Here is a 57671-nt window from a genome sequence, read left to right as displayed (position 1 = left end):
GTGCTGCATGCTGTCAATCGTTTGTAAATATTCCTGCACAACAGCTTGTGCACGCTGCTCCATATTGCAAACCTTACCAAGTGTAAGAAGGTCTTGCGCGATTTCGTCCAAGGAGTTTGCGTTAAACACAATATGTGGAATGTTTCGTTCTTTCAATGCTTGAATATTTTTTTCCATGCCCGGTACACTCAAAGAGGCAAGCACAAGATCAGGCTGCAATGCTTCGAGTGCATCCATATCAATCGATAAATCAGGACCAAGCTGTGGTAAATTTTTCACTGCTTTAGGCCAATCAGAAAAATCATCCACACCAACAAGCTGATCGACTAGCCCTAAATAGGCGACAAGCTCTGTATTACTAGGACAAATTGAAATTAAACGCATAGGCTATCTCCTATCCTTTTTTAAGAAAAGTATAACGGGAGTTAGCTCTATAGACAATGAGCTTATCGTTACATAACATAGAAAAAGGTGGAGAAAATTTCCCCACCTAGAACATAACTCTATTAAGAAAGTGCTACAGCTTCAAGCGACTGCTCTTTCTTTGCAACAGGACCCATTGCACTTTTAATAATTTGTTTAATATCTTCTAATGTTGCTTTACGAGGATTTGTTTCTGCACAAACATCTAATAGCGCATTTTTCGCTAATGTTTCAATATCCTCATCTTTTGCACCTAATTCACGGAAGCCGCTAGGAATGTTTAAATCCTTAGACAGCTTTTCAATCGCTGTAATTGCTTTTTCAGCAGCCTCACGCTTACTTAAGCCCTCTACATTTTCGCCTAATAATTCAGCAATACGAGCAAAGCGCTCTGTACGTGCTGTTACATTAAAGCGGCAAACATGTGGCAGTAAAATAGCATTACATACACCATGTGGTAGATTATAGAAGCCGCCTAGCTGATGAGCAATTGCATGGACATAGCCAAGCGATGCATTATTAAATGCCATACCCGCTAAAAATTGCGCATATACCATTTGCTCACGAGCCTCTAAATCAGTGCCATTCGCATAGGCACGTGGTAAATATTCAGGGATCAGTTGAAGTACCTTTTCAGCACATGCATCCGTAATCGGTGTTGCATTTGTCGAAACAAATGATTCAATAGCATGTGTTAATGCATCAATACCCGTTGCTGCAGTAAGTGCAGGTGGTAAACCAATCATTAGCTCTGGATCATTAATGGATAGTAAAGGTGTTACATGCTTATCCACAATCGCCATTTTTACTTTACGTGCTGTATCTGTAATAATTGTGAAACGAGTCATTTCACTTGCAGTACCAGCAGTTGTATTGATCGCAATATACGGTACAAGTGGATTTTGAGATTTATCAACACCTTCATAATCATGAATGCGTCCACCATTCGAAGCAATAAGTCCGATAGCTTTTGCTGCATCGTGTGCACTGCCTCCTCCAAGAGATACAATGGAATCACAATTTTCTGCATGGTACACTGCAACTCCATCTTCCACATTTTGATCTGTTGGATTTGGCTCGGCTTTCGGGAAAATTGCTACATCAATTCCAGTAGCTGTAATGATGTTTGCAATTTGTTGAGAAAGGCCTAATTTGTGTAAGCCCTCATCTGTTACGATTAATGTCTTTTTTACTTCTAAATCATTTAAGCGATTACCAACTTCTTGAATTGCTCCAGCTCCAAATAAGTTTGTTTTCGGCATAACAAATTGCTTTAGAACGTCTGACATATGTCCAACCCCTTTAAAATTATTATTGCTTGAATGATGGTGAACCACCTTTCGCAATTTATCGTAGTCTATTTTTCAGTAAGCATCAACTCAAATTTTTATCAAAAATAAGAATTTAAATAGTGTATTATTTTACAAAAAAATTAGCGCATTAAAAAACTCTTTTAGCAAAGAGTTACATGAATTTATTGGTTGATAAATGTTTTACTATAAAAGTAAAATATATTTTTTAGAAAACAGTTGTATTTTGAGGTGCTTCTGAATAGTACATAATTGATATTTGGTTTTTAATGTTAAGGTGGTGGATAAAGGGTGATGATTGCTATTTTACAGTACAAAAATGTATTATATTTTATGAAATTTTTATAACAAAATGGTGACTATTATTTTGATAGTTGAAGGAAATGAAAATAATGCGGTGAAAATTATTAACAATAAAATAAACCTTCAATCAGCGGGATATAAATATAGGATAAAACAAAAACCTCACAAACACTTGGAAATCCAAGGTTGTGAGGTTTAAGAAGCTGAAGAATTTGATTAACGAGAGTAGAACTCTACGATGAATGCTTCGTTGATTTCAGCTGATAATTCAGAGCGCTCTGGAAGGCGAGTGAATGTACCTTCTTTTTTGTCAGCATCAAATGTTACGTAGTCAGGTACGAAGTTGTTTACTTCGATTGCTTCTGCTACAACAGCAAGGTTTTGAGATTTTTCACGAAGAGAAATCGTTTGACCTGGTTTTACGCTGTATGATGGAATATCAACGCGTTTGCCATCGACTAAGATATGGCCATGGTTTACTAATTGACGAGCTCCACGACGAGTACGAGCTAAACCTAAACGATAAACTAAGTTATCAAGACGAGTTTCAAGAAGAATCATGAAGTTTTCGCCGTGTACACCTTTCATTTTACCAGCGCGGTTAAATAGTGTACGGAATTGACGTTCGTTCATACCATACATATGACGAAGTTTTTGTTTTTCTTGAAGTTGTAAACCGTATTCTGATAATTTTTTACGTTGGTTTGGACCGTGTTGACCTGGTGCGTAAGGGCGTTTTTCGATTTCTTTACCTGTACCGCTTAGTGAGATACCAAGACGACGTGATAATTTCCAAGATGGACCTGTATAACGAGACATATTGTTGTCTCCTCCTTTAAATTTGGTTTTTTTGTTGTAAAACAAAAACCAGTAGTACCCATTCTTATACGCATTTTATTTTCATGTATTTTCGCCTATGCAGCCGTTAGGTTACACAATACACCATCTATTTTCCATTGTTGAAAATCATTGTTGTGGTTAAAATAGAGGAATAAAATACAATTATAAGCTTATACCACTGCTGCGTTTATTTTACACAACCTCCATTGTAACTGTTTGAGACATGTACGTCAATTATTAGTATTGATATTTTTTTTACTTATATTATAGTAGGAAATTCCTCACTGTTCATGTTTCCACAATTACAATAGGGTTAATGCTATGTTGTAGAAGTTAAAATATAAAAGTAAGGAGAATTACATAGTCAAAATGACACAAATTATGTATAATATATTATAAGTTAATAGTAATTGATTTGTACGTTATATAGAAAAGGTGATTTCATGACAGACCATTTACAAACGCTAAAATCTATAAAATCTGATGTTTTGAGCTTGTGGGTGAGTTCTAATGAAGAACAAGCTAGTTTTAATGGGTATTTTTATTCATTTAAACAGTGTCTAAAGAAGCGCTTAAAAATTGATAATGCTGCTTTTCTTAGTTTTGAAGGTAATTCTTTAATACCTATTGAAGAAATGGCTTCATTAACAATTGAAACAAAGTTAAATGCTGTGTCATGGCTAATGATTGAAGCTAATTTTTATCAACAGAAAATAGTAAAAATCCCCTATGTATTGAAAACAAACCAAGCTTATTCCATGATGACAGATATGGTGCTTTTCCAAGTAGAGGGTAAAAACCCTATTGGTGTATTACTTGTGGAGGCAACAGAGTCTTGGACAGACTTTATGGCCTCTAGTTATGGCGAAGAATGTATAGAAATATTAACAAAAGTTCTTCAAACAATGAAAGATAATTTAGAACTAAAGATAAATGAAGATCAATACAGAAAGCTATATAACGTGACGGATTTATTTCATTCAACAATGGATATTGATGTAATTTTAGAAAACGTTTTAAAAAATATTAAGGATAATTTTCCAGAGTTTAATGTAGAGCTTATACTATCGAATGATCAAGATCGACATACAACTATTGATATTAAGCTTTTTGATTATTTATCAGAAAGACCTGCTACAGTTGAGGCATTTGTATCAGGAGAGCTAACCACAGAGCTTGCGAGTGATTTGAATTGTCGTTTATTAAATGCGCCTATTAAGGGCAGGCAAGCAATTTACGGCATATTGCAAGTAAGTGCACCAACGACATACCTTTTTTCCACAACTGAAAAGGATTTTGTGCGGATGCTTGCACAAGCATCAGGAAATGCACTGGAAAATGCAAAGTTATACCATCAATCACATCGCCTCGTTAGTGACTTACAACTTATCAATGAAACATCACATCGTCTAAATATGCGGCTTGACGTTTATGAAATGTTACTTTTCCTACAAAAACAATTATTGAAATCTTTTCAACCAATGGAAGTTTGTTTTGCGTTTAAAAAGAATGATACCTTTGAAGTGGCAAATGCTAGTACACCATTGTTTAGCTCTGAGGAGGGTCAAATCTATATCAAGCATGTTGAGCAGCATTTTGAGCATACAAATGACCCGCTGTTTATTGCCGATTTTAGCCGATTAACCCCTAAGCAAATTAATTACCGTTCAATCATGGCCATTCCTATTTTAATGGAAGAAAAAATAAATGGCTTTAGTATTGTGTTGCACAAAGAACCATATTTCTTTTCGTTTGATAGCTTTAAATTAATGCAGTCGCTTATTCATCACTCATCATTAGCCATTGCCAACTCGATTTTACGAACACAGCTTCAGGAAATGGTGGATTTAGACCATTTAACAAAACTTTATGCTCGCAGTTATTTAGATCAATTTGTAGAAAAGTCACTTGAATGTGATCAATCAGGCATGTTTTTATTGATGGATATTGATAATTTTAAACGTGTTAATGATACGTATGGTCATCAAGTTGGTGACAATATTCTTGTGCAAATTGCAATACAGTTAAAAGAAACAATTGGTGATCGTGGTATTTGTGCACGATGGGGTGGGGAAGAGATGTCTGTCTATGTACCCAATATACAGGAGAAAGAGGCATTGGAATTGGCAGCAGCCATTGTAGAGGTCATGCCTAAAGCTACTAATCCGCAAGTAACCATTTCAGCAGGATTGATTATGTGGGATGAGCGGGATCGACCAGCATTCCAATCTGTCTTTTTACATGCAGATACGGCTTTGTACGAAGCAAAGAATAGCGGAAAAAATCGTTTTTGTGTTCACAATGGTTCCTTTCACCCCAATTCCTAACATAACTACATCAAATAGTGATAATACCATAAATGATTCGCCCTGAAATGACAATAAACAACATTTCAGGGCAATTTTTAATGGTGAAAGCTAGTCTAAAAATGTGTAAGCAATGTTTTGACAAATAGCTCTAAACCTTCTTGATCTTCTTTAGAGAAGCGGTTGACGATTGGACTATCAATATCCAGCACACCAATAATCTCTTTATGCTTTATCAACGGTATAACAATTTCTGATTGTGAAGCTGCATCACAGGCAATATGTCCTGGGAAATCATGCACATCTTTCACAATAATTGTTTCTTGCTTGGCAATAGATGTTCCACAAACACCGCGACCGACTGGAATTCTTACGCAGGCAGGTAGACCTTGAAATGGTCCTAAAACGAGCTCGTTTTGCTGTAAAAGATAAAATCCTACCCAATTAATATTTGGTAAAAACTGATTTAGCAGGGCAGTGGCATTGCTTAAATTTGCAATCCGATCTGTTTCACCTGTTAGCAGCGCATCTAGCTGCTTAGATAATGTAACATATTGGTCAGCAATGGACCCATTATAATTAATTTGTGTAAACATATAAGCACCTCATTTAGTTATTATTTATCTTGGTTCAGTGAGTGTCCAAACGCTCACTGAACCAAGATAAAAGCCTCAGCAGATATACCTGACGCTAGCGCTTTCGGTACAGAAAACATTGTGGCGGATTTTTGAGAGGAGCTTTTCGAGTGAACTCAAAAAAATCCGAACGCAATTACGCTAGGGCGTAATTGATTGTGGTAATAGTACATGGTAATGTTGATGTAAATCATCGGCAGTATGGGCATCTGAACCAAATACATATGGCAATTCAATGGCTTGACAATACTTCATAAAAGATAATGGTGGATACGACTCCTGACAATATTTTTTACTAAGCCCAGCACTATTGAAGTCCAGCTCATAGCCTGCTTGCTTGATAGCATCTAAGACTTCCTGAATACGCATAGTGTCATTTATTTGTTTACCATGAGCTAGCTGAAATTTATGAATAAGTGATGGATGCCCGATTCGTTTTGGCTTGTATAAACCTAAGTCTGCTTTAATCGATTGTAGAACAGTATCATAATACAAATGATAAACCTGTTCAACAGAGCCAACTTGTTGTGAAAAATCGATAAAGTTTTCGGGTGAAAAGTCGATACATGTATAGGTATCCTGCCATTGTAAAAAATGGACAGATAAAATAGCATCATCTAAAAAATGCCCATACGTGTCAAGAAATTGACGAGTTTCCTGTTCAAAGCCTATGATATAATCAACCTCTAGCCCAATTCGGATGCGAATATCTTGTGCATATTGCTTTTTTAGGCATTGCAGCTCCTCAAAGTAAGGCAAAAGCTGATCTAGATGCATCCCGCTGTCTTGCTGTGGGGTAGGGTCAACAAAATTTTTAGGTAATGGGGCATGCTCTGTAAATGTTATGTCTGTAAATTGAGAAGAAATTGCTTTTTCAATATATTGAACAAATGAATCCGAACTGCCATGTGGACAATGAGGACTATGTATATGCCCATCGCGTTTCATAATGTACCACTCCTTTAGCTCTATAGTTGTGCTATTAAATATTTTAAAATAGCAAAAAAACAGTTTTCTGTAAAACACTTAAATTTTAGTACAAAAGGCGAAAGTATAGTATATAATAAATACAACTAGCCAATTCGTTTATTGTAGAATAGGGGGCTTACGATGGAGTATATCATCATTCCGATTATCCTACTATTAATTTTAGCCATAGTGGGATTTATGATGCGAAGAAAACATGTTGCAATTATTGCAAAACTTGAACATGAAAAATTACAAATTCAACATAAACCTATTAATGAAGAAATTTCAAAAGTCAAATCTTTAAACATGAACGGTGAAACGGAAGAAATGTTTGAGCGATGGCGTAATATTTGGGATGAAGTCATCGATGTACATATGACAAAAATTGATTCATTACTATTTGATGCTGAGGATCAAATTAATCGACTTCGCTTTAAAAAAGCGACGTTAATAGAGCGCGAAATAGAGGATTATATTCAAAAGTGTGACCAAGATAAAGATAAAATTTTAGAAGAACTGAATGAATTAATTGGCAGCGAAGAAAAAAATCGAATTGAAATTGAGCAGTTAAAAGAATATTATCGTTCCGCAAGAAAAACATTGTTGGCCCACCAGCATTCATTTGGTGTAGCATTGCCTGCACTTGAGAAAAAGCTGGAAGGATTTGCTCAAAAGTTTGATGAGTTTGATGTTCTTACAAATGAAGGAAACTACCTACAAGCGCGAGAAATCGTTATTAGCTTAAACCAAGAGTCACAGCAAATATTTGATTATATTAATGATATTCCAACGATTTTAACGGAACTACAAGTAAAGCTTCCAGGGGCAGTGCAAGAATTGCGAAATGGTCAGCGTGAAATGGAAGATCAATCTTATTATTTACAGCATTTAGAGCTAACGGAAGCATTAAATAAATATGAAAAAGAATTTGCTTCCTTGAAAAATGATTTAGCAGAGCTTAAATTAACGGTTGTGAAGCCTCGCGTAGCTGAAATTAACGAAGAAATCGACCATTTTTATGATTTACTTGAAAAAGAGGTTATTGCGAAAAATTATGTTGATCAAAACTGTGATCGCTTATTAAGCTCCATTACAAATATTATTGCTTCCACTAAATTAGTTGGTGAGGAAGCAGCTTATGTACAGCAAAGCTATCGTCTAAACGAAAAGGATGCGGAAATTCCAAAAGCAGCTCTTAAGCAGTTGGAGGCATTGCAACGTCGCTATGATCTATTAGCCATGCGTGTGAGAGAAGAAAAATCTGCGTATTCAAGCTTACAGGAAGAATTAATAGCGATTAGTGACGAGCTTGAGCGTATTCATGAGGAACAAGAGCATCTCTCTAATACAATGAAAAAGCTACGAATTGATGAAAATAAGGCACGTACACAAGTAGAAAAACTAAAGAAAATATTACAAGAAACAGACCGTATATTAAATAAGGCAAATATTCCAGGAATCCCTGAGGAGATGGATGCACGCCTTGATGAAGCGGCAGAGCATATTTATGTAGTAATGCAAAGCTTGCAGGAAGTGCCGCTAAATATGGGGACGGTGCATAATAACTTAAATGCAGCGACACTTTGTGTAGAGGATGTTAATGCAAAGGCACATGAGCTAATTGAAAATGTCATGTTAATTGAGCGTATTATTCAATATGGTAATCGTCATCGTGCAACAAATTCAAAATTGCATATGCGCTTAACGGAAGCGGAGGAAGCATTCCATCAATTTCGTTATGCTAAGGCATTAGAGGAAGCTGGAACAGCCGTTGAAGAAATGGAGCCGGGTGCTTTAAAACGTATTCAAGAAATTGTTGCAGAGGAATCTGTATCAAAATAATGAAACCTGAACTATTCTATGAAATGCTTCTTTAGTATTTCGTAGTAGTTCAGGTTTTTTGTTTCTTTAAAAACATTCAGCGATATTCTAGTGTCCTTTTCTCATCAAAATATAAATAATCGTGAAAGTTAGTGGTCATTCTGGCAAGATTGCGTTATGATAAATACCGTTAAATCAACGCGTTGAAAGTGTGTGAAGAATAATGAGTAATGTAATTTATTTAGATAACAGTGCAACAACAAAGCCTTTACAAGAGGTAATGCAGACATTTATGGCTGTGAATGAGCAGTATTATGCAAATCCTGCATCCATTCATGCTATGGGTGTTGAAGCAAATAACTTATTAATGCGTGCGCGTGAGCAAGTAGCAGATATTTTGCAAACAACAGCGAAAAATGTGCTATTTACTTCAGGTGGGACAGAATCAAATAATGCAGCTATTTTTGGCTTAGCACGCAGTAATACACATATAGGAAAGCATATTTTAACAACGGAAATTGAGCATCCTTCTGTTCTAGAGGCAGTAAAGCAGCTTGAAAAAGAAGGCTTTGAGATTGAATATTTGAACGTTGATAAAAGCGGTGTAATTTCCTTAGAGGAGCTTACAGCAAAACTACGTAAAGATACGATTTTGGTAAGCATTATGCATGTCAATAATGAAATGGGTGCAATCCAGCCTATTTTTGAAGCAGCTAGCATTATCCATAAAATAAGTCGAGCTGCTTTTCATGTGGATGCTGTGCAAAGCTTTGGCAAATTAGCCGTATCTTTTAATGGAGAAGATGGACCAGATAGTTTGTCAATTTCGGGTCATAAAATTCATGGCTTTAAAGGCTCAGGCATACTAGCATTTCGTAAAGCAATGAGATGGCAGCCATATACATTTGGTGGTGGTCAGGAATTTGGCATGCGAAGTGGAACTGTAGCTGTTCCACAAGCTGTAGCTTTAGCAAAAGCGGCTCGTCTGGCAGTTGAAGAAATGGATGAGCGTGCAAAAAAATATCGCCAATGGCAAGAAACTATTTGTGCGCAGCTCCAAAGCTATGGGGAGGCTGTGCATATTTTATCGACCCCACAAGGAGCGGCTCATATTTTCTCATTTAGTGTGCGTGATTTAAAGGGTGAAATTATTATTAATGCCATGCAAAAGCGAGGCGTGATTGTTTCTACATCAAGTGCTTGCTCATCGAAACAAACAAAAACAAGTCATGTTGTGGAAGCATTAAAGCTTGATGAGCATTATAAAAAAAGTGTTATTCGAATGAGTTTTGGTGCATATAACACAGCCGAGGATATTGAAAAGTTACAACAAGTATTAGCGGAAGTAATGATGGAACTTAAAGGAGAACAAAGCAAATGATTTGGAAAGAAATTTTAATTCGATATGGCGAGCTTTCTACAAAAGGGCGCAATAAAATGGACTTTATTCGCCGCTTGCGTGAGAATATTCGTCATGCCTTTGTAGATTTAGGACATCTACATATTCGTACAGAGCGCGATCGTATGTTTATTGCAATTGACAACGAAAGACAGATGCAAACGTTAATTGAAGGGCTACCGAAAATTTTTGGTATTCAATCCTTTAGCCCTGTAGCGGCATGTGAAAAAGATATAGCAACCATGAAGCAGCTTGCTGTTACAATTATGGATAGCTTTAAAGAGGGGCAACATACATTTAAAGTAGAAGTAAAACGTACAGATAAAACATTTCCTTTAGAGTCACATGCTATTCAACGCGAGATTGGTGGTTATGTGTTACCACATTTTAAAAATTTATCTGTGCAAGTAAAGCAGCCCGATATTGAATTACGTGTTGAAGTGCGCCATGATGCCATATATATGATGGCACAAGTAATCGCTGGTGCAGGTGGAATGCCAGTAGGATCAAATGGGAAGTCTTTATTAATGCTATCAGGAGGCATTGATAGCCCTGTTGCAGGTTATTTAATGATGAAACGTGGTGTACGTCTAGAAGCTATTCATTTCTTTAGTCCACCATATACAAGTCAAAATTCACTGGAAAAGGTAAAGGTACTTGCGAATGAATTAACGAAATTTGGTGCAAGCATTCGTCTACATGTTATTCCGTTTACAGAAATTCAAGTTTTAATAAAGGAAAAAGTACCTTCAAATGTATCGATGACAACAACGCGTCGTATGATGTTAAAAGTAGCCGATCAAGTACGTGAAGAAATCGGTGCTCTTGCCATTGTTACAGGTGAAAGTCTTGGACAAGTTGCCAGTCAAACGCTCGAAAGCTTAACGGCTATTAATGCTGTCACGAATACACCGATTTTACGTCCACTAATTTCAACTGATAAATTAGAAATTATTGATATTGCAGAAAAAATCGGCACATACGAAACATCTATTCAGCCATTTGAGGATTGCTGTACAATCTTTACACCAGCAAGTCCAAAAACAAAGCCAAAGCTTGAAAAAGTAGAGCATTATGAAAGCTTCTCGGATTTTGATGAACTGATTGCACGAGCTGTGCAAAATCGCGAGGTCTATATTTTCCCTAAAAAAGATGAGCCACAACAAGATAAGTTTGCTGAGCTTTTATAAGCAAAGGTTTTCACGCCGCTTCCAATACCTATTTGGAGGCGGCTTTTTGTATTGTTTGCTGTATCCCAATAGAGGCACAATTTACCTCTAAAATTTTTGTATTAAAAATCTAATATCGCACATTCTATATTCACAAGGAGGTGAGAAACATGACTACAAACAACAACCGTAATTCAAACAAGCTTGCAGTACCTGGTGTACAACAAGCACTTGATCAAATGAAATACGAAATTGCACAAGAATTTGGTGTTCAATTAGGAGCTGAAGCTTCAGCTCGTGCTAACGGTTCCGTTGGCGGTGAAATCACTAAACGTCTTGTACAAATGGCAGAATCTCAATTAAAAGGTATGCCAAACAACAACCAATAATTGCAGCATAAGCAATTATTAAACGTAAAACCAGTGACCGTAACAGGCACTGGTTTTAGTTTGTTTATATTTATCCTTTTTTATGCTCTGCAAACAACGACCTGAACATAGTTACTGTATGGGCAATATCTTTACTATCACAAATAGCAGAAATAACAGCAACACCGTCTGCGCCTGCTTGTAAAACTGCTGGTGCATTGGCACAATTAATGCCTCCAATGGCAACAATGGGAAGTTCACGGTTTTCACTGCGTACGCTTTGCAAAAATGCTGTGCCACTTGGTGGGTTGGCATCGCTCTTTGATGTTGTAGCAAAAATTGGACCAATCCCTACATAATCTGCCCCGTATTGCTGTGCAATTTGCAATTCGTCTTGAGAATGAACGGACACACCAAGAATCATTTTGCCAATTTTTTCTCGAATTTTACATACAGGAAAATCCTTCTGACCAATATGAATACCATCTGCTCCAAGCTTTATCGCAAGTTCTACATCATCATTGATAATAAATGGGACACGATATTGCTGACACAGCTGCTGACAATGGCGTGCAAAGTCTTCATAGGCTGGTCCTGTTAATGCATTGTGCCCCTTCTCGCGTAGCTGAAACATGGTAATTCCGTGCTGTAAGGCTTGTTCTAGAACAATGAGTGGTTCTTGAAGTCTGCTATTACCTGTACCCATTATAAAATAGAGCGCTAAATCTTCACGCTTCATAAATAGTCACCTCACAACAATTTTTGCTGTCTTGATAGGCAAAATGATTTGTCGGTCCATGTCCATGACCTAGTGCTAAATCATGTGTAATGGCTAGCTGAATAAATTTTTTCGCTTCGATGATTGCTTCTTTAATCGACAGACCACGTCCTATAAAAGCCGTTAATGCTGCGGAAAATGTACAACCAGTGCCATGTGTATTGTTAGTTGCAATACGAGGTGTTTGCATTGAAAAAGCTTGCCCATCGTTGAAAAATACATAGTCAATGGCATCCGTTGTATCTGCTAAATGACCACCTTTGATAATGACACAATGTACACCTGTTGCCAATAGATGGTCAGCGGCTTCTTTTATATCATCGATTGTGTTGATTGTTTTGCCTGTTAATGTTTCAGCCTCTGGAATATTTGGTGTTACAATGGTTGCGATTGGCAGTAAATAATGGCTAAGTGCCTCAATTGCTTCTTGCTGTAATAAACTTTCGCCACCTTTGGCAATCATAACAGGGTCAATAATAAGTGGAATGTTTGTATTAGCAAATGTATGTGCCACTGTTTGAATAATAGCTGGAGAAAATAGCATACCTGTTTTTACAGCACTTATTGAAAAATCCTCAAGCAATGCCTGTAGTTGTTGTTCTACAAAAGCCGCCTCAATTGGCAAAACACCTGAAACACCAAGTGTATTTTGAGCTGTTAAAGCTGTAATAACAGTCGTTCCAAACACTTTTAATTCTTGGAAGGTTTTTAAATCAGCTTGTATACCAGCGCCGCCACTGCTATCAGACCCAGCAATCGTTGTAACAATTTGCATTATTGCTCACCATCCTTTGATAGACGATTTAGTTCATTTAACACAGCAATTTGAAAATCACCAATATATTGTGCAGCAGCGGCAGCTTGCTCAGCAATTTGTTTATAAAGCTTTAGTACCTCAGCTAATTGCTGGTAGGGCTGCTGACCAGCTACATAAGCAGCACAGCAAATCGCACTTAAGAGGCAGCCTGTTCCAGTAACATCTGTCATTTGCACATTGCCGCCCGCAATCCATTGCTGTTGAGTGCCATCCGTAATAAAGTCCTTTTCTCCTGTAACAATGACGATACATTGATAAAGCCGTGCGATTTTTCTTGCCTCATCCTCTATAGCAATGGAGCCAGTTCCACTATCTACGCCCTTTTGCTGCCAATCTATATTCGCAATGGCGGCAAGCTCGCCAATATTGCACCGAATAGCTGCAAATTGAATTTCTTTTAATAGTTGCTGTGTAGCTTGCTTGCGATAAGCTGTTGCGCCAGCGCCAACAGGGTCTAATAGAACAGGGATACCAAGTGCGTTTGCTCTTTTACCAGCCAATAGCATGGATGTTTTAGCTGTATCATTTAGTGTTCCAATATTAATCAATAGGCCTGAGGAAATTGCCACCATTTCCTCCACCTCCTCATTGCCATCAGCCATTACAGGTGAGGCACCAATTGCTAAGAGTCCATTTGCTTGGAAATTCGCTACGACATAATTTGTAATACAATGAATTAATGGATTTTTTTTACGGATTGTTTCAATAATCATTATAAGTCCTCCTTTGTTGGATGGACGTAAGCATGCAAAAAGGCTCTTTTTTGTGTAAAAATACACGTAAAAGAGCCTGTCATCAGTAAAGATAGATGTAAATTGCTCCCTACGCCAGTATTAACTAACAGGTTCAAAGGGTCAGGTTTTACCTTCTCAACTCATCATGAGTCCCCCTGCAATCTTATTTTTAGTTGACCAAAATGTACCATATTTTTTTAGCTTATTCAATAGAGAATTCATATGAATATGACTGATACCATATACCGAAATATGATAGTTGTCATGACTTTTGGCAAATTGGGCGCAAAGCATTGAAAATCATAAAAAGGGAGCTTTATAATGTGTCATAACAAAAGGGGGCATTTGCCGTGAACAGACAAGATTTAATTGCACCAGAATGGTATAACATCACAGAGGAAATTGAAAAATATGCACAGGATACAACAAAGAATGCATTAATTATTTGTGACGAACATCAAAATGTTCAATGGATTACATACACACATTTATTTGAAAAGGCAAATCAGGCAGCACATGTCTTTACAAAAGAGGGCTTAGCAAAAGGTGATGTAGTACTTGTAATGGTGCCGCGCTCTGTAGAAGCCTATATTGTTTATATCGCTGCTCTAAAAGCGGGTTTAACCATTATACCAAGCTCAGAAATGTTAAGAACAAAGGATATTGAATATCGCATTGAACATGCAGAGGCAAAAGCCGTTATTGCGTATGAGCCTTATATTGAGCAATTCGACAAGGTAGAAAATTTACAAGGTATGCAGCAATTTGTTATTGGGCATGCACATAAGCCATGGCAGCCATTACTAGAAAAAATGCAGCAGCAACCAACAACTTACATAAATGCTACTCCAACCAAAAGCACAGATATTGCATTTTTAGCTTATACAAGCGGTACAACAGGTAATCCAAAAGCTGCGGTGCATAGTCATAGCTGGGGCTATGCACATTTACGCACAACAGCACCCCATTGGTTAGGTGTCCAAGAAAATGATATTGTTTGGGCTACAGCAGCACCTGGTTGGCAAAAATGGATATGGAGTCCATTCCTCGCTACACTAGGAAGCGGTGCAACAGCATTTGTTTATCAAGGGAAGTTTGATGCAGCTACTTACCTAACATTGCTTGAAAAATTCAATATTAATGTTCTATGTTGCACACCAACGGAATATCGTTTTATGGCAGCACTTAATCATTTACAGCACTATAATTTAAGTGCTATTCGTCAGGCTGTGTCAGCAGGTGAGCCTTTAAATAGTGAGGTGATTAAAGTATTTTCAGACGTTTGTCACGTGCAAGTACGTGATGGCTATGGTCAAACCGAAAATACATTGCTGGTCGGTACAATGGTGGGCATGGAAGCAAGAGCTGGTTCAATGGGAAAACCAACACCCGGCAATACAGTAGACATTATTAATGATGAGGGTCAGCCTGTTGCAGTTGGGGAAGTGGGAGATATAGCTGTTCACCAAGAAACACCTGCACTCTTTAAAAAATATTTAAAAGACCCTGAACGTACACAATTACAATTCCGTGGTGAGTGGTATATTACAGGAGATCGTGCCTACAAAGATAAGGATGGGTATTTTTGGTTTGAAGGACGCGGGGATGATGTGATTATTTCATCAGGCTATACAATTGGACCATTTGAAGTAGAGGATGCCTTAATAAAGCATCCAGCTGTCAAAGAAGCTGCTGTTATAGCAAGCCCTGACAAGGTTCGAGGAAATATTGTTAAGGCATTTATTGTGCTTCATCATGGTGAAATCGGTGATCAGCAGCTTATACAAACATTACAGCAGCATGTAAAAGCATTAACAGCACCATATAAATATCCACGTGCTATTGAGTTTGTAGAGGAGCTACCAAAAACCTCTTCTGGGAAGATTCGTCGTGTCGAATTACGACAGCAAGAAGCGAAGCAGCTCACATCTTCATTATTTTCTGGGAAATAATATCGAAAATCAAAGTTCATGTAAGAGAATGGACTTTGATTTTTTTTAGGTTTTTGGTAAGGTATTATGAGGAAATAAATAGCATCAGTTTTATTGTTGGTTAGGCAGATGAGTCAATCACTTGCATATTATTTCAAAAAAATGAAACGAATATGGTAATTATTCGTATTACATGTTGAGGAGGCGGAAAGACATGAATGTAAAAAGATGGGTTGCTTTAGTAGTGGCAGGTGTTCTTTTATTGTTTTCATTAGGTGTTAACACTATTTTTGCGCTATTTAAGTCAGACTTCTTAGGGAATTTTGATAGCCTAATGGCAGGAAATAGCTTAGATGTTTATGAAAATGTTATTGAGGGTGATAATTTTGATAAACGCATTGCTTATTTAAAGGTGGATGGTACGATTCAAGATATTGGTTCAAGCACACTTTGGCAGCCAGTGGCATATGACCATCAATTTTTCTTAGAGCAATTGGATAATATTTTATATGATGAGTCTATTCAAGGTGTTGTATTAAGTGTTAACTCACCAGGTGGTGGCGTGAAAGAATCAGCAGAAATTTATAAAAAACTTGTTAAGATTAAAGAGGAACGACAAATTCCAATTTATGTATCAATGGATTCGATGGCTGCATCTGGCGGTTATTATATTGCAGCACCAGCAGATAAAATATTTGCACATCGCGATACAATTACAGGCTCTATTGGTGTTATTATGCAATCTATTAATTATCAGGCATTAGCTGAAAAAGTAGGCGTAAAATTCGAAACGTTTAAATCAGGTGCACACAAGGATATGCTAAGTCCGATGCGTGAAGTAACAGAGGAAGAGCGTGCGATGATGCAAGATATGATTAATGAAACATATGAGGAATTTGTAGATATTGTTGAGCAAGGACGTAATATGTCTGAGGCAGATGTTAAAAAAGTTGCAGATGGTCGTATTTTTGGTGGCACAAAAGCACTTGAAGCAGGCTTAGTAGATGAAATTGGTGATGAGGAAGCAACGATTGCTGCATTGCGTGAAGATTATGGATTAGAAGATGCTACTTTGTTCGAATATGCCTATGATATGGGTGGCTGGCAGTCCTATGTTGGGATGAAAATTGGCTCTATGTTTGGCCCATCGGCAGAGGAAAAAATGCTGATGAAAATCATGACAGACTATAGCGCACCTAAAATGATGTACTTATATGGTGAATACTAAGGAGGGAGTACAATGACAAACAATGAGATTGTTATGCAAGGTTCACCCTCTACGGAGAATAGTGCTGTAATGGAGCCATCGGATGTAGCGATAAAATCCAAAAACTATGCTTTAAAAACAGCAGGCTTTTGGGTTCGATTTTGGGCATTTTTATTAGATGGATTTATTGTTACGGCTATAGGCGGTATACTCGTTAATCCTATTTTTTATCTAATGGATTGGTCTTTATCAGAATCTGTTTGGTATGCACCAGTTTCTATTATCACAGCAATCCTCTATTATAGCTATTTTGTGCTAATGACAAAGTTTTTTGGGCAAACATTAGGGAAAATGGTATTTGGTTTACGTGTTATTTCCTTAAAGCATGAAAAGCTTACTTGGTCAGATGTACTATTTCGTGATTGGATAGGCCGTATTATCAATAATATTTTTATGCCACTATATATATTGGTTGTGATTTTGCCAGAAAACCAAGGCTTGCATGATTATTTTGCTGATACAACAGTAGTGCATGAAAAAGTTTTTGTTGAAAAAGAAGTAGTATCATCGCCTTTACCAAAGCAAGAGGATATAACAGTAGCAGATGAACAAAAGGAAAGCGTGGAACTTGCCAAGCTAGAAGAAAAACATGAGCAATAGTTGAAGCTACTATATTTAATCAGGTGTGTTGATGGTATAAATAATAAGCGTATTTTGTAGGGAAAAACACTGTTTTGTTGATTAGCGTGGAGGAGGTATCCACGGAATTTAATAAAATTCTAGCTAAGCTCTGTAAAATACAGGCTCATCAACATGTCTGCTATTTAATAGTTGCTGTTAAAAAGGATGTTTGTGATCATTGCTTGTAAGAAAGTAAGCTGTCTGAGTTGCAATGAATTCCCTTCATTTAGTAATATGAATACATATGATGATGAGGAGGCGTTTAGATGGCACAAGTAACATTTAAAAATGGTCCAGTAACACTAGTAGGAAATGAAGTAAAGGTGGGCGACCAAGCACCAGATTTTACAGTATTGGCAAATGACCTATCACCAGTAACATTGAAAGATTCAGAGGGGAAAATTCGCTTATTCAGTGTTGTACCATCATTAGATACTGGCGTATGTGATGCACAAACACGTCGCTTTAATGAGGAAGCAGCTAATCTAGGTGATAATGTAGTAATCTATACGGTATCTGTTGATCTTCCATTTGCTCAAAAACGTTGGTGTGGTGCAGCAGGTATTGATGCTGTTCAAACTGTTTCAGATCACCGCGACCTTTCATTTGGTGAGGCATATGGTGTGTACATTCAAGAATTACGTCTTCTGACACGTGCAGTATTTGTTGTGGATGCTAATAATAAAGTGACATATGTTGAATATGTTCCTGAAGCAACAGATCATCCAAATTATGAAGCAGCAATTGCAGCTGTCAAAGCACTGGCATAATGTATTGCTTTTAGGCTAAGATAATACTAGACAAAAGAGCTGTGACGAGTTTTTGTCACGGCTCTTTTCTGCGTGAAAGGAAGTTATTTATGGAAAATATCGAGAAATTATTTGGGTTGTTAAATGAACATGCTGAAAAAGTTGAACAAGAACAAAATGTAACATTGCTAGAGGGGCTATTAGAGGGCTTAGAGGCATGGTTAGATGGTGAGCTTGATTTTTCACAGCAAGATGCAACGAAAGAGGATATTCGTAAAGCTATTCAAATTGCCATTTTAAAAGGAATGCGCAAAGGTTCACAGCCAAACCATCAAATGACTCCTGATACATTAGGTTTATTAGTTGGTTATTTTGTAGAGCAAATATTTGCAGAACGTCTTGAGCATGAAAAAATTTCGATGTTGGACCCAGCAGTAGGCACAGGCAATTTATTATTAACGGTTATGAATTTATTGGATGGAAAAGTAGATGCAACTGGCGTAGAGGTCGATGAGTTACTCATTCGTTTAGCCGCTGCCACTGCGGACTTAACGGAACAGCCTGTTTCTTTATATCGTCAGGACGCTTTAGAGGATTTATTGGTAAATCCTGTTGATGCAGTTGTATGTGATTTACCTGTTGGCTATTATCCAAATGAAGAGGTTGCTCTTAATTATGAGCTATGTCCATCAGAGGGAATGAGCTATGCCCATCATTTATTTATTGAGCAGTCCATCAATTATACAAAGGAAGGTGGTTATTTATTCTTCCTTGCACCATCACATCTTTTTGAGTCAGAGCAATCGAAACAGCTACACAAATATATTCAAAAGCACGCTTGGATTCAGGCGATTATTCAGCTACCAGACGCCATGTTTGCCAACAAAGCATTAGAGAAGACGATTGTTATTTTACAAAAGCAAGAAAAGACATTAAAAGCACCTAAAGAGGTGTTATTAGCTAAAGTACCGAATATGCAAAATAAACAGGCACTTGCCTTATTTTTTGAAAAAGTGAAGATGTGGAAAGAGGGCAAATAATTGTTCGTGTTCACAAAGTCAACACAAGTAAAAAGGTATCCTAGTAGAAGGATACCTTTTTATGTATTGCATATTAATTTTCTGGTGTACGGATAACAAGTACATCACATTTAGCTGAGCGTACAATTGCTTCAGATACTGAACCGATTAGGAAGCGTTCAACTGCATTTAAACCAGTTGCACCACAAATAATTAAATCTGCGTCTACAACATTAGAAAGCTCTTTTGTGATGATATTTTTTGGAGAACCATACTCGATAATAAGGTTAATATTTGTTAAACCTGCATCCTCAGCTTGCTTTTTGTAGCCATTTAATAGCTCCTCAGAAAATGCTTGCGCACGCTCTGCAATGGAGCGGTCATATGCCTCGATTGCTGCAAATGAACGAGTATCAATAACATTCACTAGATTTAATACAGAACCCTCATTACGTTTTGCAACATCAATTGATTTACGAAATGCATATTCAGCCTCTTTTGAACCATCTACTGCCACAACAATGCTTTTATAATGATTAGCCATTTGAATAACCTCCCTAATTTGTATATGTTGATTATACCAAATGATTTTCTAAAGGAAATACTTTCCGACAGAAAATTTGTAAAAAAGTGAAGGAATTTCACTTCAATGTATATTTATCTAATTCCCACTATTTAAAGTATGTAAACGTTTTTTTGTAGTCATAATGCTTGAATAATGTTACCAATTCATTGTTATGCTAACCGTACTATTTAGTTTTTGAATATAATAATTTAAGAGAGTTTCCATGGTTTGAATATTCTGTATTTTGAAAATATTAGGAACCTTTTTGTTTTAATTTTAGTTAAAGCTTTTTTTGTATTTGTTTGGTAATATGGAATTGTAAGCGGTTCATCAATCCATCGTTAGATAAATGATGCTGATTTCTTAGGTTACGGAAGGGGATAGGAAACAATGAAGATTGGTATTCCAAAGGAAATTAAAAACAATGAAAATCGTGTGGCAATGACACCAGCAGGGGTTGTGACATTGACACATGCAGGGCATGAGGTATTCATTGAAACAGGAGCAGGCTTAGGCTCAAGTTTTACAGATGCTGACTATATTGCAGCTGGAGCACATATTGTGCAAACTGCCAAAGAAGCATGGTCACAAGAGATGATTATGAAGGTTAAAGAGCCTGTAGCTTCTGAGTACGATTATTTCTATGAGGGTCAAATCTTATTCACATATCTACACTTAGCGCCAGAGATTGAATTAACTCAGGCACTTTTAAATAAAAAGGTTGTAGGTATTGCCTATGAAACAGTTCAATTAGCAAATGGTTCGTTACCATTGCTTACACCAATGAGTGAAGTAGCAGGTAAAATGGCTGCACAAATTGGTGCACAGTTCCTAGAGAAAAATCATGATGGTAAAGGTATTTTACTAGGTGGCGTATCAGGTGTACCACGCGGTAAAGTAACAGTTATCGGTGGTGGTATTGCAGGGACAAATGCTGCGAAGATCGCTGTTGGTATGGGCGCAGATGTAACAGTTATTGATTTAAGCGCTGAGCGTTTACGCCAATTAGAAGATTTATTTGGTCGCGATGTGCAAACATTAATGTCTAATCCATACAATATTGCAGAATCAGTGAAAAATTCTGATTTAGTGATTGGTGCTGTGTTAATTCCGGGCGCAAAAGCACCAAAGCTTGTGTCTGAAGAAATGATTCAGTCTATGCAGCCAGGCTCAGTTGTTGTGGATATTGCAATTGACCAAGGCGGTATTTTTGCGACATCTGATCGTGTTACAACACATGATGATCCGACATATGTCAAACATGGTGTTGTACACTATGCTGTCGCTAATATGCCTGGAGCGGTTCCACGTACATCAACAATTGCCTTAACAAATAATACAATTCCATACGCACTGCAAATTGCCAACAAAGGCTATAAACAGGCTTGTCTAGACAATGCTGCATTGAAAAAAGGTGTAAATACATTAGATGGACAACTTACTTATAAAGCAGTGGCAGATTCACAAGGATTACCATATGTCAGTGTGGATGAGCTAATTTAATAAATAAAAAAGGAAGCATATTCATAGTGCTTCCTTTTTATAATGATTGGTTTCAGGAAAGAGTAAGTATCCATTACTTGTAATTGCTGCCGAAACTGATAAAGATGCTAGCATACAAGCATTTTCACTAGTAAAAAACGAACAATCCAATGTGAAACTGTTATCAAGTTTTTCAGAATCGTTCGTTCTTTCTGTTGATAAATAAGACAACGAGCTATGTTGCAATCCTTTTATAGAACAATTAATTCTTTTGGGAATTTTGTTAGAACTTCAACGCCATCTTTTGTTACAACCACATCATCCTCGATACGAACTCCTGTTACATCTGCTTTATAAATCCCTGGCTCAATCGTAAAGACCATACCTTCTTCCATTGTCAGAGCATTTGCTCCTGTTACGGAAGGGAATTCGTGTACGGAAATACCAAGGCCATGGCCAAGGCGGTGTGTGAAATATTCACCATAGCCTGCTTCTGTAATAGCATCGCGCGCAATTTTATCTAAGTCCATTGCACGAATACCAGGCTTCACGGCTGCAATTGCCTGTTGATTAGCAGCTAAAACGGCATGATAAATGTCTTTCTGTGCTTCACTAGGCTCCCCAAAAGCAACAGTACGCGTAATATCTGAGCAATAGCCATCATAAATAACGCCAAGGTCAAACAATACCATATCACCCTTTTCAATTTTACGAGCACCTGGTGTACCATGTGGTGATGCTGTTTTAGGACCACTTAGTACCATTGTTTCAAAGGACATTTTACAGCCCTTATCTTGAATAGCCCTTTCAATTGCTGTAAGAATTTCCATTTCTGTTTTCCCCTCAGCAATTTCCTTGCAGCCAACTTCAATAGCATAGTCAGCAAGTTCCGCAGCCTTCCGCAATTTATCTAATTCCTTTTCATCTTTGATCACACGCATGGCATTTATTTTTTCATCAAGGCGAACAAAGTTTGCCTGTGGAAATGATTGCTGTAGTGCCTCGAAACGCTCAACGATTAAATGTGCTTTTTCAATAGCAATTGTATGTGGAGGTACTTGGCGTGCGGTAATCGCTTGCGCAACAATTTCCATTGCATTATCAGTATCTTGATGACCAATCACCTCGTAAGACCACCCAGCATCCTTAGCATCTGGAATCTCCATTTTAGGACAAATTAGAAAAGGTTCAGCCTCCTGAAAAATCATCACACCTAGTAACCTTTCATGTGGATTACTGTTAAAGCCTGAAACGTAAAAAACATTATCAGGTGTTGTGATAAATGCTGCATCGATGTTGTTTTGCTGTAAGTAACTTTGAATTTCTTCAACCTTTGACATAAATATGTCCTCCTTTAATACCATGGGGAATTGTACGATAAAGTGTCGATAACTATTATTAACACGCTCTATCTTGTGAATTGAATAACTGTGTTCTAACAGGGTATATAGCTGTTAGAGAACCTTATGATTATTCTCTGTACAAGCATATCAAAAAAAGGGAAAACACGCATGGATAGCGAATAAAAATGATGAGCCATAATTTGAAAGACAGGGAGGATTTTTCAATGAAAATAAGTTATCATGGACATTCGGTTGTTAAAATTCAAACAAATGAACAAACCATTTTAATTGATCCATTTATTAATGGAAACGGACAAACTGATTTAATAGTAGCGGAGGAAGCACCTGATATTATTATACTGACACATGGGCATAATGATCATGTGGGCGATACAGTGGAGCTTGCCAAGAAAAAAGATGCGCTTGTTATTGCACCAAATGAATTAGCGAACTGGCTTTCTTGGCAGGGTGTAAAGGTACATCCTATGCATATTGGTGGCGCAAAGGAATTTGATTTTGGTAAGGTGAAATTTACACAAGCTTTCCACGGCTCTTCTTATGTAACAGAAAATAATGAAATTATTTATATGGGGATGCCAGCAGGCGTTTTACTATTTATAGAGAGGCTAACAATTTACCATGCAGGTGATACAGCCCTATTCGGTGATATGAAGCTAATTGCTGAACGTCATCCAATTGATATTGCGTTTTTGCCAATTGGTGATAATTTTACAATGGGACCAGAAGATGCAGCTTATGCGGTATCATTGTTAAAGCCGAAAATTGTTGTACCGATTCATTACAATACATTCCCACCAATCGAGCAAAATCCACAAGTTTTTGCAGATTTAGTACAAAATGCAGAAGTTCAAATTTTAAAAGCTGGTGAAAAAGTAGACTGTTTCTAATCATTGACCGTGCTGTACTATATGATTGAATACCACGCTGGTAGTTGACATAATGGGAAAGGTTAAGCAATTTCATCACTTTATATTCAATATTTTTATAAAAAATATGCTACACTAAGAGCTAATGGAAGCATAGAAAATAGGTGATATTTTGTCGACAAAACATGAGAAAATTTTACAATACATCGAATCACTACCCGTGGGCGATAAAATTTCAGTACGTCAAATTGCAAAGGAAATGCAAGTAAGTGAAGGAACGGCTTACCGTGCGATAAAGGAAGCAGAAAACCGTCGCTTAGTAAGTTCCATTGAGCGTGTTGGAACCATTCGTATCGAGAAAAAAAAGAAAGAAAATATTGAACGCTTAACATTTGCAGAAATTGTTAATATTGTAGATGGTCAAGTTTTAGGTGGCAAATCAGGCCTACATAAAACATTAACAAAATTTGTGATCGGTGCGATGCAACTAGAGGACATGATGCGTTACACAGATGCAGGCAGCCTATTGATTGTTGGAAACCGTATTAAAGCGCATGGTAATGCACTTCGAGCAGGTGCAGCTGTATTAATAACAGGTGGTTTTGATACAACTGATAGTAATAAGGAACTTGCGGATTCGCTGGATTTACCAATAATTTCAACAAGCTATGATACATTTACAGTAGCAACAATGATTAACCGTGCAATTTACGATCAGCTCATTAAAAAAGATATTTTATTTATCGAAGATATTTATATCCCAATGACGGATACAGCTGTATTAAAAAGCGATGAAACGATTTGTCATTTCCAAAAGCTGAATGAGCAAACAACGCATGGTGCATTTCCTGTTGTCACACAGCAAAATAAGCTTGTTGGGATGGTTACTGTTAAAGATGTTATTGGACGTGAGGAAAATGAACTGATTGAAAAGGTTATGACCAAAAATCCGATTGCAGGCTCTATGAAAATGAGTGTAGCTTCTGCAGGACATCGCATGATTTGGGAAGGCATCGATTTGTTGCCAATCGTTGATGATGATAATATTTTGCAAGGTGTGATTAGTCGCCAAGATGTATTAAAGGCACTGCAATTAGCACAAAGGCAACCTCAGCATGGTGAAACAATTGATGATTTAGTGAAAAATGAAATCAAGGTGCTTGGTGACGAAGAGTTAATTGTAGAGTTTAAAGTCACACCTCAAATGACCAATCAATACGGGGCGATTTCTTATGGAGCCTTTACAACCTTGTTAGCAGAGGTAGGCTCATTTGCATTAAAACGCCGTAAGCGTGGGGATGCGGTGGCAGAGAATATGACGATTTATTTTATTAAGCCAGTGCAAATGGAAAGCACGCTAACGGTGAAGCCTCGAATTTTGGATATGAGTCGTAAGTTTGTGAAAATGGATTTCGAAGTGTACAACCAACAAATGCTTGTTGGAAAGGCAATGATGATGTTCCAGCTATTAGAACGTTAAATAGTAGAAAGGGGTATCTCAACGTCATTTGAGATACCCCTTTTCCATGATAAAAATATATGGGAATGGCTTATTTTCTTATTGATTGATACGAAACTCTTCTTCCACAAATTGGCCATAATGACGTGCTTTTTTCGTATTTTCTACAATCACAAAGATGCCTAATACAACAAGAATTGTTACAATAATAAATGTATAAAGCCCTGGGAATAAGTAGGCTTGGTTTAAAGCGAAAAACAAAATAAAGGACCCAAAGCCGATATTCGCCTTACTTTTGTACCATTTTTTAGCAATAGGCAATGGAGAACGAAACTGTTTTGTTTTAAAATAGAAATAAAAGACGAAAGATATAATAATCGCAAATACAAATATTAAATTGAGCATAGTAAACCTCCTAGCATAACTAGACATTATTGTAACGATTATTATCGAAAAATGCTAACGGTTCTTACTATCATTTTGGAGGAATTTATTGTGAAAAGACAAATCATCGACACAATTGCTGCATACGACACTATTATTATTCATCGGCATGTACGTCCAGACCCTGATGCTTACGGCTCCCAGCAAGGACTAAAAGCGTTAATTTTAGCAAACTATCCTCATAAAAAGGTGTTTGCTGTAGGAGAGCATGATGCCTCTTTAACATTTATGGCACAGCCTGACCAAATCACAGATGATATTTATAACAATGCTTTAGTCATTGTAACAGACACTGCCAATACAGAGCGTGTAGATGACCAGCGTTATACACAGGGGAAAATGGTTATCAAAATTGACCATCACCCAAATGATGATGCTTATGGTGACCTTTTATGGGTAGATACAACAGCTAGCTCTTGCAGTGAAATGATTTATGAGCTTTATGAGGAAGGGAAGGAAGTGGCTAACTGGCAACTTTCAGCGGCTGCCGCACGCCTATTATTTGCTGGTATTGTTGGCGACACAGGAAGATTCCAATTCCCAAGCACGACAGCGAAAACATTTAAAGTGGCTTCAGAGCTGATTACATATGATTTTGATCGCAATCAAATTTTTGATGGTATGTATGAAATGGAGCAAAAACTACTAAATTTACAAGGTTATATTTATCAAAATTTTCAAATGGATAAGCATGGAGCCGCACATATCAAGCTAACAAAGGAATTGCTGGCAGCACATGATGTTGTACCGTCAGAAGCCTCGCTATTAGTCGGCTGTCTTGGCAGTGTGAAGGGAATATGTGCATGGGTTGTGTTCATTGAGGAGGGAGAGCAAATCCGTGTGCGTTTACGTTCAAAGGGACCAGTCATTAATACATTAGCAAAGGAATTTAATGGTGGTGGGCATCCGCTTGCATCTGGTGCTACAGCTTATTCATGGGAGGAAGCAGATCGCGTTATCGCTAGATTACAAGAGATTTGTAAAGCGTACCATTCATAAAGAAAAGGAAGGGATTCATTTGACACATGTATATACAAAAATGCATACGAGCGCGGATTTATTGAAAAGTACAATTCGACTTGAGCAATTGATTCCTTTTTTACAAGAGCAAAAGACACAGGCCTGTGCAATCGTTAATACGAAATTGTACGGGCTTTTGCCTTTTTGCAAAGCGATGCAGCAGGCTCATATTCATGCGGTTATAGGGCTTTCAGTAAAGGTGCAGTGGCAGGAAGAAATCATACCACTTGTACTGTATGCGCAGTCACAGGAGGGCTATCAAAATCTGTTGAAAATTAGCAGTGCTATTTCCATTAGGGAGGACGAGATATTACCTTGGAAATGGCTTGAAGGCTATGCAGCGGGCTGTATAGCAATGCTATCAACGGATGATTTAATAGAGAGTGAGAACTGGTATCCAATGGTTGATGCTGTCGCCCAGTTATTTCAACATTATTTTTATATGGGCATTGCAAGACCAGGAGGGATAAAAACAGCGAATGAGGAGGCATTTGTAGCATGGTGTCAAAACAATGCGATCCAGCTTGTTGCTACTCAAAGCTGTTATTTTTTACGACCAGAAGACCATATTGCCTATGAGGTTGCAAGGGCAATTGATACAGGAGAAAAGCTTGGCACAACACTACGAACAGCTAGCTTACAAGGATATTTTGTGCCAACAGCAGATGAATGGCAAAGCTGGTTTTCTGATCGCCCAGAGTGGTTAGCATCTAGTGCAGCCATGCTTGCAAGCTGTAAAGCAGTGATTCCTGACATGCCTGTGCAAATGCCTAAGTTTCCAGTGCCAGTAGGCGAAACGGCTGAAAGCTTGCTTGTAAAAGAGGCGTTTAAAGGATTGGAGGAGCGCTTTAAACAACAAGAAATACCAGCTAATTATCAGGAGCGCCTGCAATATGAGCTGGATATTATTTGCACGATGGGCTTTGCAGATTATTTTTTAGTTGTGGCTGATTTTATGCGCTTTGCCAAAGACCATCGTATTTTAACGGGACCCGGTCGTGGCTCGTCAGCAGGCTCACTTGTTGCCTATAGTTTATTTATTACGCAAGTAGACCCACTTGCTTATGGCTTATTATTTGAGCGGTTTTTAAATCCAGAGCGTATTACTCTACCTGATATTGATATTGATTTTGTCGATAGTAAAAGGCAGAAAGTTATCCAGTATGTTGCGCAAAAATATGGCAAAGCAAATGTGGCACAAATTATTACGTTTGGTACATTATCTGCTAAGGCTGTGGCTAGGGATGTAGCAAGAGTTTTTGGCTTTGATGCGGAAACATTAGAGAAAATTTCTAAAATGATTCCGAATAAGCCGGGAATGACCTTGCAAAGAGCGCTCGCAGAATCGCATGATTTACAGGGCTGGCTTGCAGCAGATGACAAGCATCAGCATTGGTTTGAAATAGCTTTAAAGTTAGAGGGATTACCAAGAAATTCATCCACACATGCAGCGGGTGTTGTGCTTGCTCCATCACCATTAGTACAAACAGTACCAATTGAAGAGGGGCATGATGATATCTATTGTACACAATGGCCAATGGGAGATATCGAAGCATGTGGTCTTGTTAAGATGGATTTTTTAGGCTTGCGTAATCTCACCATTTTAGAGCAGATGCGTTGGTCTATTTATAAAGCAGGAGGCCCGTGGATTGAATTTGAACAAATTCCTCTGCATGATGCAGAAACATTCCAGCTGTTACAAAGAGGCGATACACTCGGTATTTTCCAATTAGAATCAGAAGGAATGAAGCAAGCTTTACGGGATATTCGTCCAACGCATTTTTTAGATATTGCGGCTGTCAATGCACTATATCGTCCGGGTCCAATGGAATTTATTCCTGTCTATGCAAGAAGAAAAGCGGGCAAAGAGCATATTGCTATGCCCCATCCTGTGTTAGCGCCTATTTTACAAGAAACCTTTGGCGTAATTGTTTATCAGGAGCAAATTATCCAAATCGCCTCTGTGCTAGCAGGCTTTACAATGGGACAGGCTGATTTACTGCGTCGAGCGGTTAGTAAAAAAAATCGCCAAATTTTAGAGGAGCAGCGTGCTGTCTTTGTAAATGGAGCATTACAACAAGGCTATGAACAATCTGTGGCAGAAGAAGTATATGAATTGATTGTGCGTTTTGCTGACTATGGTTTTCCTAAAAGCCATGCAGTAGCCTATAGTGTGATTTCCTATCAAATGGCTTATTTAAAGGCACATTTCCCGCATAGCTTTTATGCAGCATTGCTATCAAATGCAACAGGGAACATCGATAAAATTTTACAGCTTGTGCAAGAGGCAAAAGACAAGGGAATTCCGTTTTATCCACCTTCGTTAAAAAATAGTACAAAATATTTTACAGTAGAAAATCAAGGGATTCGCTATAGCTTATCAGGCATTAAGGGTGTTCCTCATACGTTTATAGATAAAGTCAAGACATTACGACAAACAAATCCAGAAACATTCAATAATTTATTTGATTTGGCTGTTGCCTTAAGTGCACAGCATTTTAAGCCAAAAGTGATGGAGTCGTTAATTTTCGCAGGTGCACTTGATTATTTAGAAAAGGATCGTGCTGTTCTTATGATGACAGTGGATGCTGCATTGAAACATGCTGAGCTACTAAGACCGACTGAAGATATTGACCTAGCAACAGCGACCACCTTCAGCTTTGGCACGCCAAAATATGTGGAGGCAGCAGCCATGTCACAAAAGGAAAAATTGATGCATGAGAAGGAGAGTTTAGGCTTTTATATTTCTGCACATCCAGTCACAGAAGAAAGGCTATACTGGTCTGATCTTAATTGCACATGTCGAGAGCTTAAGCATACACGAGATGGTACTTATGTGAAAATGCTTGGCTTGATTGAAGAAGTAAAAAAAATTCGAACAAAAAAGGGCGAGCAAATGGCTTTTGTGCAGCTTCAGGACGAATATGGGGCTGTGTCTATTACATTATTTCCACAAGTATTTCAGCTTGTTCAAGATATATTGCGAGAGGATGATATACTTTTTATTGAAGGAATTTTGGAGCGACGCTTTGGCAAACCACAGATCAAAGTAAAACATGCACAAGCGATGAAAAAGTGAGGAATTTAAACAAGAATTTAGAAACTGCATGAAATTTTATGCAGTTTTTTCTTTACTTTTGGATAGTTCTTTTGTAAGCTAGAGTCAATGTTAAAAGTGGTCTGGCCACTTTTTGATAAGGGGAGTTAGTCGTATGGATAAAAAAACCGAACAAAAGAAAGTGTTTTTAGAAATCGTCCAACAATTACGTCAACTCATTAAAATGGAAAAAATTCAAGCAGGTGAAAAGCTGCCCTCCGAGCGAGTTTTATCAGAGCGTCTAGGCGTTGGGCGGTCTTCTGTTAGAGAGGCACTGCGCAGCTTAGAATTACTAGGGCTTATTGAAACAAGACACGGCGGTGGTACTTTTCTTGCCTCTACTCATAAACATCAGCTTGTAGAAATATTGTCGATGTTTATCTTAGAAGATGAAAAATCAAAAAGAGATGTCGAATTAACGCGACAAATTCATGAAAAGGAAGCAATTCGCGTAATAAGTTGTACAGAGAATCTTCGCACACTGCCCGTGTGGGATGGTTTTTTTGTGAAGCTGGAAATAGAGGGTGCGGTGAATTGTCGAGATATTTTGCGAGAGTTATTAATTACGACAGGCAATCGTCTTTCATTGAAAATCTGGTTTCAACTAGCAGCTTATGATGGCGACCGCTTAAATCGAAGCTCAACAGAAGACGAAAAATTAATGATCCAAACGATGTTGAAATCGATGCAGCTTGGTTACGAAAAAGAAGCATTAAAAGCTTATGAGCAGTGGATGAATACTGTCACAAGCACTTAGACAACGAAGGGGGAGTCAAACATGGCAATACGCAGTTTATTTAGTGGCAATCGAAAAAAGAAAGAGGATGGACAGGAAAAGGGATTTCCAGAGGGATTAATGACCAAATGTCCTGAATGTCGTCATATTCAATTAACAAAAGAACTCGAAAAAAATCATAAAGTATGTACAAAATGCAATCATCATTTCAAAATGACAGCACAAGAGCGTGTAGACTACTTCTTAGATGAAGGCTCTTTTGTGTCCATGGATGACCATTTACAAACAACTAATCCACTTAATTTCCCAGCATATGTGGAGAAAATTGCGGCAGACCAAGAAAAAACAGGCTTAAATGAGGCTGTTTTAACAGGTGTAGGTACATTAGATGGAGAGGAAGTTGTTGTAGCCATTATGGATTCTCATTTCCGTATGGGTTCAATGGGTTCAGTAGTTGGTGAGAAAATTACACGAGCAGTTGAAAAAGCAACAGCACTAGGTGTGCCATTTATTATCTTTACGGCTAGTGGTGGCGCACGTATGCAAGAGGGTGTATTATCCTTAATGCAAATGGCAAAAACAAGTGTGGCATTAAAGCGTCATAGTGATCAGGGCTTATTATTTATTTCGATTTTAACGCATCCAACAACCGGTGGGGTTTCAGCAAGCTTTGCATCTGTTGGTGATATTAATATTGCAGAGCCACAAGCATTAATTGGCTTTGCAGGACGTCGTGTTATCGAAGAAACAGTTAGAGAAAAATTGCCGAGCGATTTCCAAACGGCAGAATTTTTATTAGAGCACGGACAGCTTGACGCAATTTTCCATCGTCAGGATTTACGTCAGCAAGTGTCATTACTTGTAAAAATGCATACGAAAGGCGGCGTACAACATGCCTAAAAATTTAGCGTTTGAAGAACCAGTCGTACAATTACGAGAAAAAATTGATGAATTAAAAACAATTGCTGCTGAAGCAGATGTAGATATGACAGGTGAAATTGAAAAGCTTGAAACACGTTTAACGCAATTAGAGCAGTCTATCTATACGAATATGAAGCCGTGGGATCGTGTGCAGGTTGCACGACATCCTGAAAGACCTACAACATTACAATATATTGAAGCAATGTGTGAAAACTTTATTGAGTTGCATGGTGACCGTACCTTTGGTGACGACGCTGCCATTTTAGGTGGAATTGCCATGTTTGAGGGACAGCCAGTAACTGTTATTGGACATCAGCGCGGAAAATCTACAAAGGAAAATATACGCCGCAATTTTGGAATGCCACATCCAGAGGGCTATCGTAAAGCATTACGTTTAATGAAACAGGCAGAAAAATTTAAACGCCCAATTATTTGTTTTATTGATACAAAAGGTGCGTATCCCGGTAAAGCTGCGGAAGAACGAGGACAAAGTGAAGCTATTGCTAGAAACCTTGTTGAAATGGCGGGCTTAAAAGTGCCAGTTATTAGCATCGTTATTGGTGAAGGCGGTAGTGGTGGTGCGCTAGCATTAGGTGTAGCTAATCGTATCTTTATGTTAGAGAACTCAACCTATTCGGTTATTTCGCCAGAAGGTGCTGCTTCAATTTTATGGCGTGACGGTAGTCTTGCGAAGCAGGCGGCTGAGGCAATGCGTATTACAGCACCGGATTTAAAGGAACTTGGTATTATTGATGGCATTATTCCTGAAATTATTGGTGGAGCACATCGCAATGTGGCAAAGCAGGCACTTTCTATTAAAGAGTGCATAAGTGACACACTTCAAGTATTAAATTCACTAAGCGATGAACAATTAATTGAAGATCGCTATGAAAAATTTAAGAAAATTGGGCAATATACAGAGGTGTAAGAAGCGTATAAATTTGCTCGGAAAGGGTTAAAATTTGTATCCTAGCCTCTAAAAGCTTTTAAAATTAAAGAAGATAATCGCGCAAAATCGACGTCAGACTTCTTGAAGAAATGTTAAATTTAGGATGTTTTTGAATGGAAAGAGTGTGTGAAAGCGCATTCTTTTCATTTTTTATGTAAAAGTTATGTTTTTATGCCCACAGAACCCTTACATAGTTTGTTTTTTCATGTTAATGTGAATAATAATAGTAAATGCAGGAGGTCCGATGATGAAAAAAATTGCTGTATTAACGAGTGGTGGAGATGCACCGGGAATGAACGCAGCTATTCGAGCAGTTGTTCGTAAGGCAGCATTCCATGGAATCGATGTTGTCGGCATTAAGCATGGTTATGAGGGCTTAGTAAAAGGCTCTATGGAAGAACTTAATTTAGGCTCAGTAGGTGGCATTATTCAGCGTGGTGGCACTTATTTAAATTCGGCAAGGTGTCCTGAATTTAAAGAGGATGCAATTCAGCAAAAGGCTATTGAAAATTTGCAGGCAGCAGGCATTGAAGGACTTGTTGTAATTGGTGGCGATGGGTCATATCGTGGTGCAATGGATTTAGTGAAAAAAGGGTTCCCTGTTGTAGGTGTACCAGGAACAATTGACAATGATGTACCAGGCACTGAATATACAATAGGCTTTGATACGGCACTTAACACCGTTGTAGAATCCATTGATAAAATCCGAGATACAGCTACATCCCATGAAAATTCTTTTATTGTTGAGGTTATGGGACGTGATGCAGGAGATATTGCACTATGGGCAGGTCTTGCAGCTGGTGCTGAAACGGTGCTTATCCCAGAAGAAGATTATAATTTAGATGAGATTGTGGCACGCTTAGATCGTGGTGCAGCACGAGGGAAGAAGCACAGCATTATTATTGTGGCAGAAGGTGTTATGTCTGGAAATGAGCTGGCAAAGCTATTAAAGGAGCAAACAGGAAAAGAAACACGTGTATCTGTCTTAGGTCATATTCAGCGTGGTGGTTCACCAACAGCGCGCGACCGTGTGTTAGCAAGTCAATTTGGCGCACATGCTGTAGAGCTGCTTATGGAAGGCAAGGCTGGCAGAGCTGTAGGTATTCGCAATCATCAAGTGATTGATTATAATATGCCTGAAGCTTTTGAAAAGAATCATGAGGCAGATGTTAGCCTTTACACATTAATGAAAGAACTATCAATATAATTTGTTATAAAACGGAGTGGGCAAATAATGAGAAAAACAAAAATCGTATGTACAATTGGACCTGCAAGTGAGTCACCAGAAACATTAGAAAAACTAATTGAAGCAGGTATGAATGTTGCCCGTTTGAATTTTTCACACGGCTCTCATGAAGAACATGCAGGACGTATTCAGTTAATACGTGAAGTCGCACAAAAACTAAACAAATCAGTTGGTATTTTACTTGATACAAAAGGTCCTGAAATTCGTACGCATAATATGAAAAATGACGAGCTTCACTTAACAGCAGGACAAGTAATTGATATTTCAATGACAGAAGTAGAAGGTACAGAAACAAGCTTCTCTGTTACGTATGATCGTTTAATTGAAGATGTTGAGCAAAACGCAATTATTTTACTAGATGATGGTCTTATTCAATTACGTGTTTTAGCAAAAGATATGGAAAAAGGTTTAATTCATACGATTGTTGAAAATGCTGGCGTCTTAAAAAATAAAAAAGGTGTCAATGTGCCAGGTGTTTCTGTACAACTGCCAGGTATTACAGAAAAGGATGCACAAGATATTTTATTTGGTATTGAACAAGGTGTTGATTTTATCGCTGCTTCCTTTGTTCGCCGAGCAAAAGATGTGCTAGAAATTCGCGAATTGCTTGAACAAAACGGTGGTAGCCATATTCAAATTATCCCAAAAATCGAAAACCAAGAAGGTGTCGATAATATCGATGAAATTATTCTTGTGTCTGATGGATTAATGGTTGCACGTGGTGACCTTGGTGTGGAAATTCCAGCAGAGGAAGTACCGCTTGTACAAAAGAAATTAATTTTAAAATGTAATCAAGTCGGCAAACCTGTTATTACAGCAACACAAATGTTAGATTCAATGCAGCGTAACCCTCGTCCAACACGTGCAGAGGCTAGTGATGTAGCGAATGCTATTATTGACGGAACAGACGCAATTATGCTGTCAGGGGAAACGGCTGCAGGTTTATATCCAGTGGAATCTGTACAAACAATGAATAAAATTGCACAGCGCACAGAAGACTCATTAGAATATAAATCCATTGTTTCTGCACGTAGCCGTGAAAAAGAGGCTAATATGACAGAAGCGATTTCTCAAGCAGTAGCGTATACATCCATTAATTTAGGTGTAAAAGCGGTATTAGCACCAACAGAAAGTGGTAATACAGCAAGAATGATTGCTAAATATCGCCCAGGTGTACCAATTGTTGCTGTGACAGGCTCTGCCCATACAGCAAATACATTAACGTTAGTATGGGGTGTCTACCCAATTGTTTGTCAGCGTGTGACAACAACAGATGAAATTTTAGAGTTAGCTGTAGATGAAAGCTTGAAATACGGTTATGTTACACATGGAGATGCTGTTGTCATTACAGCAGGTGTACCAGTAGGAGAAGCGGGCACAACAAACTTAATGAAAGTTCATATTATTGGTGATTTACTAGCTCGTGGTCAAGGAATTGGCAAAGCATCTGTAGTTGGTAAAACAGTCATTGCAAAAAATGCTGCTGAGGCACTTGCTTATGATACAGATGGCTGTATCCTTGTCACAATTGGTTCAGATCGTGATATGATGCCAGCATTAGAAAATTGCGTTGGTTTAATTACAGAAGAAGGTGGACTAACAAGCCACGCGGCAGTTGTTGGCTTAAGTCTTGGCATTCCAGTAATTGTTGGTGTAAAAGAAGCGACAACATTAATACGCCACGGTCAAGAAATTACAATGGATGCAGAAACAGGTGTTATTTATAAAGGACACGCTAGCGTTCTGTAATGTATAGCAAAGAAGCTGTCTAAAAACAGCTTCTTCTATACTATATTTGGACAACCTTCTTTATTTAAATGAAACTAAATGGGCTATAATTACGTATATAAAGTATAGCTTCTTAAGTAGAGAGGGGAAAAATATGCGTAAATTTTTTCTTGGTTTCGTTGTCTATGCATTAGCCGAATTGGCGTTATTAATAATTGTTGGGAAAAACATTGGTGTTTTAAGTACATTGTTGCTCATTATTGCGACGAGTGCTCTTGGTATTTATGTGATGAAAAATAAAGGCATGCATTCTATGCAAAATGTTAAACAGGCAATGGCACATGGTGAGGCTCCTGGAGCTGCCTTAGTTGATACATTTTTAACATTTAGTGGTGGGTTGCTTTTAGCATTACCAGGATTTTTAACGGATATTGTTGGTTTACTGTTACTTATGCCTTTTTCACGAAAAATGTTCCAGCCGATTGCCTATTATTGGATGCGTAAAAAAATGAAAAAAGGACAATTTATTATCGTTCAAAGATAGCATTTTCCTTAAGCTTGACCGCTAAAAATAAAAAGATGGGGCTAAGCAAAATTCCATAAAAGCCAAATAATAAAATAGAGGCAGCGCTGATAAAAAATGTATGGAATGTACGTAATTGTAGCGTATTTGACCACAGCATGGAATCAGCAAGCTGCCTTGTTAATTGGACAAATAAATATAATAGTAAGATGGCTACACATAAAAAGGTATTGCCACTGAAATAAAAATAAATACTCATCGGTACAAGAAAAACACCGATACCAAAAAACGGTAGCACATCTGCAAATGCCACAATAAACGCTTTAATAATGGCTTGTTCAAATTGAAGAATCATAAATCCTGCGCATAAAATAAATAGGGTAATTGTAAACAATTGAAATTCTACAAACAAAAAGTAATGAAAAAGCTTCATAATTTTTGCAAAATGTGATTGCCATTCATGCCGATATTTTTTTGGCACATATTGAAAAAACCAGTACCGAGATTTACGCGTTTCCAATAAAGCAAAATAATAGGCTACTAAAAAAATAAATACTTCAATGACATGCTTCATTAATAATTGGAAAAGGTCTGCTGTGTATATAATGATAGAATCAAAAATGGATAATGATTTTTCCTTTAAAACCTGTATAAACATCGATTCATATTCGCTGAAAAGTGGAAAGTTTTGCAGTGTATCACGGATTTCTGGAAAAATTAGAATAACGCTATTGATTGATATAAGCACAAGTAGAAAAATACAAGTTAATATTAATATTTCAACAATAATAGCTGCTATCCAATAAGCAATCCGACAGTATCTATGTAAGAAATTTATAATAGGATACGTCGAAAATGACAAAAAAATAGCGAGAGAAACAGGTAATACGAACCAAAGTATGATTAAATAAAAAATAAAAAGCAAAATACTTGTAGTTATTTCATATGAAAAATACTTCAAATTCCTCATTTTTACAAATTCACCCCACAATCATTGATACATTAATGTCAAAATATACAAAACAACTTCTTTAAAGCGCATATTTAGTCGTTCGTACGTCTTTTTCTTAATTTGTTGAATTCCCATTCACAAAGCTGTCAAAAATGATTATAATAGCAATGTAAGCGATTTACTTAATGGTTCATATGAGCAGAAAACGTAAATGCCATATAAATAACGCATTTACATCAAAAAATTAAGAATGAGGGAGCGATAATTTATGTCAGCAACTAAAGGTTTAGAAGGTATCATAGCAGCGGAATCTAAAATTAGTTCAATTATCGATGATACACTTACATATGTTGGTTACAACATTGATGATTTAGCAGAAAATGCTTCATTTGAAGAGGTAGTTTATTTACTATGGCATACTCGTTTACCAAAAGAAGACGAGCTTGCTGAGTTAAAGCAACAATTAGCAGACAATATGTCTATTCCACAAGCGATTATTGATCAATTCAAAACATACCCACTATCAACTGTACATCCAATGGCTGCGTTACGTACTGCAGTATCTTTACTTGGTGTATTCGATGAAGAGGCGGATGTGATGGATCCAGAAGCAAACTACCGTAAAGCAATTCGTCTTCAAGCAAAAATTGCTACAGTAGTAACTGCGTTTTCACGTGTTCGTAAAGGTTTAGAGCCAGTTGCACCAAAACCTGAACTAGGATATGCTGCAAACTTCTTATACATGCTAAAAGGTGAAGAGCCAGAAGCTATTGAAGTAGAAGCATTTGACAAAGCACTAGTATTACATGCTGACCATGAATTAAATGCATCTACATTTACAGCACGTGTATGTGTAGCTACATTATCAGATGTTTATTCAGGTGTTACAGCTGCAATCGGTGCATTAAAAGGACCACTTCATGGTGGTGCAAATGAGCAAGTAATGAAAATGCTAACTGAAATTGGCTCACTTGATAATGTTGAATCTTATATTCAAAATAAATTAGATAACAAAGAAAAAATCATGGGCTTCGGTCACCGTGTGTACCGTAAAGGCGACCCACGTGCACCACATTTACGTGTAATGTCTGAAAAACTTACAAAATTAACTGGTAAACCAGAGCTTTATGAAATGTCAGTTAAAATCCATGACATGATTGTAGAACAAAAGAAATTACCTGCAAACGTAGATTTCTTCTCTGCGTCAGTGTATGATTCTTTAGGTATCGATCATGACCTATTCACACCAATTTTCGCAGTATCACGTACTTCTGGCTGGGTAGCTCATATCCTTGAGCAATATGCGAATAATCGCCTAATCCGTCCACGTGCAGAGTATGTTGGACCAGGTATGCAAAAATATATTCCAATCAGCGAGCGCTAATTTGGAAAATATGCTAGAATATTTAGGACTGTGTTAGTGCTAACACAGTCCTATGATTATGAATTTAGGAGGCAACAGAATGTCAAACAAAATTGTAGTTGAAAACGGCGTACTTAATGTACCAAACAATCCAGTAATTCCTTTCATCGAAGGTGACGGAATTGGTCCAGATATTTGGGCTGCAGCATCACGCGTAATCGACGCAGCAGTAGACAAAGCTTATAACGGTGAAAAGAAAATTGAATGGTTAGAAGTTTTAGCTGGTGAAAAAGCATTTAACCAAACTGGTGAATGGTTACCACAAGAAACTTTAGACAAAATTAATGAATACCTAATTGCAATCAAAGGTCCTCTTACTACACCAATCGGTGGTGGTATCCGCTCTCTAAACGTAGCATTACGTCAAGAACTTGACTTATATGTATGTTTACGTCCAGTACGTCACTTTGATGGTGTGCCTTCTCCAGTTAAACGTCCAGAAGACGTTGATATGGTTATCTTCCGCGAAAACACAGAAGACATCTACGCAGGTATCGAATACAAAGCTGGTTCAGATGAGCAAAAGAAATTATTAAACTTCTTACAAACTGAACTTGGTGTTAACAAAATCCGCTTCCCAGAAACTTCTGGTTTAGGTATTAAGCCAGTATCTCAAGAAGGTACAGAGCGTTTAGTACGTGCTGCTATCGAGTATGCTATTAAACATAACAAACCATCTGTTACTTTAGTACACAAAGGTAACATCATGAAATTCACTGAAGGTGGTTTCAAAAACTGGGGTTATGAATTAGCTGAAAAAGAATTTGCTGATCAAACATTCACTTGGAACCAATATGATGCAATTAAAGCTGAACAAGGTGAAGAAGCAGCAAACAAAGCACAAGCTGATGCTTTAGCAGCTGGTAAAATCTTAGTAAAAGATTCTATCGCTGATATCTTCTTACAACAAATCTTAACTCGTCCAACTGAGTTCGATGTAGTAGCTACAATGAACTTAAATGGTGACTATATTTCTGATGCATTAGCTGCACAAGTTGGTGGTATCGGTATCGCTCCAGGTGCAAACATTAACTATGTAACTGGACATGCAATCTTTGAAGCTACTCACGGTACAGCTCCAAAATACGCTGGTCAAGATAAAGTAAACCCATCTTCTGTATTACTTTCTGGCGTATTAATGCTTGAACACTTAGGCTGGCAAGAAGCTGCAGATTTAGTAACTAACTCTGTAGAAAAAACAATTTCTTCTAAAGTTGTAACTTACGACTTCGCACGTTTAATGGACGGCGCAACAGAAGTAAAATGTTCAGAATTCGCAAATGAGTTAATTAAAAACCTATAATTTTCTATATGAATATAGAATTCATCACAAAAGCTAATGCTTGATGATGCCGATATAATTAGGATAAAAGTAAAAATATTTACGAGAAACTTGTTTAATAGAGGGAGTGAGATGTATTTCTCCTCCCTCTTTTAAAATATATAACCTAATTTAAAGGAGCGTATTGAAATGTCTCTGAAACGTAAAAAAATCTCAGTAATCGGTAGTGGCTTTACAGGCGCTACTGCAGCATTTTTAGCAGCTCAGAAAGAACTTGGTGACGTTGTACTTGTGGATATCCCGCAAGCAGAAAACCCAACAAAGGGCAAGGCATTGGATATGTGGGAAGCAGCACCAATACAAGGCTATGATTCTTACGTAAAAGGCACTTCGAATTATGCAGATACTGCTGATTCTGATGTAGTAATTATTACTGCTGGTGTTGCACGTAAGCCAGGGATGAGTCGTGATGACCTTGTTCAAATCAATCAAGGTGTGATGAAAGCTGTTTCAAAAGAAATTGCTGAATATTCGCCAAATGCTACAATTCTTGTGTTAACAAATCCAGTTGATGCCATGACTTACACAGTGTACAAAGAAACAGGCTTCCCGAAAAACCGTGTCATCGGTCAATCAGGTGTTCTGGATACAGCTCGCTTCTGTGCATTTGTGGCAGAGGAATTGAATGTTTCTGTAAAAGATATCACTGCCTTTGTCTTAGGTGGTCACGGTGATACAATGGTTCCATTAACACGCTATTCATTTGCAGGTGGTATTCCATTAGAAACATTAATTGCGACTGAACGATTAGAAGAAATTGTAGATCGTACACGCAATGGTGGCGCTGAAATTGTCAACTTACTTGGCAATGGCTCAGCATACTATGCGCCAGCTGCGGCATTGATTGAAATGGCAGAGGCAATTTTAAAAGACCAGAAGCGTATTCTTCCATCTATTGCTTATTTAGAAGGCGAATATGGCTATCACGATTTATACTTAGGCGTACCAACATTACTTGGCGCAAATGGCATTGAAAAAATCTTTGAGCTGGAATTAACAGACAAAGAAAAAGCAGCGTTAGATCAATCAGCAGATGCAGTACGCAATGTGATGAAGATTTTAGTATAAGTAAGCAACGAGCGGGAGTGATTCCTGCTCGTTTTTTTTATAAAAAACTGATAGGATGTTCAAAGTGACGGATAGAACAAACATCAGCAAAGCAAGAGCTTGCTGTATATGAATGTTTTATTGTACTTTTGGCATAAAATTGATACTATGAATGTAGTATGATGGAAAAGGGGTTGGCGTATCTTTGCTTCAAAAAAATAGTAAGCTTGGTTTCACGATTGACGAAATTACAGTTGGCGAAAAAATTCATATTACGGAAAAAATTGAAGATCGAGATTTATTGCTGTATTTAGGGCTTACAAATGATAGTAATCCGCTTTATATTCAACATGATTATGCTGCCACAACACCTTTTCAAAAGCCCATTGTGCCAACAATCATGTTAAATGGTATTATTACATCAGCTGTGTCAAAGCATATTCCTGGACCAGGTGTGCGAATTATTGAGCAACATTTAAAATATTTAGGACCTCTCTATCACTATGAATTTTTTGATACGCTTTTAGAAGTAACAGCAGTTGATAAGATAAACAATACAATTACTATATCTGTACACTCTTATAATGAGCAAAAACAGCTTGTGATTGAAGGTATGCTATTGGTAACACCACCACTTGCAATATAGACGTCTTGGGATTTGAAATGGGGGTTTCAAATCACCTACGGAGGCATTAATTAGTTATGACAAAAACAATTTTAGTTATAGAAGATGAACTTTCTATTGCAACATTATTGAAATATAATTTAGAGCAAGCGGGCTATATCGTCGAAACGGCTGTAGATGGTCAAGAAGGATTAGATAAAGCTATCGATATACAGCCTCATTTAATTTTGCTTGATTTGATGCTACCTAAGTTGGATGGTATGGAAGTTTGCAAACAAATTCGGCAGCAACGCATGAATACACCGATTATTATGTTAACAGCGAAAGATGATGAATTTGATAAAGTATTAGGGCTGGAACTAGGCGCTGATGATTATATGACAAAGCCCTTCAGTCCTCGCGAAGTATTAGCACGTGTAAAGGCAGTGTTAAGACGTTTTACACAAAATATTGTGACGGAGGATAAGGACGAGCCACAAGAAAAAATGTACGAGTTTGGTCAATTGCGCGTATTCCCAGAACGCTTTGAAGTCTTTTTACAAGATGAAGCACTGGAGTTTACACCAAAGGAATTCGAACTACTTATTTATTTACTTGAAAATAAAAATCGTGTATTAACGCGTGATCAGCTATTAAGTGCTGTCTGGAAATATGATTTTGCAGGCGATACTCGCATTGTGGATGTGCATATTAGTCACCTTCGCGATAAAATTGAGGAAAATAGCCGTAAGCCTATGTTTATTAAAACGATTCGAGGTCTTGGCTATAAATTTGAGGAGCCTAAAACAACATGAAATCAATGAGCAACCGCTTATTCTTGACATTCATGCTTTTAATTGGAACGATATTAGCTGTCCTAATGATTGTGATAGGTCAGCTTTTTCCTGTTTATATGAAGCAATACAATGAGCAGGAACGCTCGCAAATCGAAGCATCCATGCGTCAAGTTATTGATGAACGTGAAATTGAGCTATCAAAGGAAGATCAAGAGGCATTGTATACCGTACAAAATATAGAGTATAAGGAATCTTTATTAACCTCTGCACGCACACGCCTTTACATGATTCTAGCTCTTCTTTTTGCAATAACGCTTATTTTAATAGCGATTATTAGTCGCTATATGATTCGTGATTTTACAGCACCTATTGATAATGTAACAGAAACGGCACTTGAGCTGGCAAAAGGCAATTATCGTGCGCGTGCCCATGAAAATGAACACGAACGCATGATACCACTTAGCCATTCCATTAATATTTTGGCACGTAATTTACAAGATATTACAACTATACGTGAAGTAGAGGAGGAGCGGCTGAAAACCTTAATTGAAAATATGGGTAGCTCTCTTATGATGATTGGTCGTGAAGGCAATATATCGATCGTGAATCGGGTCTTTTTAGATCGCTTTGGGATGCAGCTTGATGATGTACAGGGCAAAGTATTTCGCACAATTGGCTTACCGCAATCACTTGAGCAATTTATTGATCATGTATTTTTAACAGAGATGCCTTACCGCCAACAAATTAAAATGGAAGTGCAGCAGGAGCTTTATCATAAAGAGGTATACGGAGCGCCTGTTATTGGAGATCATGGGCGATGGCTAGGCGTTGTTATTGTTATGCATGATATTACGGAGCTAGTACGTTTAGAGCAAATTCGCAAGGACTTTGTCGCTAATGTATCCCATGAATTACGCACACCGATTACATCCATTAAAGGCTTTTCAGAAACGTTGCTGGATGGAGCCTATAAAGATGAAAAAATGCTAATTTCCTTTTTAGAAATTATTTATAAAGAAAGTAATCGTCTACAAATACTTATTCAAGACTTGTTAGAGTTGTCGAAAATTGAGCAGCATGGTTTTACGGTTAATATTATGCCAATGGGCTTGCAGGATGTATTGATTCGTGGTGCAGAGCTTACAGCGCCACGATTGGATGAGAAAAATATGAGCTTTCATGTAGATATAGAGCGCGATGTACAAGTTATGGGTGATGCCAATCGGATTATTCAAATTGTCACAAATTTAATTACAAATGCGATTACCTATTCCCTTGAAAACACAACCGTTTCGATTCGGTTAAAGGAAAATGAAACCTATGGCATTATTGAAATAGAGGATCAAGGAATTGGAATTGAAAAGCATGAAATTCCTCGCGTTTTTGAGCGATTTTATCGTGTGGATCGGGCGCGCAGCCGCAATTCTGGTGGCACAGGTTTAGGGCTAGCAATTGTCAAACACCTTGTAGAAGCCCATCATGGTCGTATTCAAGTGGAAAGTGAAGTAGGAGTAGGCACAAAAATGATTGTGATGATTCCAAAGAAAAATTAACAAATCCTTTACATTTATAAAATATTACATTCATATTTGGGCATTATACTTAATTAGTAGAAACCCCCTATATGAATCGCCATAAAAATTTTTGATAACTGCTATGTAGAAAGAATCTAGTGCTTTGTTTTGGCATTGGATTCTTTTTTTCTATTTTACAGAGTGGATAAATAGGTGTAAAATATAGTAGCATAACAGTTATCTTAAATGAATTCTTGCTTTTACGGTCAGTAAATTATACTTCTTTTCATCTAAATTAGTTTTTTTCTGACTGTTGAAGCAGAGAAAAATGGAGAGAAGGATTAACCATGAAAATCGTCAAAAGTATCGTGCAAATTGGCTATCTTTATGTGCTATTGTTGATTGGCAATAGTATTGCACGCCTACTTCACTTGCCGATTCCAGGGAGCATCGTAGGGCTTATTTTATTATTTTTACTTTTACAGTTTCATATTATTAAACTTGAATGGATTGAGCTAGGAGCGGCAGTATTATTAAGTGAGCTTTTGTTATTCTTTATTCCATCTGCTATTGGTATTATGGACTACCATGCATTATTCGGTGTCCAAGGCATAAAGGTTATACTTGTTATCGTTGTCAGTGCGATTATTGTGATGTTGATAACAGGCTTTACTGCACAATGGCTAGAGCAACGAAAGAAGGGTAAAGCAATATGAAGCTATTAATCGCTACGGTTAGCTTAGTAGGAACAATTGTGCTTTTTTATATTTGTAAGCAATTTTATCGAAAATATAAAAAAGAATGGTTAACACCTATGCTGATCACACCATTGCTGATTATTATTATTTTACTATTAGCAGGTATATCCTATAGCTCCTATAATGCGGGAGCCCATATGCTAACGAATTTATTAGGTCCTGCGACGGTGGCATTTGCAGTGCCCATCTATAAAAATATTCAGCTATTAAAAAAGCATGCAGTAGAAATTTTTATCAGTATTGCGGTTGGTTCGGTAGTCGCTATTGTGTCATCCTTTATAATGGCTTTGGTGGTAGGCTTAAATGATGAGTTAGTGCATAGCTTAGTACCACGTTCAGTCACAACACCAATTGCCATGGATATTTCCAATATGATTGGTGGTTCTCCTACGCTTACAGCTGTCTTTGTTATGACAACAGGTATTTTAGGAAGCCTCTTAGCCCCTATCGTGATAAAAATATGTCACTTCCATAGATCTTCCTCTAGAGGCTTAATGCTTGGGATGGGTGCACATGGTGCAGGTACATCGAAAGCATTTGAGTTTGGAGAGCTAGAAGGTACATTTGCAAGCTTGGCGATGATTGTGGCTGCATTAATAAGCATTGTGCTATCCACAACTATTTTCCCGGCATTTGAGCAGCTTGTTATTAATATCCTGTTACCGTAAAAGGTAGCAGGATTTTTTATTTTGGTTCAGCAAATTCTTTTTATATCGAGTGCGAAGCGACAAATCTTTTTTGCGTGAAAGCAAAGCGTCAACGGTCATTACGCTGGGGCATAATTAATTATATGAAAATATTTTGAAACTTTTTATTATACGTTCCGTAAACAATAGTAACAAGCAAAAGGGGGGAACAAATATGAGTGTGAAGAAGGCACTAATGATTGTTGGACTTGGAATTTTTGGAATTATCGCGCTTATTACTGTATTTACATCGTGGTACACAGTGGATGAATCAGAACAAGCTGTTGTCGTGACATTTGGCCGTGCAGATGATATGGTCACAACCTCAGGTCTACATTTTAAATTACCTTGGCCAGTTCAATCCGTTGAAATTTTGTCCAAAGAAACATTTAGCTTACAGTTCGGCTATAAACAAACAAAATCAGGTGAATTGGAAACCTATGATGCGGAAACGAAGATGATTACAGGGGATGAGTATATTGTCTTAACAGACCTTGTTGTCCAATGGAAAATTACAGACCCTCGTAAATTTTTATTTAACGCACAAAATCCTGAAGAAATTTTACATAGTGCTACATCCAGCGCGATTCGCTCTATTATTGGTAGCTCCACAATTGATGCTGCATTGACGGATGGTAAAGCGGAAATTGAAGCAAATACACGTGATTTACTTGTGTCATTGATCGAAAAATACGATATTGGCATTGGTGTTTTAGGTGTAAAGCTGCAGGATGTTGAACTACCAAATAAAGAAGTACGTGCTGCATTTACGGCGGTAACAGATGCACGTGAAACAAAAAATACGAAAACAAATGAGGCACAAAAATATAAAAACCAGCGCATCAGCGAAGCTGAGGGTGAAAAGGATGCCATTATTTCTAAGGCACAAGGAGCAAAAACAGCCCGCATTGAGCAAGCGCAAGGTGATGTCGCAGTTTTTAATAAAATGTATGAGCAATATAAAGGTAATCAGCAAGTTACACGAGAACGTCTAATTTTAGAAACGCTTGAAAATGTTTTACCAAAGGCACAGATTTATATTATGAATGATGATGGCAGTACAATGAAATATTTACCGCTACAGCCATTGCAACCACAGCAAGCACAAACAGAGAAAAAAGAAGGGAGCAGTAAGGATGAGTAAAAAAAATAAGGATGCGAATAAATTCCTTCGTTTTTTATCAGGCAAACCGAAAAAGACTGCTCCAACAGCTAATGGTACAGATGATAATGTTGTAAAAATGTCAAAAAAAGGACCATTAAATGCTAAAAAATATTTATCTCTTGCTATTACACTGACACTTGTTTTTGTAGCTGCCATTATTATCTTTACCAATGTTTATATTGTGAAGGAATCAGAGTATGCGGTTGTGCGCCAATTTGGGGAAGTTGTGAAATTTGAACGTGATCCTGGTTTGAAAATGAAAATTCCCTTTATTCAAAGTGTTACACGACTACCCAAAAATCAAATGACCTATAATATTTCAGAGGAAGAAATTAATACAAAGGATAAAAAGCGTATTATTATTGATAACTATGCTGTTTGGCGTATTACTGACCCTAAAGCATTAATCTCCAATGCAGGCACATTGAGCAAAGCAGAGTCGCGCATGGAGGAATTTATTTATTCAGTGATTCGAACAGAGCTTGGACAGCTAAGATATGATGAAATTATTAATGATGAAAATTCCTCACGCGGTAGTTTAAATGATCGTGTTACAAAGCGAGTGAATGAATTATTAGCAAATGATCAATATGGGGTAGAGGTAGTGGATGTACGCATTCGTCGCACAGATTTACCAACAGAAAATGAACAATCTGTCTTTACACGTATGATTTCAGAGCGTGAATCAACTGCCCAATTATATCTTTCAGAAGGAGATGCTCAAAAACGCCGTATCGAAGCACAGACAGATCAGCAGGTGCAAGAAATGCTAGCAACAGCTAATAAGGAAGCGGCAATTATTCAAGCAGAAGGAGAAGCAGAGGCAGCCAAAATTTACAATCAATCCTTCTCACAAGACCCTGAGTTTTATTCTTTATACCGTACATTAGAATCATATAAGAAAACGGTCGGAGAAGACACAGTCATTATTTTGCCAGCTACTTCGCCTTATGCAAATATACTGTCTGGCTATATTAAATAATAGCAAGTATAAGTCACCTCTCTTATTTAGAGGGGTGATTTTCATTTGTTATATTTTAGAAATAATAGGAATTTATAATTTTATATTCCCCAACTTGCGATAATTTGATAGAATAATAATGTTTAATATGAACAGTTGGGGGTAATAGCTGTGAAATTGCAAATTAGTGTGTGGCTTCAAAATTTAGGAATTGCTTGTAGTATTGCATCGTTATTAACACTTTTCTTCCGCCTCTCTGATTTTGCATGGGTGACCAAAAGTGTTTATCATATACCGCTGTTTTTTGTTATAATCTTTTTTGTAAGCATGATCATTGCAAATGATGTACGAAATATATTTAAAAAAATATTTTGGTATGAGAAACGTAAGGTTAAGCGTCCCATTTGGCAGGTTGGCATTGGCTTTATTTTCTTTTTAGCCCAAATTGGAATCGTGATGGTATTTAGTCAAGAGCTAACACAGCCACAATTAGGCGGAATGCCGTTATTTTTAGTATTTGCCTTTATGAATGCCTTCCTTGTAACGGTTATTTATGAAGAAGTTTTTTATTCTGCATCTTAATTCATAGGAAAAGCCAATCGCTCTGTGCGGTTGGCTTTTCCTATGGATAGAAAGCTTAAAGTGACGGATAGATTCCTCAAATAGATGGATAGAATAGAGGGACTGATGGATAGAGCTGATAGAGAAGCCACCCATTAGTTTTTTTACTTAAAATGTCCTGTTATGATAAAGTAGAAGTAGAAGACAGCGCAGGAGGATAAAATGATGACCAAGGAAAAATTGCTATTATTGGACGGTAATAGTTTAGCGTATCGCGCGTTTTTTGCGTTGCCATTATTAACAAATGATAGTGGTGTTCATACGAATGCTGTATACGGCTTTACAACAATGCTCCAAAAATTATTAGAAGAGGAGAAGCCAACAAAAATATTAGTGGCTTTTGATGCTGGGAAAACAACATTCCGCCATGAAACCTTTACAGAATATAAAGGAGGACGTCAAAAGACACCACCAGAATTATCAGAGCAATTTCCTTATTTACGAAAGCTCATTGATGCGTATGGTATTAAGCAATATGAGCAGGAGTTATATGAAGCGGATGATATTATCGGAACGCTTGCGAAAGAGGCTGCATCACAGGAGATGGATGTCGTTATTGTTTCGGGTGACCGTGATTTAACACAGCTTGCGACAGAGCAGGTAACGGTTTATATTACGAAAAAAGGGATTACAGAAATCGAGAAAAATACGCCAGCCTTTATTGAGGAAAAATATGGTTTAACGCCTTTGCAAATTATTGATATGAAGGGCTTAATGGGTGATTCCTCAGATAATATCCCGGGTGTGCCGGGCGTTGGGGAGAAAACGGCTGTGAAATTGCTGAAGGAGCATGGCTCGGTTGAGGCGCTTTATGCAGCAATGGATACGTTAAAGGCTTCAAAAATGAAGGAGAAGCTTGTAGCAAATGAGGAGCAGGCATTGATGAGTAAAAAGCTTGCAACAATTTATACGGATGCGCCAATTGGGATTTCACTTGCTGATCTTGCGTATGATGGACCTAAGGAAGAGGAATTAATCGGTGTATGGCAGGAACTTGGCTTTAAATCCTTATTAGAAAAAAGTGATTTTACGGTGCAAGAGGAGGAACAAGCGCCATTTGATTACCACATTATTCAAGAGGTGCAGCCAGAGCATTTACAGGATGTGATGGCTGTACATGTGGAGCTTGAAAATGAACATTATCATACTTGTCAGCAGCTAGGAATTGCTTTATCAGATGGTACACAAACATACTATATAGCTTTTGAAGCTGCTGTCAAATCAGATACATTACGCCTTTGGCTAGAGGATGCAACCAAAACAAAGTATCTTTCAGATTCAAAGGCTGCTCAAGCTGCATTACAGCGAGCGGGTATACGGTTAGCAGGCGTTGCGTTTGATTTATTGCTTGCTTCTTATATTAATAATCCAGCGCTAAGTGGAGATGATGTAGCGACTTTAGCGAAGGAGCTTGGTTATCGCGATGTGCAAGCAAACGAGGCGATCTATGGCAAAGGCGCAAAGCGTGCCATTCCTGATGAGAATACATTGGCACAGCATGCGAGTCGTAAGGCATTTGCTGTATGGTCATTACAGCCGAAGCTAGAACAGTTACTGCAGGAAAAGGAACAGTTTGAGCTTTATAAAAATTTAGAGCTGCCGCTTGCTGCTATTTTAGGCGAGATGGAAAGCGAAGGTATTATGGTAAACCGTGTAACATTGGAAAAAATGGGGCAGGAGTTAAGCGATAAGCTGTCAGTTATTGAGCAGGATATTTATGCGGCGGCAGGAGAAACCTTTAATATTAATTCACCAAAGCAATTAGGGGTTATTTTATTTGATAAGCTAGGCTTACCTGTGATTAAAAAGACCAAAACAGGCTATTCCACAGCAGCGGATGTCCTAGAAAAATTAAAGCCAGAGCATGCAATTATTGAGCATATTTTGTTATACCGTCAGCTTGGTAAATTGCAATCCACATATATCGAAGGTTTATTAAAGGAAATTCATCCAGAGGATAGCAAGGTGCATACACGCTTCCAGCAAGCATTAACAGCAACGGGGCGTTTAAGCTCGACAGACCCGAATTTGCAAAATATCCCGATCCGTTTAGAGGAGGGGCGTAAAATCCGTCAAGCCTTTGTGCCATCGAAGGAAGGCTGGCTATTATTTGCGGCGGATTATTCACAAATTGAGCTACGTGTACTTGCCCATATGTCAGAGGACCAAACTTTAGTGGAAGCTTTCCGTGAGGGCATGGATATTCATACACGTACAGCGATGGATGTTTTCCATGTAGCAGCGGACGAGGTGGATAGCAATATGCGCCGAGCTGCAAAGGCTGTAAATTTTGGGATTGTTTATGGTATTAGCGATTATGGGCTATCGCAAAACTTAGATATTACACGTAAAGAGGCTGCAACATTTATTGAGAAATATTTCGCCAGTTTCCCAGGTGTAAAACAGTATATGGATGATATTGTGCAAAAGGCAAAATTTGATGGCTATGTGACAACCATTTTAAATCGACGTCGTTATTTGCCTGATATTACAAGTTCAAATTTTAATATTAGAAGCTTTGCAGAGCGTACAGCTATGAATACACCAATTCAAGGAAGTGCCGCTGATATTATTAAAAAGGCAATGATTGATATGGATGCTCGCTTGAAAAAAGAAAAGATGCAAGCAAAACTTCTTTTACAAGTGCATGATGAGTTGATCTTTGAAGCACCTAAGGAAGAGATTGCATTACTAGAAAAAATTGTACCAGAGGTAATGGAAAATGCTATTGAGCTTGCTGTACCGCTTAAAGTAGATTTTAACTCTGGCTCAACATGGTATGAAGCAAAATAAGGGGGGATTCAAATGCCTGAATTACCAGAGGTAGAAGGTGTCGTCCAGGCATTGAAGCCAAAGGTTGAAGGACGTACTATTCAACAGGTTCAGCTATCTGACAGGGTGCATTTCTCTTTTAGTGAGGGCAAGCAATGCATTGTTAAACAAGCAGAGCCTGATGCTTTTGAGCAAACGTTGTCCAAAATGACGATTACAAAAATTGAACGACGTGCAAAGTATATTTTCTTTCATTTACTGAAGGAAGATGTTCCATATGTACTTGTCAGCCATTTAGGGATGACAGGTGCATGGTTTGTCGTAAATGCACCTGAGGACATTAATGAGGCAAAATTTCAAAAGCATATTCATGCAACATTTGCCATGGCGGATGGCGGTTATTTAATTTATTCAGATATTCGCCGCTTTGGTGAACTTCGCTTTTTGACCAAAATTGAGGACCATGCACCGTTAACAAAAATGGCACCAGAGCCATTTGATGAACAAGCTTGTGACTATTTTATCGCAAAATGTAAATTACCAAAGTATGAAAATAAGGCAGTAAAAGAAGTGATTATGGATGGGCAAGTCATTTCAGGCTGTGGCAATATTTATGCTACTGAGGCATTGTTCATAGAGAAAATTCACCCAGCACGCAAAGTAAACCGCATTAGTGAAAAGCGTAAACGTGCATTGTTTAAAACAATCGTAGCTGTCCTACGTCAAAGCATTGAAGCGGGAGGCTCAACGATTTCTGATTATCGAAACATTAATGGAGAAGCTGGGAGCATGCAAAATCGACTACAAATGTATGGGAAAAAGGTATGCCCAGTATGTGAAACGGCAACAAGTCAAATGACAATTGGTGGACGTACATCTGTCTTTTGCCCAAATTGTCAACATTAAAGGGGATTTAGCAATGATTATTGGACTGACAGGAAGTATTGCGAGTGGAAAAAGCACAGTAGCAAAAATGATGACGGCACTAGGCTTACCAATTGTTGATGCAGATAGTGTAGCACGAGATGTAGTAGAGCCAGGAACAGCTACATTGGCATTGATTGTTGAAAGCTTTGGACAGGCTATTTTACAAGAGGATGGCAGCCTAAATCGAACAAAGCTAGGAGATATTATTTTTCATGAGCCTACGAAGCGCAAAGTATTAAATGATATTATGCATCCAGCTATTAGGAAGGAAATGCTGCGCCAGCGTGATGCTTATGTAGCAGCAGGCTATCAGCATGTTGTAATGGATATTCCACTATTATTTGAAAGCAAGCTTCAGCATTTTGTGGATAAGATTATTGTTGTATCCGTAAGTGAGGAAGTTCAGCTTCAGCGTTTGATGGAGCGCAATCAATTATCGAAAGAGGATGCCTTAGCACGTATACATTCTCAGCTACCCATGTCAGTGAAAGAAAAGGGCGCACATGCAGTTATTTATAATAATGACACTATTGAGCATACAGAGGAGCAGCTAAAAAAAATCCTTACTCATTGGGATGTTATCTAGTGATCAAATGCGTAGTAAGCATAAGCTTGCTGCGTATTTTTTTTTGGGGAAATATAATTTTTCAGAAAATAAGAACTTTAAGATTATGCATATTAATTGTTCATCTTTTTTAAAATTGTGTTATACTATTCACTATAAAGTATATAATTATTATGAATATGTATCCACAGGAGGATTTATAAATGACAGTATCAATTGCTATTAATGGTTTCGGACGTATCGGGCGTATGGTTTTCCGCCAAGCGATCGTACAGCAAGACTTAAATATCGTTGCGATTAACGCAAGCTACTCAGCTGAAACGTTAGCACATTTGATTAAGTATGACACAAATCACGGAACATTTGCAGGTACGGTTGAACCAGCAGGCGATGCTATAGTTGTAAATGGTAAACGTGTACAAATTATTAGTGAACGTGACCCTTTAAAATTGCCTTGGACTACGATGGGTGTGGATATTGTCATTGAGGCTACTGGTAAATTTAATGAACGTGATAAAGCAGCTATGCACTTAGAAGCAGGCGCAAAAAAGGTGATTTTAACAGCACCAGGTAAAAATGAAGATGTAACAGTTGTATTAGGTGTTAATGATGACAAGCTTGATATTGCGAAACATGATGTTATTTCAAATGCTTCATGTACAACAAACTGCTTAGCACCAGTAGCGAAAGTATTAAACGACACATTTGGCATTGATAATGGATTAATGACAACTGTTCATGCATATACAAACGATCAAAAGAACTTAGATAATCCACATAAAGATTTACGTCGTGCACGTGGGTGTGCACAATCTATTATCCCAACATCAACAGGTGCTGCAAAAGCATTAAAATTGGTATTACCTGAGTTAGAAGGAAAAATTCATGGGATGGCACTACGTGTTCCAACTGCCAATGTATCTTTAGTAGACCTTGTTGTAGATTTAAAGACAGATGTTACAGTCGATGCTGTTAATGCAGCGTTTGTGAAAGCAGCAACAGAAGGACCAATGAAAGGAATTTTAAATTTCTCTATTGAACCATTAGTATCTGCAGACTACAATACAACTACTTACTCATCAACAGTCGATGGTCTGTCAACAATGGTATTAGGCAACCGTAAAGTAAAGGTACTTGCATGGTATGATAATGAATGGGGCTACTCTGCACGCGTCGTAGACCTTGTGAAAAAAGTAGCAAATGCATTAGAAACAGTGAGCGCCTAAGCATATGTAAAACACATTGAAATCTAAATGGTTTCAATGTGTTTTTTTGATGGGACAAGATTTAAATTGGTTATCTATTGCCAAATACTAATGCACTTTTCTTATATGCAGGAAATTTGTTATAATAGAAATATTAAATTGTTGTCAATCAGGAGAGTAATGCTATGAGATGTCCATCTTGCCAATTTAACGGAACGCGTGTAGTGGATTCGAGGCCAGTAGATGATAATAAAGAAATTCGAAGACGTCGTGAATGTGAGTCATGTGGCTTTCGTTTTACAACGTTTGAAAAAATTGAAGAAACACCATTAGTTGTGGTGAAAAAAGAAGGTTCACGAGAGGAATTTAGCCGTGAAAAGGTGCTGCGTGGGCTTATTCGTGCTTGTGAAAAGCGTCCAGTTGCACTTGATGTATTGGAGGAGCTTGTATTATCCATTGAAAAAGACCTTCGTCGTATTGGAAACTCAGAAGTACGCTCAGAGGATGTCGGTGAAATGGTGATGGATCGCTTAGCTAAAATAGATGAGGTAGCCTATGTGCGCTTTGCATCCGTTTACCGTCAGTTTAAAGATATTAATGTCTTTATCGAGGAAATAAAGGACATTATTCAACGTCAAACGGACCAGCAATCATAGAAAACAGAGAGGGTGAATGACGTTGATGCATTTATATAAGGAGTTGCAGCCTGGCGATCCTTTCGACATTCGTCTTCCTCATGCATTTTCTACACAGGAACGTCAATTAGTGACATTATTTTATCAGCCATTAACGGGTTCAGAGCCAATTAGTCTTTATTTAACATTATGGGCAGAGGCAGAGCAAAAACCAAAGCAGCAAATGACACATTATTATTTAATGAATGTGCTGGGGCTGCCGATTGGTAAAGTGTTTGAGGCTCGTATTGCATTGGAGGCTATTGGCTTATTACGCACATGGAAAAAAGAAAATGCGAGTGAACGAAGCTTTTTATATGAGTTACAGCGTCCACTTGATGCGGATCGATTTATGAAAGACCCCCTGCTATCGATGTTTTTATTTAGTAAAATTGGGGAGCAGGCATATCGAAATTTACGTCAACGCTTTATAGTACCAGTAAAAGACAAGGAATTGAAGGATGTATCTCGTGCGTTTATGGATGTTTATAAGCCTATTCATGCCAATATGCCATTGGACTTACAAGTTGATACAAGCCGTGAGGATAAACAGCAAAAGGTATATCCTTTTTATTTGGAGCAATTTGATTTTGACTTGCTGCAGGCTGGTTTATCAGAGCAATTAGTGCCTGCTAGCTTGCTGACAATGGAAATTCGAGAAGCCATTGCAAAGCTGGCATTTTTATATCATTTATCAGCTCTTGATATGCAAAAGGTAGTGATACTTGCCTTAGATGATGATTTAGGCATTTCACAGGAACGCTTACGCAAAGCTGCGGCAGATTTTTATAAACTAACGGTTTCAAAGGAGCCACCAAAATTAGCAAAAGTAACAGCGCCTGCTCCAGCAGAAGAGTCGGGACAAAAAACAAAGGAGCAGGAGCTACAGTATTATTTAGAAACAACTGCACCTGTGCAAGTGTTACGTGATATTAATAATGGCAAAGAGCCTCTACAAACCTCTGTACAGCTAGCTGAGAGCTTAATTGTGCAGCATGGTATGCCAATTGGGGTAGTGAATGCACTGCTGGAGTATGTGATGCTTACAACTGATATGAAGCTTCCTAAAAAATATGTGGAAACTATTGCCGATCATTGGGTACGGAAAAATGTGCAAACAGCGAAAGAGGCAATGGAGCTTGCACGTCAAGAGCATGATAAATATATGGCATGGAAAAACAAGCCACAAACGACAAATAAAACGAATTCACAGTCAAAGGGACGTGCAAGGCAACAGCGTGAAGAAAAAGTGCCTGAATGGTTTTATAAACGGAATGACAAACAAGAGGAAGCTACTGCTAGCACGATAGATTTTGAAAAAGAGCGTCAAAAAATATTAGAAATGCTAGGAAAAAGCGAATAATAAAGAAGGTGAGTCACAATCGAACCCATTAATGGACCATTAAAACGAGCAATTCAAGTACCGTCGTTTCAAGAACGCTATGAAGCCATGCGACGTGAAATTTTAGAGCATCCGCATGTGCAGGAATTTTTAGCACAGCATGCACAGGAGCTAAGCTATGACAATATTGAACGGAACTTACCAAAGCTACATGAATATATTAGTCAATCAACGGAATGCTGTGGCTGTGACAATACAGAGCATTGTACAAATTATTTAAAGGGCTTCCTCCCTACATTAAGGGTGGTACGGAATTCCATTGAAATGGATTATGTGCGCTGTGAGCAAAAGATAAGAGAAGAAGAGCGTCGAGATGTGGCAAACATGATTGCAAGTATGCATATGCCAAAAGATGTATTGCAAGCAACGATTCAAGATTTAAGTATTGATGATGAATCACGTGTGGCGATTGCCCAGCAAGCAGCTCAATTTGTAAAAATAACGAAAGAAACAGGTCACTTACCGTCAAAGGGTTTTTACTTATATGGTAAATTTGGTGTAGGGAAATCCTTTGTGTTAGGTGCGCTTGCGAATGAATTAGCGTCTATTAAAATTCGCTCTGTTGTAGTTTTCGTCCCAGAATTTTTACGTGAAATGAAAAATGCTATCGGTGATAATACATTAAATGAGAAAATTGATTATGTAAAAAAAGCACCTGTTTTAATGTTGGACGATCTTGGTGCGGAAACAATGACGGCTTGGACGCGCGATGAGGTTTTAGGAACCATTTTCCATTATCGTATGGCGGAGCAATTGCCAACATTTATTACTTCTAATTTTAATTATGAGGAATTAGAGCATCATTTAGCACAGTCACAAAAAGGAGATATTGAGGTTGTAAAGGCAGGGCGAATTATGGAGCGCATTAAAGCTTTAACTGTGCCCATTGAAATGCGTGGTAAAAATCGTCGACTATAAGTTGCATTTTTCGCCAATCGAGCGTATACTGACTCATATACTTAATAGCAACATGCGTTGATGAGGACATGAATTTTGTGTATCAGCTTATAAGAGAGGGAAGTCATCGGCTGAAAGCTTCCTAGTGTGAGCACTAAATTTACTACCTACTGAGCAGCGAAAGGGATAATCTTTCGCCGGTCCCTAGCCCGTTAGCTAGCCTAGAGCTTCGTCTGACTAACTATAGTCGGAAGGAAGAAGGGTGGAACCACGAGCATACGCTTCGTCCCTTTCGTGAGGGACGGAGCTTTTTTATTTTTCTAGGATAAAATAAACTGCTCATAAAGAGTATAGAGTCGCTCAAATAAGCAGCTATTTAAACTTATCATGGCTTTCATCAAGCATTATGTATGTTACAAAAAACAAAGGAGTGCAAAAACATGTCAGAGAATATTAAATTAACTTTTCCAGATGGCGCTGTAAAGGAATTTGCAAAAGGCACATCCACTGATGACGTAGCATTATCCATCAGCCCTGGCCTACGTAAAAAAGCTTATGCAGGTAAAATTAATGGTGTCTTAGTCGATTTAAAAACACCGATTGAAGAGGATGCAACAATTTCAATTATTACACAGGATGATGAGGAAGCACTTGAGATTTTACGTCACTCAACAGCGCATTTAACAGCACAGGCGGTTAAACGTCTATTCCCAGACGCAAAGCTTGGAATTGGTCCAGTTATTGATGGTGGTTTTTACTACGATATTGACTCACCAACACCAATCACTGCTGAAGACCTGCCAGCTATTGAAAAAGAAATGAAGAAAATCATTGCAGAAAACCTTGAAATTGAACGCAAAAATGTAAGCCGTGCTGAAGCACAAGCCATTTATGAGAAAATTGGCGATGAATATAAATTAGAACTACTTGAAGCGATCCCAGAGGATGAGCAAGTATCTATTTATTATCAAGGAGAGTTTTTCGATCTTTGCCGTGGTATTCATGTACCATCCACTGGTAAGCTTCGTGAATTCAAGCTGTTATCTTTAGCGGGTGCTTATTGGAGAGGAAACTCTGATAACAAAATGCTACAACGTATTTATGGTACAGCATTCTTCAAAAAAGATGAGTTAAAGCATCACCTACAAATGCTGGAAGAAGCAAAAGAGCGTGATCACCGTAAAATTGGGAAAGAACTAGACTTATTCACAACTTCTCAAAAGGTAGGTCAAGGTTTACCATTATGGCTACCAAATGGTGCAACAATACGTCGAGTAATTGAGCGTTATATTGTAGATAAGGAATTATCGCTTGGCTATAAACATGTGTATACACCAGTGTTAGGTTCAAAAGAGCTGTATCAAACTTCTGGTCACTGGGATCATTACCAAGATTCTATTTTCCCACCAATGGAGATGGATAATGAAACATTAATTATGCGCCCAATGAACTGTCCGCACCATATGATGGTTTACAAAAATGGTATGCATTCTTATCGTA

General features: G+C 37.8%; 52 protein-coding genes and 1 riboswitch (2 of these 53 cut by a window edge). Of the genes, 40 read left to right on the top strand and 12 right to left on the bottom strand.

The genetic code is table 11. The features are described 5' to 3' along the window. The 3 genes from ACIQVU_RS06425 to rpsD form a co-directional block, all read right to left on the bottom strand. Nucleotides 1–384, bottom strand: the 5' portion of a protein-coding gene (locus ACIQVU_RS06425; protein ID WP_402894467.1) for a cobalamin-binding protein. Its footprint begins 420 nt before the window's first position; 384 of the gene's 804 nt are visible here — the first part of the coding sequence; the start codon lies at nucleotides 382–384; the stop codon falls past the left edge of the window. A gap of 122 nt (nucleotides 385–506) precedes the next feature. After that, nucleotides 507–1712 carry an iron-containing alcohol dehydrogenase gene (locus ACIQVU_RS06420; protein ID WP_402894465.1) on the bottom strand — a complete coding sequence of 402 codons (1206 nt, stop codon included), beginning with the start codon at nucleotides 1710–1712 and terminating at the stop codon, nucleotides 507–509. Between the two features lie 540 nt (nucleotides 1713–2252). After that, entirely contained in the window at nucleotides 2253–2855 is a 603-nt protein-coding gene (rpsD, locus tag ACIQVU_RS06415) for a 30S ribosomal protein S4 (RefSeq protein WP_340806938.1), read from the bottom strand. Between the two features lie 521 nt (nucleotides 2856–3376). On the opposite strand from rpsD, the gene ACIQVU_RS06410 reads away from it, so the two are divergent. Next, nucleotides 3377–5203 carry a sensor domain-containing diguanylate cyclase gene (locus ACIQVU_RS06410; RefSeq protein ID WP_340806936.1) on the top strand — a complete coding sequence of 609 codons (1827 nt, stop codon included), beginning with the start codon at nucleotides 3377–3379 and terminating at the stop codon, nucleotides 5201–5203. Between the two features lie 95 nt (nucleotides 5204–5298). Here the strand turns inward: ACIQVU_RS06410 and ACIQVU_RS06405 are convergent, their stop codons facing one another. Beyond that, nucleotides 5299–5778, bottom strand: coding sequence for a GAF domain-containing protein (locus ACIQVU_RS06405; RefSeq protein ID WP_340806934.1), 480 nt, complete (start codon nucleotides 5776–5778; stop codon nucleotides 5299–5301). Nucleotides 5779–5958: 180 nt separating this feature from the next. Beyond that, a complete protein-coding gene (hisJ, locus tag ACIQVU_RS06400; protein ID WP_340806932.1) occupies nucleotides 5959–6765 on the bottom strand; it encodes a histidinol-phosphatase HisJ in 807 nt (268 codons plus the stop codon). Nucleotides 6766–6927: 162 nt separating this feature from the next. Between hisJ and ezrA the strand changes: the two genes are divergently transcribed. The 4 genes from ezrA (at nucleotide 6928) to ACIQVU_RS06380 (ending at nucleotide 11564) form a co-directional block, all read left to right on the top strand. Next, a complete protein-coding gene (gene ezrA / locus ACIQVU_RS06395; protein WP_340806931.1) occupies nucleotides 6928–8628 on the top strand; it encodes a septation ring formation regulator EzrA in 1701 nt (566 codons plus the stop codon). Nucleotides 8629–8830: 202 nt separating this feature from the next. Further along, nucleotides 8831–9988 (top strand): cysteine desulfurase family protein, encoded by a 1158-nt coding sequence (locus tag ACIQVU_RS06390; protein ID WP_340806930.1) that lies wholly within the window; start codon nucleotides 8831–8833, stop codon nucleotides 9986–9988. Next, nucleotides 9985–11196 (top strand): tRNA uracil 4-sulfurtransferase ThiI, encoded by a 1212-nt coding sequence (gene thiI, locus ACIQVU_RS06385; RefSeq protein WP_340806929.1) that lies wholly within the window; start codon nucleotides 9985–9987, stop codon nucleotides 11194–11196. Before ACIQVU_RS06390 ends, thiI begins: the two co-directional genes overlap by 4 nt. 149 nt (nucleotides 11197–11345) lie before the next feature. After that, nucleotides 11346–11564: an alpha/beta-type small acid-soluble spore protein gene (locus tag ACIQVU_RS06380; protein WP_340806928.1), complete on the top strand. Its 219-nt coding sequence runs from the start codon at nucleotides 11346–11348 to the stop codon at nucleotides 11562–11564. A 70-nt stretch (nucleotides 11565–11634) separates the two neighbouring features. Here the strand turns inward: ACIQVU_RS06380 and thiE are convergent, their stop codons facing one another. The 3 genes from thiE to thiM are packed head-to-tail and all read right to left on the bottom strand — an operon-like array spanning nucleotide 11635 to nucleotide 13851. Further along, a complete protein-coding gene (gene thiE / locus ACIQVU_RS06375; RefSeq protein ID WP_340806927.1) occupies nucleotides 11635–12282 on the bottom strand; it encodes a thiamine phosphate synthase in 648 nt (215 codons plus the stop codon). Then, the gene (gene thiD / locus ACIQVU_RS06370) at nucleotides 12272–13096 is read right to left on the bottom strand and encodes a bifunctional hydroxymethylpyrimidine kinase/phosphomethylpyrimidine kinase (protein ID WP_340806925.1); all 825 of its coding nucleotides are present in this window, start codon (nucleotides 13094–13096) and stop codon (nucleotides 12272–12274) included. The genes thiE and thiD overlap by 11 nt, the downstream gene beginning before the upstream one ends. Beyond that, the gene (thiM, locus tag ACIQVU_RS06365) at nucleotides 13096–13851 is read right to left on the bottom strand and encodes a hydroxyethylthiazole kinase (RefSeq protein WP_340806924.1); all 756 of its coding nucleotides are present in this window, start codon (nucleotides 13849–13851) and stop codon (nucleotides 13096–13098) included. Before thiM ends, thiD begins: the two co-directional genes overlap by 1 nt. 89 nt (nucleotides 13852–13940) lie before the next feature. Further along, nucleotides 13941–14039, bottom strand: a riboswitch (TPP riboswitch). A 183-nt stretch (nucleotides 14040–14222) separates the two neighbouring features. Between thiM and mbcS the strand changes: the two genes are divergently transcribed. The 5 genes from mbcS to ACIQVU_RS06340 all read left to right on the top strand — a co-directional run bounded on the left by mbcS (nucleotide 14223) and on the right by ACIQVU_RS06340 (nucleotide 19480). Further along, nucleotides 14223–15824 (top strand): acyl-CoA synthetase MbcS, encoded by a 1602-nt coding sequence (gene mbcS / locus ACIQVU_RS06360; protein WP_402894457.1) that lies wholly within the window; start codon nucleotides 14223–14225, stop codon nucleotides 15822–15824. Between the two features lie 193 nt (nucleotides 15825–16017). Continuing rightward, nucleotides 16018–17031 (top strand): signal peptide peptidase SppA, encoded by a 1014-nt coding sequence (gene sppA, locus ACIQVU_RS06355; protein WP_340806922.1) that lies wholly within the window; start codon nucleotides 16018–16020, stop codon nucleotides 17029–17031. A gap of 12 nt (nucleotides 17032–17043) precedes the next feature. Beyond that, nucleotides 17044–17670: an RDD family protein gene (locus ACIQVU_RS06350; RefSeq protein ID WP_340806921.1), complete on the top strand. Its 627-nt coding sequence runs from the start codon at nucleotides 17044–17046 to the stop codon at nucleotides 17668–17670. A gap of 287 nt (nucleotides 17671–17957) precedes the next feature. After that, complete coding sequence (gene tpx, locus ACIQVU_RS06345) at nucleotides 17958–18461, top strand: thiol peroxidase (protein ID WP_340806920.1); 504 nt, start codon at nucleotides 17958–17960, stop codon at nucleotides 18459–18461. Between the two features lie 89 nt (nucleotides 18462–18550). Continuing rightward, entirely contained in the window at nucleotides 18551–19480 is a 930-nt protein-coding gene (locus ACIQVU_RS06340; RefSeq protein ID WP_340806919.1) for a class I SAM-dependent methyltransferase, read from the top strand. A gap of 73 nt (nucleotides 19481–19553) precedes the next feature. Here the strand turns inward: ACIQVU_RS06340 and ACIQVU_RS06335 are convergent, their stop codons facing one another. Beyond that, nucleotides 19554–20003 (bottom strand): universal stress protein, encoded by a 450-nt coding sequence (locus ACIQVU_RS06335; RefSeq protein ID WP_340806917.1) that lies wholly within the window; start codon nucleotides 20001–20003, stop codon nucleotides 19554–19556. Between the two features lie 411 nt (nucleotides 20004–20414). Here ACIQVU_RS06335 and ald point away from each other — a divergent pair, with 411 nt between their 5' ends. After that, nucleotides 20415–21527 (top strand): alanine dehydrogenase, encoded by a 1113-nt coding sequence (ald, locus tag ACIQVU_RS06330; RefSeq protein WP_340806916.1) that lies wholly within the window; start codon nucleotides 20415–20417, stop codon nucleotides 21525–21527. 230 nt (nucleotides 21528–21757) lie between these two features. Here the strand turns inward: ald and ACIQVU_RS06325 are convergent, their stop codons facing one another. Further along, complete coding sequence (locus tag ACIQVU_RS06325; protein ID WP_340806915.1) at nucleotides 21758–22846, bottom strand: M24 family metallopeptidase; 1089 nt, start codon at nucleotides 22844–22846, stop codon at nucleotides 21758–21760. Between the two features lie 227 nt (nucleotides 22847–23073). Here ACIQVU_RS06325 and ACIQVU_RS06320 point away from each other — a divergent pair, with 227 nt between their 5' ends. Then, nucleotides 23074–23757 (top strand): metal-dependent hydrolase, encoded by a 684-nt coding sequence (locus tag ACIQVU_RS06320; RefSeq protein ID WP_402894452.1) that lies wholly within the window; start codon nucleotides 23074–23076, stop codon nucleotides 23755–23757. Between the two features lie 151 nt (nucleotides 23758–23908). Next, nucleotides 23909–25216: a DRTGG domain-containing protein gene (locus ACIQVU_RS06315; RefSeq protein WP_340806911.1), complete on the top strand. Its 1308-nt coding sequence runs from the start codon at nucleotides 23909–23911 to the stop codon at nucleotides 25214–25216. A gap of 78 nt (nucleotides 25217–25294) precedes the next feature. On the opposite strand, the gene ACIQVU_RS06310 is transcribed toward ACIQVU_RS06315, so the two are convergent. Continuing rightward, complete coding sequence (locus tag ACIQVU_RS06310) at nucleotides 25295–25600, bottom strand: YtpI family protein (protein WP_340806910.1); 306 nt, start codon at nucleotides 25598–25600, stop codon at nucleotides 25295–25297. 90 nt (nucleotides 25601–25690) lie between these two features. Here ACIQVU_RS06310 and ACIQVU_RS06305 point away from each other — a divergent pair, with 90 nt between their 5' ends. The 8 genes from ACIQVU_RS06305 (at nucleotide 25691) to ACIQVU_RS06270 (ending at nucleotide 35880) form a co-directional block, all read left to right on the top strand. After that, nucleotides 25691–26638, top strand: a complete 948-nt coding sequence (locus ACIQVU_RS06305) for a DHH family phosphoesterase (RefSeq protein WP_340806909.1) — start codon at nucleotides 25691–25693, stop codon at nucleotides 26636–26638. Nucleotides 26639–26657: 19 nt separating this feature from the next. Further along, entirely contained in the window at nucleotides 26658–29738 is a 3081-nt protein-coding gene (gene dnaE, locus ACIQVU_RS06300; protein ID WP_340806907.1) for a DNA polymerase III subunit alpha, read from the top strand. A 133-nt stretch (nucleotides 29739–29871) separates the two neighbouring features. Continuing rightward, the gene (locus ACIQVU_RS06295; RefSeq protein ID WP_340806906.1) at nucleotides 29872–30513 is read left to right on the top strand and encodes a FadR/GntR family transcriptional regulator; all 642 of its coding nucleotides are present in this window, start codon (nucleotides 29872–29874) and stop codon (nucleotides 30511–30513) included. A gap of 21 nt (nucleotides 30514–30534) precedes the next feature. After that, nucleotides 30535–31392, top strand: coding sequence for an acetyl-CoA carboxylase, carboxyltransferase subunit beta (gene accD / locus ACIQVU_RS06290; RefSeq protein ID WP_340806904.1), 858 nt, complete (start codon nucleotides 30535–30537; stop codon nucleotides 31390–31392). Next, on the top strand, nucleotides 31385–32341 hold the full coding sequence (locus tag ACIQVU_RS06285) for an acetyl-CoA carboxylase carboxyltransferase subunit alpha (protein WP_340806903.1): 957 nt from the start codon (nucleotides 31385–31387) through the stop codon (nucleotides 32339–32341). Before accD ends, ACIQVU_RS06285 begins: the two co-directional genes overlap by 8 nt. Before the next feature lie 268 nt (nucleotides 32342–32609). Beyond that, on the top strand, nucleotides 32610–33569 hold the full coding sequence (gene pfkA / locus ACIQVU_RS06280; protein WP_340808605.1) for a 6-phosphofructokinase: 960 nt from the start codon (nucleotides 32610–32612) through the stop codon (nucleotides 33567–33569). A 27-nt stretch (nucleotides 33570–33596) separates the two neighbouring features. Further along, nucleotides 33597–35357, top strand: a complete 1761-nt coding sequence (gene pyk, locus ACIQVU_RS06275; RefSeq protein WP_340806902.1) for a pyruvate kinase — start codon at nucleotides 33597–33599, stop codon at nucleotides 35355–35357. 133 nt (nucleotides 35358–35490) lie between these two features. Beyond that, nucleotides 35491–35880 (top strand): FxsA family protein, encoded by a 390-nt coding sequence (locus ACIQVU_RS06270; protein ID WP_340806901.1) that lies wholly within the window; start codon nucleotides 35491–35493, stop codon nucleotides 35878–35880. On the opposite strand, the gene ACIQVU_RS06265 is transcribed toward ACIQVU_RS06270, so the two are convergent. Further along, nucleotides 35864–36829: an AI-2E family transporter gene (locus ACIQVU_RS06265; protein ID WP_340806899.1), complete on the bottom strand. Its 966-nt coding sequence runs from the start codon at nucleotides 36827–36829 to the stop codon at nucleotides 35864–35866. The two genes, ACIQVU_RS06270 and ACIQVU_RS06265, sit on opposite strands and share 17 nt — an antisense overlap. Before the next feature lie 250 nt (nucleotides 36830–37079). Between ACIQVU_RS06265 and citZ the strand changes: the two genes are divergently transcribed. From citZ to thrS, 19 genes are all read left to right on the top strand, one after another. Continuing rightward, nucleotides 37080–38195 carry a citrate synthase gene (citZ, locus tag ACIQVU_RS06260; protein ID WP_340806898.1) on the top strand — a complete coding sequence of 372 codons (1116 nt, stop codon included), beginning with the start codon at nucleotides 37080–37082 and terminating at the stop codon, nucleotides 38193–38195. 79 nt (nucleotides 38196–38274) lie between these two features. Further along, nucleotides 38275–39537: an NADP-dependent isocitrate dehydrogenase gene (icd, locus tag ACIQVU_RS06255; RefSeq protein WP_340806897.1), complete on the top strand. Its 1263-nt coding sequence runs from the start codon at nucleotides 38275–38277 to the stop codon at nucleotides 39535–39537. A gap of 168 nt (nucleotides 39538–39705) precedes the next feature. After that, nucleotides 39706–40644 (top strand): malate dehydrogenase, encoded by a 939-nt coding sequence (gene mdh, locus ACIQVU_RS06250; RefSeq protein ID WP_340806896.1) that lies wholly within the window; start codon nucleotides 39706–39708, stop codon nucleotides 40642–40644. Between the two features lie 184 nt (nucleotides 40645–40828). Next, complete coding sequence (locus ACIQVU_RS06245; RefSeq protein WP_340806894.1) at nucleotides 40829–41269, top strand: MaoC/PaaZ C-terminal domain-containing protein; 441 nt, start codon at nucleotides 40829–40831, stop codon at nucleotides 41267–41269. Between the two features lie 56 nt (nucleotides 41270–41325). Further along, nucleotides 41326–42042, top strand: a complete 717-nt coding sequence (locus ACIQVU_RS06240; RefSeq protein ID WP_340806893.1) for a response regulator transcription factor — start codon at nucleotides 41326–41328, stop codon at nucleotides 42040–42042. Continuing rightward, entirely contained in the window at nucleotides 42039–43577 is a 1539-nt protein-coding gene (gene pnpS / locus ACIQVU_RS06235; protein WP_340806892.1) for a two-component system histidine kinase PnpS, read from the top strand. Before ACIQVU_RS06240 ends, pnpS begins: the two co-directional genes overlap by 4 nt. Before the next feature lie 308 nt (nucleotides 43578–43885). Next, nucleotides 43886–44254 (top strand): CidA/LrgA family holin-like protein, encoded by a 369-nt coding sequence (locus tag ACIQVU_RS06230; protein ID WP_340806890.1) that lies wholly within the window; start codon nucleotides 43886–43888, stop codon nucleotides 44252–44254. After that, nucleotides 44251–44964 carry an LrgB family protein gene (locus ACIQVU_RS06225; protein WP_340806889.1) on the top strand — a complete coding sequence of 238 codons (714 nt, stop codon included), beginning with the start codon at nucleotides 44251–44253 and terminating at the stop codon, nucleotides 44962–44964. Before ACIQVU_RS06230 ends, ACIQVU_RS06225 begins: the two co-directional genes overlap by 4 nt. Before the next feature lie 193 nt (nucleotides 44965–45157). Next, nucleotides 45158–46126 (top strand): FtsH protease activity modulator HflK, encoded by a 969-nt coding sequence (hflK, locus tag ACIQVU_RS06220; protein ID WP_340806888.1) that lies wholly within the window; start codon nucleotides 45158–45160, stop codon nucleotides 46124–46126. Beyond that, entirely contained in the window at nucleotides 46119–47129 is a 1011-nt protein-coding gene (gene hflC, locus ACIQVU_RS06215; RefSeq protein ID WP_340806887.1) for a protease modulator HflC, read from the top strand. Before hflK ends, hflC begins: the two co-directional genes overlap by 8 nt. Nucleotides 47130–47279: 150 nt before the next feature. Continuing rightward, nucleotides 47280–47690: a DNA polymerase I gene (locus ACIQVU_RS06210; protein WP_340806885.1), complete on the top strand. Its 411-nt coding sequence runs from the start codon at nucleotides 47280–47282 to the stop codon at nucleotides 47688–47690. Between the two features lie 204 nt (nucleotides 47691–47894). Beyond that, complete coding sequence (gene polA, locus ACIQVU_RS06205) at nucleotides 47895–50522, top strand: DNA polymerase I (RefSeq protein ID WP_340808604.1); 2628 nt, start codon at nucleotides 47895–47897, stop codon at nucleotides 50520–50522. A gap of 12 nt (nucleotides 50523–50534) precedes the next feature. Next, entirely contained in the window at nucleotides 50535–51407 is an 873-nt protein-coding gene (gene mutM / locus ACIQVU_RS06200; protein WP_402894439.1) for a bifunctional DNA-formamidopyrimidine glycosylase/DNA-(apurinic or apyrimidinic site) lyase, read from the top strand. Between the two features lie 13 nt (nucleotides 51408–51420). Further along, nucleotides 51421–52014: a dephospho-CoA kinase gene (coaE, locus tag ACIQVU_RS06195; RefSeq protein ID WP_340806882.1), complete on the top strand. Its 594-nt coding sequence runs from the start codon at nucleotides 51421–51423 to the stop codon at nucleotides 52012–52014. A gap of 182 nt (nucleotides 52015–52196) precedes the next feature. Beyond that, entirely contained in the window at nucleotides 52197–53219 is a 1023-nt protein-coding gene (locus ACIQVU_RS06190; RefSeq protein WP_340806881.1) for a glyceraldehyde-3-phosphate dehydrogenase, read from the top strand. Nucleotides 53220–53383: 164 nt separating this feature from the next. Continuing rightward, nucleotides 53384–53854 (top strand): transcriptional regulator NrdR, encoded by a 471-nt coding sequence (nrdR, locus tag ACIQVU_RS06185; protein WP_340806880.1) that lies wholly within the window; start codon nucleotides 53384–53386, stop codon nucleotides 53852–53854. 25 nt (nucleotides 53855–53879) lie between these two features. Then, nucleotides 53880–55235 carry a replication initiation and membrane attachment family protein gene (locus ACIQVU_RS06180; protein ID WP_340808603.1) on the top strand — a complete coding sequence of 452 codons (1356 nt, stop codon included), beginning with the start codon at nucleotides 53880–53882 and terminating at the stop codon, nucleotides 55233–55235. Between the two features lie 27 nt (nucleotides 55236–55262). After that, nucleotides 55263–56192, top strand: a complete 930-nt coding sequence (gene dnaI / locus ACIQVU_RS06175; protein ID WP_340808602.1) for a primosomal protein DnaI — start codon at nucleotides 55263–55265, stop codon at nucleotides 56190–56192. A gap of 419 nt (nucleotides 56193–56611) precedes the next feature. Then, nucleotides 56612–57671: the 5' portion of a threonine--tRNA ligase gene (gene thrS / locus ACIQVU_RS06170; RefSeq protein ID WP_340806878.1), read on the top strand. 872 nt of this gene lie beyond the right edge of the window; only the first 1060 of its 1932 coding nucleotides appear in the window; it begins with the start codon at nucleotides 56612–56614; its stop codon lies off the right edge, out of view.

The organism is Lysinibacillus sp. NPDC098008 (assembly GCF_044760715.1).
Classification (GTDB): domain Bacteria; phylum Bacillota; class Bacilli; order Bacillales_A; family Planococcaceae; genus Lysinibacillus.
Note: the sequence above shows the minus strand (reverse complement) of the source record. Positions and strands in the feature narration are given on the sequence as shown.

What these genes read in the sequence shown, in the direction of transcription:
- tpx (WP_340806920.1), top strand. Translation starts at nt 17,958, where the DNA reads ATGGCACAAGTAACATTTAAAAATGGTCCAGTAACACTAGTAGGAAAT.
- coaE (WP_340806882.1), top strand. Translation starts at nt 51,421, where the DNA reads ATGATTATTGGACTGACAGGAAGTATTGCGAGTGGAAAAAGCACAGTA.
- icd (WP_340806897.1), top strand. Translation starts at nt 38,275, where the DNA reads ATGTCAAACAAAATTGTAGTTGAAAACGGCGTACTTAATGTACCAAAC.
- ACIQVU_RS06340 (WP_340806919.1), top strand. Translation starts at nt 18,551, where the DNA reads ATGGAAAATATCGAGAAATTATTTGGGTTGTTAAATGAACATGCTGAA.
- accD (WP_340806904.1), top strand. Translation starts at nt 30,535, where the DNA reads ATGGCAATACGCAGTTTATTTAGTGGCAATCGAAAAAAGAAAGAGGAT.
- ACIQVU_RS06285 (WP_340806903.1), top strand. Translation starts at nt 31,385, where the DNA reads ATGCCTAAAAATTTAGCGTTTGAAGAACCAGTCGTACAATTACGAGAA.
- thiE (WP_340806927.1), bottom strand. Translation starts at nt 12,282, where the DNA reads ATGAAGCGTGAAGATTTAGCGCTCTATTTTATAATGGGTACAGGTAAT.
- mutM (WP_402894439.1), top strand. Translation starts at nt 50,535, where the DNA reads ATGCCTGAATTACCAGAGGTAGAAGGTGTCGTCCAGGCATTGAAGCCA.
- nrdR (WP_340806880.1), top strand. Translation starts at nt 53,384, where the DNA reads ATGAGATGTCCATCTTGCCAATTTAACGGAACGCGTGTAGTGGATTCG.
- ald (WP_340806916.1), top strand. Translation starts at nt 20,415, where the DNA reads ATGAAGATTGGTATTCCAAAGGAAATTAAAAACAATGAAAATCGTGTG.
- ACIQVU_RS06310 (WP_340806910.1), bottom strand. Translation starts at nt 25,600, where the DNA reads ATGCTCAATTTAATATTTGTATTTGCGATTATTATATCTTTCGTCTTT.
- sppA (WP_340806922.1), top strand. Translation starts at nt 16,018, where the DNA reads ATGAATGTAAAAAGATGGGTTGCTTTAGTAGTGGCAGGTGTTCTTTTA.
- thiM (WP_340806924.1), bottom strand. Translation starts at nt 13,851, where the DNA reads ATGATTATTGAAACAATCCGTAAAAAAAATCCATTAATTCATTGTATT.
- polA (WP_340808604.1), top strand. Translation starts at nt 47,895, where the DNA reads ATGACCAAGGAAAAATTGCTATTATTGGACGGTAATAGTTTAGCGTAT.
- thiI (WP_340806929.1), top strand. Translation starts at nt 9,985, where the DNA reads ATGATTTGGAAAGAAATTTTAATTCGATATGGCGAGCTTTCTACAAAA.
- ACIQVU_RS06240 (WP_340806893.1), top strand. Translation starts at nt 41,326, where the DNA reads ATGACAAAAACAATTTTAGTTATAGAAGATGAACTTTCTATTGCAACA.
- thiD (WP_340806925.1), bottom strand. Translation starts at nt 13,096, where the DNA reads ATGCAAATTGTTACAACGATTGCTGGGTCTGATAGCAGTGGCGGCGCT.
- hflC (WP_340806887.1), top strand. Translation starts at nt 46,119, where the DNA reads ATGAGTAAAAAAAATAAGGATGCGAATAAATTCCTTCGTTTTTTATCA.
- citZ (WP_340806898.1), top strand. Translation starts at nt 37,080, where the DNA reads ATGTCAGCAACTAAAGGTTTAGAAGGTATCATAGCAGCGGAATCTAAA.
- ACIQVU_RS06265 (WP_340806899.1), bottom strand. Translation starts at nt 36,829, where the DNA reads ATGAGGAATTTGAAGTATTTTTCATATGAAATAACTACAAGTATTTTG.
- ACIQVU_RS06420 (WP_402894465.1), bottom strand. Translation starts at nt 1,712, where the DNA reads ATGTCAGACGTTCTAAAGCAATTTGTTATGCCGAAAACAAACTTATTT.
- ACIQVU_RS06270 (WP_340806901.1), top strand. Translation starts at nt 35,491, where the DNA reads ATGCGTAAATTTTTTCTTGGTTTCGTTGTCTATGCATTAGCCGAATTG.
- hisJ (WP_340806932.1), bottom strand. Translation starts at nt 6,765, where the DNA reads ATGAAACGCGATGGGCATATACATAGTCCTCATTGTCCACATGGCAGT.
- ACIQVU_RS06190 (WP_340806881.1), top strand. Translation starts at nt 52,197, where the DNA reads ATGACAGTATCAATTGCTATTAATGGTTTCGGACGTATCGGGCGTATG.
- pyk (WP_340806902.1), top strand. Translation starts at nt 33,597, where the DNA reads ATGAGAAAAACAAAAATCGTATGTACAATTGGACCTGCAAGTGAGTCA.
- ACIQVU_RS06230 (WP_340806890.1), top strand. Translation starts at nt 43,886, where the DNA reads ATGAAAATCGTCAAAAGTATCGTGCAAATTGGCTATCTTTATGTGCTA.
- ACIQVU_RS06390 (WP_340806930.1), top strand. Translation starts at nt 8,831, where the DNA reads ATGAGTAATGTAATTTATTTAGATAACAGTGCAACAACAAAGCCTTTA.
- rpsD (WP_340806938.1), bottom strand. Translation starts at nt 2,855, where the DNA reads ATGTCTCGTTATACAGGTCCATCTTGGAAATTATCACGTCGTCTTGGT.
- hflK (WP_340806888.1), top strand. Translation starts at nt 45,158, where the DNA reads ATGAGTGTGAAGAAGGCACTAATGATTGTTGGACTTGGAATTTTTGGA.
- ACIQVU_RS06225 (WP_340806889.1), top strand. Translation starts at nt 44,251, where the DNA reads ATGAAGCTATTAATCGCTACGGTTAGCTTAGTAGGAACAATTGTGCTT.
- ACIQVU_RS06380 (WP_340806928.1), top strand. Translation starts at nt 11,346, where the DNA reads ATGACTACAAACAACAACCGTAATTCAAACAAGCTTGCAGTACCTGGT.
- pnpS (WP_340806892.1), top strand. Translation starts at nt 42,039, where the DNA reads ATGAAATCAATGAGCAACCGCTTATTCTTGACATTCATGCTTTTAATT.
- mdh (WP_340806896.1), top strand. Translation starts at nt 39,706, where the DNA reads ATGTCTCTGAAACGTAAAAAAATCTCAGTAATCGGTAGTGGCTTTACA.
- pfkA (WP_340808605.1), top strand. Translation starts at nt 32,610, where the DNA reads ATGAAAAAAATTGCTGTATTAACGAGTGGTGGAGATGCACCGGGAATG.
- ACIQVU_RS06405 (WP_340806934.1), bottom strand. Translation starts at nt 5,778, where the DNA reads ATGTTTACACAAATTAATTATAATGGGTCCATTGCTGACCAATATGTT.
- ACIQVU_RS06295 (WP_340806906.1), top strand. Translation starts at nt 29,872, where the DNA reads ATGGATAAAAAAACCGAACAAAAGAAAGTGTTTTTAGAAATCGTCCAA.
- ACIQVU_RS06335 (WP_340806917.1), bottom strand. Translation starts at nt 20,003, where the DNA reads ATGGCTAATCATTATAAAAGCATTGTTGTGGCAGTAGATGGTTCAAAA.
- ACIQVU_RS06180 (WP_340808603.1), top strand. Translation starts at nt 53,880, where the DNA reads ATGCATTTATATAAGGAGTTGCAGCCTGGCGATCCTTTCGACATTCGT.
- ACIQVU_RS06325 (WP_340806915.1), bottom strand. Translation starts at nt 22,846, where the DNA reads ATGTCAAAGGTTGAAGAAATTCAAAGTTACTTACAGCAAAACAACATC.
- ezrA (WP_340806931.1), top strand. Translation starts at nt 6,928, where the DNA reads ATGGAGTATATCATCATTCCGATTATCCTACTATTAATTTTAGCCATA.
- ACIQVU_RS06350 (WP_340806921.1), top strand. Translation starts at nt 17,044, where the DNA reads ATGACAAACAATGAGATTGTTATGCAAGGTTCACCCTCTACGGAGAAT.
- ACIQVU_RS06320 (WP_402894452.1), top strand. Translation starts at nt 23,074, where the DNA reads ATGAAAATAAGTTATCATGGACATTCGGTTGTTAAAATTCAAACAAAT.